Origin of the sequence: Nocardia sp. NPDC051750 (assembly GCF_044453135.1) — a bacterium.
Taxonomy (GTDB): domain Bacteria; phylum Actinomycetota; class Actinomycetes; order Mycobacteriales; family Mycobacteriaceae; genus Nocardia.
The window spans coordinates 419661-477331 of sequence record NZ_JBITCK010000005.1; the positions used below are offsets into that span (position 1 = coordinate 419661).

Consider the following 57671-nt stretch of genomic DNA (forward strand, 5'->3'; position numbering starts at 1 on the left):
GAAATCTGCGTTGATGGCCGATACCGAGATCCGCGATATTCTGCGGAACGATTTCGGGCTCGAGGTGCAGTTCGACAAACGGGGCTCCTACGATCTGGTGCAGATACCGACGGGACAGCTGCGCGATCAGCAGGTCGATTGCCTGTGGCCGTCCTCGGCGAGCGCACGCAGCATCTTCGAGGAGTCGCACGACACCGGCGATTTCCCGGACTACCGCGCCGAACCGGTCCTCGAGACCCCGGAGGTGATCTATGCCGGGGCGGCGGCCACGGACGCACTGATCGCCGCGGGGATCGTGGAGATGCGCGAGAACGCGTATTACGTCGTCGATTTCAAACGGCTACTGCTGGACTATGTGCTGCCCAAACGCAAGTGGCCGGAACTGAACGCCACCGGACCGGCCGGGCCGATCCGGATCACCAGTACGGATCCGCAATCGTCCAACTCCGGATTCACCCTGCTGCAACTCGAATTGACGGTGATCGCCTCCGGTGACGTGTTCCAGCCGCCCACCGTCGCCGAAGCCAGGGCTGGGCTGCCCACGGTACGCGGTCTCTACGATGCGCAGGGGCTGCAGTCGGACAGCTCCGACGGCGGGTTCCGGGAATGGCTCATCCAGGGCGCCACCTCGCTCTACGCCGGTTACGAGAGCCAGATCCTGCAGCAACTGGTGGCCTACCGCGACAACGGTTCCGCCACCGATGCGCTGCTGAACAGTGCCCGGATGCTGTATCCGGATCCCACCATCTTCAACAGCAACCCGGTCCTCGCACTCACCGCGCCGGCCCACCAGCTGATCACCGCACTGCAGGATCCCCGGGTTCAGGACATTGCCTGGAAACGCTACGGTTTCCGTTCCGCCGCCCAGCTCGGCGCGGCGCGGACCGCGGATTTCCCGCAGATCCCGCTGGCTCCCCAGCCGCGGGCCACCACCCCGCCGCGGGCCGATGTCACCGAGCTGCTCCTGGCCTGCGTACGCGACAACATATGCTCCTGACCGATTCCGATTTGCCGATTGACCCTCCGTCGGCTGTGATCTGTGCACGTGAGCGGAAACATCTTTGGTTCGAAACCCTCGGGCCCGAGCACGCTGAGTCGCCGCGTACTGCTGCGGGCCGGCGCGACCGCCGCTGCCTCGGGCGTACTGGCGGCACCGGTGGCCCGGGCCGGGGTACCGGTATTCGGCCACGGTGTCGCCTCGGGCGACCCGCTTCCGGACGGCGTGATCATCTGGACCCGGGTGACCGTGAACCCGGCGGCAGTTCCCGGATCGGGGGCCGGGGGTCCGGCAACAGTGCACTGGGAAGTTGCCGCTGACGACCGATTCGCCACCATCGTGACGGCCGGCGAAACGACCGCGGACGCGCAGGGCGACCACACGGTGAAGGTCGACGTCCGCGGACTCGCTCCCGCGCGCGATTACTACTACCGATTCGCTGCCCTCGGCGAGACGTCGCCGGTGGGCCGGACCCGGACGGCACCGGACGCGTCCGCCGCGCCCGGGCGACTCCGCTTCGGCGTGGTGTCGTGCTCGAACTGGGAAGCCGGCTGGTTCGCCGCCTACCGGCATCTGGCTGCCCGCGACGATCTCGATGCCGTCGTGCACCTCGGCGATTATCTCTACGAGGGTGCGGCGGGATCCTTCGACGGCCGGGCGGGTTCGGTGCGGCGGCACGAGCCGACGCACGAGATCGTCTCACTCGCCGACTACCGGATCCGGCACGCGCAGTACAAGACCGACCCCGATCTGCGGGCCCTGCACTCCCAGGTGCCGTTCATCTGTACCTGGGACGATCACGAGTCGGCCAATAACGCCTGGTCCGGCGGCGCGGAGGAGCACGATCCGGCGACCGAGGGCGACTGGTCCGCGCGACGGGCCGCCTCCGTGCGCGCGTATCTGGAATGGATGCCGGTCCGCCCGGACGGTACGGCCGCGGCGCCGCGGATCTACCGCCGGCTGCGGTTCGGCACGCTCGCCGAACTATCCATGCTGGATCTGCGGAGTTACCGGGACGCCCAACCGGACCTGGGTTCGCGCCGGGCCGACGACCCGTCCCGCACGCTCACCGGCGCCCCGCAGATGGAATGGCTCACCGCGGGGCTGGTCTCCAGTTCCGCGCGCTGGCAGCTGGTCGGCAATTCGGTGATGATCGCCCCGCTGGCATTCCCGCCGCTCGACCCGGCCACGACGGCCGCGGTCACCGAGGTACTCGGTATACCGCGCGAGGGTGTCGCGCCCAACGCCGATCAGTGGGACGGCTACACCGCCGACCGTCGGCGGCTGCTCACCGCCCTGGCCGACCGGAATCTGTCGAACGTCGTCTACTTGACCGGCGATATCCACAGTTCGTGGGCGGCGGATGTCCCGGTCGAGGCGGCGGCCTACCCCGGCGGCCGTACGGCCGGGGCGGAGTTCGTGGTGCCGTCGGTGACCTCGGCCGGTATCGGTGATCTGCTGCCGGGCCCGCCGCGTACCGCGGCGGTCGCTCTGGAGAAATCGGTCGGCGCAGTGAACCCGCATATCCACTACGCCGAGCTCGATTCCCACGGCTACGGCGTGGTCGATATCGACGCGGACCGCGTGGCGATGCAGTGGCATTACGTCGTGGACGTCACCGACCCGGCCACCGGTATCCGTCCCGGACCGTCCTGGGTCCTGCCGCACGGCGCCCGTCTGCGTGCCGGAGGCTGAGCCCGGCGCGGCAACCGACCGGCATCGGTGCCGGACCCGGCCCTCCGCTCGAGCGAGGAATTCCACGACCGCGAATAAGCCCGGCTTGATAGGCAAGCAGATACTTGCCTATAGTGGGTTCGTGGACGCCGACCAGGGCCTTGTGTTCAAAGCGCTCGCCGATTCGACCCGGCGGGTGATTCTCGACGAACTGGCCGGCCGCGATGGACAGACCCTGTTCGAACTGTGCGGGCGTCTCACGATGAAACACGGCCTGTCCTCGACCCGGCAGGCGATCTCCCAGCATCTCGACCTGCTCGCCGCCGCGGGGCTGGTCCGCACACATCGCGACGGGCGGCACAAATTCCATTACCTCGAGCGCGCACCACTGCGCCATCTCACCGACCGCTGGCTGGAGGAATAATGCTGCGGATCAATGTCACGAGCGTGTACGTCGACGATCAGAGCAAGGCACTGCGCTTCTACACCGAAGTGCTCGGCTTCCGGAAGAAAACCGATGTCCCGGTAGGCGACGCCTCCTGGCTCACCGTTGTCTCGCCGCTGGATCCCGACGGCGTCGAACTCCTGCTGGAACCGACCGGCCACCCCGCGGCCGCCGTGTACAAACAGGCCCTCGTCGAAGACGGGATTCCGTTCACCCAGTTCGCCGTCACCGATCTGCGGGCCGAATACGAACGGTTGCGCGATCTCGGCGTGGTGTTCACCCAGGATCCGGTCGACTACGGCACCGTGATCACCGCCGTCTTCGACGACACCTGCGGCAATCTCATCCAGATCGCGCAGGAGAAGTCGGACTGAGTCGGCACCGGTCCACCGGATATCGCACGCCGGAAACCGGCCGCCGGCGATCACACGGTGCTTCCCACCGCGACCCCGCCGGGATCGGCCCGCCAGGCCCACGACAGTGACAGCAGAAGATGTCTTTTCACCTGCCGTGTTCGTGGGTCGTCCGACCCGTGGGGGCTCAGCGCCGCACGCACCATCTGCAGGAATCGCTGACGGGTGACCCCGAAGTTCATGAACAGCTCCTCGGGGCCGGCGCCGCCGAACGGGGCCCATCGGATCGCGAAAACGATGGCCGGCAACGCTTTCGGGTCCACCGCCCTGCTCATCTCCAGGGCACGGCATTGCTGCAATGCCGTACGGACCCATGAGGTACCGCAGGAGATGGCCGCGGACGGCTGGTCAGTCGCGGACATAGTTCTCCCCTGACCGGTCGCCGATGCCGTGGACGGTTATGTGTCGATATCCCGAGCCGCCGGAATCGGTATCGACGGTGAACACCGGAAATCTGTCCTCCCGGGGGCACGGCTGGAATCGCACCCGCACCGGGCTCCCCGGAAGCAACGCCGGGCGCCCCGGAAGCAACGGCACGTCCCCCTCGATGGAGGAGTAGACCCACGGCCCTTCGTCGAGTTCGACGATGGCGATCGTCAACGGCATCGGCCCGTCGCGGCCCCCGACCACGCCACGATCCACCACCCGCCACGAAAGGATCGTCCCGGCGCCGGACGACGGAACCCATTCGAGGCTGTCGGATGCGCAGGACGAGCAATCGACGGTCAGCGGCGCGAACAGCCGGTCACAGCGGGCACACCGGCGGATCATCAGCGTTCCTGTCATGCGCTGCGCGTGCTCGTCGCTGATGCCGCCGGTGCTCTCTGGATCAGGTGAGTACATGGAGAACCTTCGCTGAAGGTGCGGACGAGGTGCTTCAGCATGTTCGGTCCGAGGATGCGCAGACATCGGTCGAGTGACCCGGGACATACCTATTTGCCGCGTCCCCCGCGCCGGTCGAGACAAGGTCATCGACCCGGATCCGCCGTTATTATGCTGAATCGCTGTGAACCGTGGTGAGCGGGCCAGGGCCGATATTCTCGACGCCGCCGAACAGTTGATCGCCGAGCGCGGCGCGCAGGTACCGCTGCGCGATATCGCGATCGCGGCCGGTCAACGGAACAATTCCGCGGTCAACTACCACTTCCGGAACCGGCACGAACTGATCCATGCGGTGGTCGAACGGCGCCTCGCCCCGATGGAGCTCGAGCGCGCCGCGATGCTGACAGCCCTCGACGCGGAGGCCCGCACCGGGGTCGAAGCCCTGCTGCGGATCCTTGTACAGCCGCTGACCTCGGTGGACAGCGACTACTACGCGCGATTCCTGCAGGCGGCCGCCCGCTACCTACCGACCGATCTCGACGGAACTCAGGGGACGGTATGGCCGCAGGTCCTCGGCGAGCTCGCCCGCGCGATCCCGACCGCCGACGCCGCCGCGAAGCGTCGCCGGATCAGCGCGGTCGGCACAGCCATGTTCGCGCTGCTCGCCGAGTGGGAGCGCAAGGAGCGGTCGGACAACACGGCCGCGGATTTCCCCGAGGAGATCGTCACCATGCTCGGGGCCATGCTCACCGCCCCGGTTCATCCAGTCGATAGGTCCGCCGAAACCTCGGCCACCGGGTGAGCCGGACGGTCCGCGCTGTTCGTGCCTCGGCACTCGTAGAACGCGCGTATCCCCGCCTGATCTCGGCGATTCGTTGCGGGGCGAACCGGCAGTGAGGCAGTCGGCGTCGGCACTCGGCCGGTCGTCACCGGCCTGATGAACGCGGGTGGGCAAGGCCATCGACTGCCCCAGCGAAGGGGTCCGCTCAGCCTGCGGTCTTGCCGTTGTCGGCGAGGTAGACCGCACCGTGGACCGCGGACGCGTCCGGACCGGCCAGGAATGCGATCACGGCGGCGACCTCCTCCGGCTCGTTCATGCCCCGCGGTGCGGCGGCGCGCAGGACAAGGTTCGGATCGGCGCCGTCGGGCAGGGAGAACCCGGTGATCTGCGGGGTGAGCATGCCGCCGGGACAAACCGCGTTGACGCGCAGGCGATCGGCGGTGAACTCCACGGCCAGGGCCCGGGTCAGACCCACCAGGCCGTGTTTGGCGGCGCAGTAGCCCGCCGAGTACGCCTGGCCTTCGACACCGGCGATGGAGGCGACATTGACGATCGCGCCGCCGGCGTCCAGCAGGGCGGGCAGCGCCGCGCGGCAGAGGTAGAACGGGCCGTTGAGGTTCACCGCCAGGTCGTGGTCCCAGTCCTCGTCGGTGACTTCCCCGGTGCGGCGCATCCGATGCGCGCCGGCCACATTGACCAGGATATCCAGACGTCCGAAGTCGGCCACGCACTGTTCGACCACCGACCGGCACGCGGCCGACGTGGCGATATCGGCCGTGACGAACCGTCCGCCGGGCACCTCGGCGAACACCTCGGTCAGGCGTTGCTCATCGCGGGCCACCCCGAATACCGAGGCGCCGCGCCGGGCGAACAGTCGCGCGACCGCGGCACCCAGCCCTGATGACGCGCCCGTCACCAGTGCCACTTTGTTCGACAAGCTACTCACTGCGACTCCTACGGCTTGTTGTTCGGTGGATGCGCTCACTGGGCGCGGGCGATGACACGGTCGGCGAATCGGGAGAGGTTCGCGATCTTGGTGTCCAGACTCTCGGTGTCGTTCTCGCGGGTGTAGGGGTTGCGGAAGCCGACGATCACATCGGTGACACCCTTGTCCTCCAGGCGCTTCACGCCGTCCACGGTGAACCCGTCCAGCGAGATGACGTGCACCTCGAAGTCCGCGCGGGTCCCGTACTCCGCGCGTAGCGTGCCGAGTTCGGCGAGCAGGCGATCGAGTTCGGCCGGGTCGCCGCCGGCGTGCATCCAGCCGTCGCCGCGCTGGGCGGCGCGGCGCAGTGCGGGCCGGCTGTGACCGCCGATGAGCAGCGGGATCGGTTCGGTGGGCACCGGCGAGATCTTGATCGGTGGCAGATCGTAGATCTCGCCGTGGAACTCGAAATACCCGCCGGCGGTGAGACCGCGGACGATATCGAGGCATTCGTCCATCCGCTTGCCGCGCTGCCCGAACGGTACGCCGAAAATCTCGAAATCGTCCGGCCACGGACTGATCCCGACGCCCAGCCCGAGCCGGTTACCGCTCAGCGCGGCCACCGACGCCGCCTGCTTCGCCACCAGCACCGGCGGGCGGATCGGCAGTTTCAGCACGAACGGGGTGAACCGCAGGGTGGTGGTGGCCGCGGCCAGCGCGGCAGCGAGAACGAAGGTTTCGACGAACGGCTTGTCCTCCAGGAATTCCCGGCTGCCGTCCAGGGTGTACGGGTAGGTGGCGTCGGAGTCGCGGGGGTAGGCGATGCTGTCGGCGAGCGCCATCGACGTGTACCCGGCCGCCTCGGCGGCCCGGGCGAGCGGGACGTAATAGGACGGGTCGGTCATGGTCTCGGCGTAGGTGAACCTCATGGGCCAGGCCTTTCTGGACGACAGTGCCGAATGTCCGGCGAGGGGTGGCGGCGCAGGCGCGGAACCTCGTGTCACCCACACCCGCTCACATTAAGCGATCATGCTTAATGGGTCGACCCTCGGCCACCCGCGCCGGCGGCCCGGCGTCCGAGGTAACAACAGATCGACGGCCGGGAACCCTTCGACACCCACGCGCCGGGTTCGGCCTGTTCGTACACCTGCGGCGTGCGTGGCAGCCTCAGCGTCCGGCGCGGTCCGCGAGGGCTGCGACGAGCCCGGCTACCGTCGTCGCGAGTTCGCCGGGGGTGCCGGTGGACGTACCCGTGGTCAGCCGGCCGGATACCGCGGCACGGATCTCCTCGCCCACCGCGATCCCGTCGGCGGTGAGCACCACCCGGGAAACCCGGCGGTCGGCCGGATCGGGCTCCCGGGTCAGGTACCCGCGGCGCTCCAGCCGGTCCACCATCCCGGTGATATTGGTTTTATCGCAGCCGAGCGAGGCCGCCAGTTCACCGAACGACGGCCGGCGGCCCTTCACCTCGCACAGCAGGGCTATCTGCTGGGCAGTGAGCCCGAACTCCCGAGCCACCGCGCCGTAGAAGGCGTTCACCTCGCGGTAGAGCCCGCCGAAGGCGGAGACCAGATCGTCGTTCGAGGTACGGGGGTCCGTCGCGATCGCCACCGGAAGCTCACGCGGGATCGGCCGCGCCATCGCCGAACGACTCGGCCGCACCGGGATGTCCGTCGTGGTCAATTACCTCTCGGATGCCGCGGCCGCGGCGCAGGTCGTCACCGCGATCGAGAACGGCGGCGGCCGCGCGGTCGCGGTGCGCGCGGATGTGGCCGATCCGGCGCAGATCCGCCGGCTCTTCGACGCCGCCGCACACCACTTCGGCGGCGCGGACATCGTGGTGGGCAATGCCGGTACCGCACGGTTCACCCCACTCGTGGAGGCGACCGACGACGATTTCGACCTGATGTTCACCGGCAGCGCGAAATCCACGTTCACCCTGTTACGCGAAGCCGCCGCCCGACTGCCCGACGGCGGCAGGATCGTGGTGATCTCCTCCGGTGTCACGCGGACCCACAGGCCCGGTTCCGGGCTCTACGGTGCCACGAAGGCCGCCGGCGAACAGCTGGTGCGGGTGCTCGCGCGCGAACTGGCGCCCCGGGGGATCACGGTCAACAGTGTGCTGCCCGGCGCCGTCCGCACCGAGGCGCTCGCCGCGTCGGGTATCACCGGGCAGCTCGACCGGATCGCCGAGTCGATACCGCTCGGCCGCGTCGGCGAACCGGACGATATCGCCGATATCGTCGCCTTTCTGGCCTCCCACGACGCCCGCTGGATTACCGGTGCGGCCGTCCCCGCCGGCGGCGGGGCGTTCTGAGCGTGACCGGTGGACCGGTTACGCGGCGCGGGCGCGGGTGAGTCCCCATTCGCGGGCGAGCAGGCGATGCGAGGTCAACCGGTCCTCGTGCCGGTGGGTGACGCTCGTGACCACTAGCTCGTCGGCGCCGGTCAACCGCCGGAGTGCGGCGAGCCGCCCGGCGACAGCCGCCGGAGTTCCGACGAACTGGGTGTTCACCCGGTCGTCGACCAGCTGCCGCTGATAATCGGTCAGCGGTGGTGCGGTATCCGGGTCCAGGTATTCGGCCGCCCCCGCACCGCTGCGGATACCGGCGACCCAGTGCCCGTAGGTGGACGCGAGGTGTTCGGCCCGCGCCGCGTCCTCGGCGACGACCACATCGGCCGATACCACCAGATAGGGTTCCGGGAATTGCTCCGACGGCCGGAACGCCGCGCGGTAACCCGCCACGGTTTCCAAGATCGTCCCCGGCGAGACGTGGTAGTTGGCGACGAACGGCAGGCCGAGCCGGCCCGCCAGCTGCGCGCTCTCCCCGCCGCTGCTGCCGAACAGCCAGACCTGCACGTCGGCCCCCTCCCCCGGCACCGCGCGCAGGCGGATTCCGTCGGAGGTCGTGTACGTCCCGGCGAGCAGTGCCCGGATCTCCGCGACCTGCTCGGCGTAGTCCAGCGGTTCGGCACCGGGTAGCCGCAGCGCCTCGAGCGAGGCCGCCAGTCGGCTCGTATCGCGGATCTGCGCCGGTGAGAACGGTGGCGGGACCACCACTCCGTCACGCACCAGGGTCGGCCGGGGCGCGAGCGGAGGCGGCGGGGTGCCGGGGGTGCGCAGCTGCGGGAGACGATGAGCCGAACGACCCAGTCCGAGGTCGAGCCGCCCCGGGTACAGCGCGTCGACGGTGCCGAAGGCCTCCACCACCGACGCCGAGGTCCGGTAGCCCGCCTGGACGGCCTCCGAACCCACCCGGATGGTCTCGGTGGCGGCCGCGATGAGCGCGATCAACTCGGTGGGCGCGGAGGATGCCACCGCGACGAAATGGTGTTCGGCGACCCAGAACCGGCGGTATCCCCAGGCCTCGGCGTGGCGGGCCAGGTCGATGGTGTTGCGGATCGCCCGGCGGGCATCCGATCCCGTACTGATCGGAGACAGATCCAGTATCGATAGCGGTGTGGTCATGATGCCCGTACCTCTTCTCCGGCTTTGTGCGGGTGGCGTAGACCCAGGTGGTCGCAGCGTCGTACCGCGGTACCCGGTGCGGAAATTGCCGCGCTCCTGGAGTTCCGGAACGACCTTGTCGACGAATTCGTCCAACCCCGTGGGCGTGAGATGCGGGACGAGGATGAACCCGTCCGCCGCGTCCTCTTGCACGTACCGGTCGATCTCGGCGGCGATCTGCGCCGGGGTGCCCACGAACTGCTGGCGCGCGGTGACCTCGATGACGAGTTCGCGGATGCTCAGCTTCTCCGCCTCGGCCCGGGCCCGCCACTGTTCCACCAGGGCGTGCGGATCCCTGGTATGCCGGACCCGGCCGCGGGTGATGGTCACATCGTCGAGCGGGTCGAGGCCCGGGAGCGGGCCGTCGGGGTCGTAGGCGGACAGGTCGCGACCCCACACCTGCTCCAGGAACGCAGGTGGAAGGTGAAGGTACTGACATCCGGACTCACCTCCCAGCGTTCGGCCAGCCACGGGCGGATCTCGCCGGTCGCCGGATCCTGATCGGTGAGCGAGTCCGCGATCTGCCGGGTGACGTAGATCGTCTGGTTGGTGCCGCTCTGCGCGGGGTCCGAGCAGGTCGGTGCCTGGGACAGCCCGTAACGCAGCGTTCCGCCGGGCCGGGGCGGTCCGGCAGGGGTGTCCTGCGGGCCGGTCCCCGCGCAGGCGCCGACAGCCAGCGCCGCGGCGAGCACCCCGAACAGGGCTACGGTTCGTTTCATCGAGCTCTCCGGATCGCACCGCGCCGCACAGCCGGTCGCGGCATCGTCGAGCCGGGGCCGACTCCGCGGCCGACCCCGGGCAGTAGAAAAAACGGTAGGTAGCCACCGGCCGGGCGTCGCCGGTCTCGATCAGGCTGAGTTCAACTCCTCCGGGCCAAAGCCGTTCTGCGCAGGGGCGGTATCGGAGAGAATGTTGGCGATCCCATTGCGCCGAACGCGCCTGGATCGGTAACGCCGGCAACCGGCCGTGTCCCGCGACGAGACAGGATCTCCACGAGGTGCTCAAACCACTGTTGACGATCGCCGCGCTCTACCTTGCCGCCATCGGTCTCGCACTGTTACTCGCCCCGGCACAGTTCGGTACCGGGGCCGTGCCCGACGACGCTTCCTCCGAATTGATCGCCCTGCTGCGGCTGCTGGGCGGACCCTTCCTCGGGATCGCGGTACTGAACTGGATGTCCCGCGCTGCCGAGCCCGCCACGATCCGGAATACGGTCATCCTGGCCGACCTGGTCGGATTCGGTGTCGTCGCCCTCAACGATGTATGGGGTGTACTCAGCGGTGAGGCACGAGATCTCGCCGCACTGTTCCTCGTCGTCCACCTGGGCTTCACCGGCGCGTTCGCGCTCGCCTGGTGGCGCGCCCGGCCCGCTTCCGCCTGACCGCCTCACATGTCTCCGCCGCCTCCGGCGCCCAGCATGGCGAGAGCGAAGCGGCCGTACTGCGGGGTGATCTCCTCGGGGGTCGAATGTCCGCCGGCGCGATACCACTGGATATCCCCTTGCACATGGTGGCGGTCGCCGGGCCCGCCGTCCGGGGATTCGGTGTGCCGATCCGCCCGGCGCGCGGCCCGCTGATCCGGAACCGCGCCCGGGCCACCCGGGGCCGCCGGTCAGGAGCCGGATACGTCGGACGAGGTGATCGGCGGAGCCGCCCGCGCGGCACCGGTGGCGTGCACGCCGATTCGGCCCATTTCGTGCTCTACATCCGTATAGTCCGTATCGGTAACGAGTCGTCGCAACGGGGCATCGGGAGAACGTATGGCCGGCACATCGCAGCACATCACCGAATCCGTCGGACTGGAGTTCACCGGCGTCGAGCCGAGCGATCTGCTCGACCCCCGCGCGGCCGACGAATGCAAGGCAGCGCTGGAACGCCACGGCGTGCTCGTGTACCGGGAAATCGGCATCGACGACGATGACCTGCTCGCGTTCAGCCGGATGCTCGGCACCGTCGTCGTTCAGCCGACCGGCGAGCACCGGCTCCCGGAGATCCAGACGATCACGATGAATCCGGCCAAAACCAACGCCGTGATGGCCTCGTACCGGCAGGGCAATTTTCACTGGCATATCGACGGCGCCACCAGTGAAATCCCGCAGAAAGCCACCCTGCTCACCGCCCGCGCGATCGACCCGGCCGGCGGCGACACCGAGTTCGCGAGCACCTACGCCGCCTACGACGCCCTCAGTGATTCGGACAAAGAAGAAATCGCCTCGCTGCGGGTCCGGCACAGCTTCGCCCACGCGCAATCGCTGGCGAACCCCGAGCCGACCGAGGCCCAGCGCACGGCCTGGGCGCGCGTCCCGGAGCGGGTCCACCCGCTGGTCTGGACCCGCCGCAACGGCCGGAAATCGCTGCTCCTCGGCGCCACCGCCGCCGAGGTGATCGACTGGCCCGCCGACCGCGGACGCGCGCTCCTCGACCGGCTGCTGGACTGGGCGACCCGCTCCGAGTTCACCGTGCGCCAGACCTGGCGCGAGGGCGATCTGGTGGTCTGGGACAACACCGGGATGCTGCACCGGGCGCTCCCCTTCTCCCCGACATCCTTGCGCCTGATGCACCGCACCACCCTGGCCGGCGAAGAAACGGTGGACAGCGCCCTCGCAACCACATAGAGCTCCACCGGGAGCGGCCCGTACCCGATCGTTTCCTCGATAACGGGTCCACGGGGCGCGCCCTGTGCAAGCCTGGAAGAGCGCACCCCCACCGACTTTCCAGGAACGGACGATGCCGACCAGCCAGGACACTCAGCCGCTACAGCTCGACCGGTCCTTCTTCGCGGACCCGGCCGCCCTCTACCGTGACCTCCGCGACGAGCGGCCGGTGGTCCGCGCCACCGGCCCGAACGGTCTGCGGTTCTGGATGATCACCCGCTACGCGGATGCCCGCGCCGCCCTCAACGACGCGCGTATGACGAAGGACCCCAAGCGAATTCCGGGGTCCTTCAGCAGCAATGAAGATATTCCCGAGGCCCGGATCATCGGCGGCTCGCTCCTGCACCACATGCTCAACGCCGACCCGCCGGATCACACCCGGCTACGCAAACTGGTCGGGCGGGCCTTCACCATGCGCGCGATCGCCCGGCTGCGGCCGCGGATGGAAGAGATCGCCACCGAACTCGCCGATCGCATGGACGCGGCGGGACCCACCGTCGACCTGCTCGATCATTTCGCCTTCCCGCTGCCGATGACCGTTATCTGCGAAATCCTCGACGTCCCGCAGGATCGCCGCGACGAATTCCGGGCCTGGTCGAACACTCTGCTCTCCGGCAGCGCGGACAACGAACGAGCCGCGGCCGCGGGCGCGATGTCGGCATTTCTCGCCGACCTGATCGCCGTCAAGTCCGCGCACCCCGGCGACGATATCCTCTCCGATATCGTGCGGGCCGCGGAGGACGGCGACTCGCTCAGCCACTCCGAAGCGATAGCGATGGCGTTCCTCCTGCTGGTAGCCGGGCACGAAACAACGGTCAATCTGATCAGCAACGGGATGCTCGCGCTGCTGCGGAACCCGGAACAACGCGCCCTGCTGCACAGCAACCCGGAGCTGATTCCGAACGCGGTCGAGGAATTCCTCCGCTACGACGGCCCGGTCAACCTGGCAACCATCCGATTCACCACAGAGCCGGTCGAATTCTCCGGTACGACCATCCCCGCCGACCAGTTCGTCCTCATCTCGCTCATCGGCGCGAACCGCGATCCCGACCGCTACCCCGACGCCGACCGGCTGGACATCGAACGAGACGCTGCCGGCCACCTCGCGTTCGGTTACGGCATCCACCACTGCCTCGGCGCGCCGCTGGCCAGGCTGGAGGGTGAGATCGCCTTCCGCACGCTCCTGACCCGGTTCCCCGCCATGGCTCTCGACGGCGAGCCCGGCCCCCATCGCGAGAGCACCCTGATCCACGGCCTCACCCGGCTGCCGGTCCGCCTCTGACCACGTGACGACAGGTGACGGGCGACCACCGACTCGGCCCCCGCCGCTGCGGTTCGGCGAATGATCAGTTGACCGGACTGAGGTCCGCGACGACCGGAGGCCACCACGCGGCACCGGTACACAGAAACTCGAAGCCACCGACACCGTCACCACCCGGCGTCGGGTTCCCGGCCGCGGCCAGTGCTTGGGCTTTGAACACGCGCGCCGCGGCACTGAGCCGATGCCACACCGGGTCCACGCGATACCCCGGCCCTACCGGCCAGCCCTCGCCCCACCCCACGACCTGCAGTCCACCGTCGTCCAGCGCCGCGTGCAAACCCGCACTCATCCGCGAGTCCCGCTCGGCCATCGCGGCCGCCACCGCCAGCGCATGCGGCTGCCGGCCGGACCCGCCGGAGTCGAGAACCTCCCCCAGATCCAGCATCTGAGCACCCAGGATGCGCAGCGGCCGGTCGTCGGAGGGTTCGGCGACGAGAACCGCCACATCCCAACCGGCCAGCGCCCGATCGAACAACCACCCGCCCGCGTTCTCCACGACATCGGCGATGCTGTGCCCGACGATATCGAGCCGGTACCGGGCGTCGCCCCACCCGAACCGCAGGCGCGAGGCAGCGAGTTTGTGTACGGGCCGGACACCTCGATCAGCAGGATCGAATGGCCGAGTATCCATGATGAACTCCATTCCGATGATCACCGCGACGGTTCAGCCCGTGCGCGGCCGGTCGCGGCGCAACCACCGCGGTAACTCTCGTACGGCGTTCGACCTCACGGACGGTCCGCCCTGCGGCCGGCGCGCTCATGCCGTCGCCGGTGCGAGGTAGAGGCCGGTGATCGCGTCGACCAGCCGGGTAGCGGTCAGTTCCCAGCCTCCGGCGGGGTCCGTTTCGCCTGCGGCCAGTGCCCGCTCCCGCTCGGCGCAGCTGTGCACGATCAGCAAGCTCGCCATGATGTTCCGTTCCCGCCGCAGATCCGCCGGCAGGTGGCCCATGGACACCTGCAAGCCCTCGATCACGCATCGCAACGCCCGTGAGGACAGCGATTCATCGGTCAGCGGCCGGCGGTAGGCGGGATCGGCCATCAGCTGCGCCACGAACCGCGCATACCAGGTGGGATGTCCCAGGGAACCGAGGTGCTCGGTGACCGGACGCACCAGGCACTCCACCCAATCGCGGACCTGGGGAGAGGCCGATGCCCGCACCCGGGCCACCCGCTCCCGGCAGAGCCGCTCGGTATGCGCCTGATGCTTGCGCACGATCGCCAGAACCAGGTCGGCCTTGGTACCGAAGTGGTAGCCGACCGCGGCGTTGTTGCCCTGCCCCGCAGCCTCACTCACCTGTCGGTTGGAGACCGCGTTGACCCCGAGCTCGGCGAACAGCCGTTCGGCGGCGATCAAGATCGCGTCCCGGGTGGCAGTCACCCGTATCGCCCGTGCGGACAGGTTGTCGGCGGTCATCGTTGCTCCTCCGTACCCAGTGTCGAAAGCAAACACCGCTGCACTTTTGAAGTCAAGCGATTGACTTAACTTCGTGTGACAGGCGCTCGCGCCGCAGGCAAGAACGGTAGATTTCCGAGTCCGCGTCCACGCAGCCGCGTCCGGCTCCGATGGCCCGATGCGACCGGGCCAGAAATATCTTCTGCCGTCGGCACCTCAGCGAGCCGTCGACGGCTAGGGTCGAGATCGTCCGGAAACGCCCCCTGGTACCCGGTGGCGTGGCGTCGGCACCGCCCGAAACGGACGGTCCGGCGTACCGGCGCTCACATGATCAGCGGTGACGGTATGCACCCCTCGGACGGAGATGTGAATCCGTGTTCGTCGACAACGGTGCGGTGCACCTGTACGTACTCGACAACGGCCGAAGCTCGGGCGCGCAGCCGCCGGTGCTGGTGGTGCCCGGAATGGGCGAGTACGCCGAGGAATACGCGTGGCTGCTCGACCGGCTCGGCGACCGGCGGGTCCTGGTGGTGGATGTCCGCGGGCGGGGTCGCAGCAGCGCACCGCCTACCGGCTACACCTGGGAGGACCACATCGGCGATCTCCGCGCGGTCGTCGACGCCGTCGAGCTGGAACGACCGGTCCTCGTCGCGTTCTCCCGCGGTTCGTCCTACGCGCTCGGCTACGCGCTCCAGTTCCCGGACCGGGTCGTCGGTCTCGTCGTCGGGGATTACCAGGCCCGGCATGCCGGGCTGCCCCTCGAGTTCCTCGGCAAGCAGCTCGAGATGATGATCCGCGGCGTCCCGGTGGCCCAGCGCATGCCCGAACACGCCGTGCGCGGCGTGATAGCCGAGAGTCGTGAAGTGCCGCTGTGGGACCGACTGCCCGAACTACGCTGTCCGGTACTCGTGGTCCGGGGCGGCCGGCGCAGCGCGGTTGTCACCGATGACATTGCCGCACGATGGCTGACGGCGTTGCCCACGGTCGAAACAGCCACCATCGGCGACGCCGGACACGACCTGTGGAGCCCCGACCCCGACAGGTACCTCGCGGTCCTTCTACCGTTCTTGGAGCGCCTACGCCCGTCCTGACGCGAAATCACGCGCCGTCCCAGCGGGTTCGGATGGTTTCGGGTCGATTGTTCAGGAAATGATCTCGGGCTCGATCGGTCAGTGCATCACCGCGTGGATGATCATGTCGGCATGGAGGGTTCGGTGATCTCGGTGAAGATCCGTCCGGACCTCGGTCAGTCGATGCCTTCGATGATGCGGAAGTCGCGCTCGACGCCGTCGGAGAGGGCGGCCAGCGCCTCCTGGTAGGCCGCACTCTGGTGCGCCGCGACGGCCTGTTCGAAGCTGTCGAACTCGATCAGGATGGTGCGCTGGGCGATTCCGGCGTCATGCGCCACGACCCGACCGTCACGGGCGAGGATGCGACCGCCTCCGGCCTTGACGGCCGGACCGGCCAGCTTGTTGTAAGCAGCCAGCTTCTCAGTGTCTGAAATGGTGCGGTAAGCGCTGACCCAGTAGCCCTTGGGCATTGGAACCTCCGGTGTTGGATGGGATGAGTGCATTCGACTCACGGGCTGGTCTCGGACGAGCGTCGGCGGGCGAGTGCGAGGCTTGTCAGTGTCGTGATCGCCATGGCGCCGATGCCGACCAGAGCCGCGGTGGTGTAGGCGCTGTCGTCGGGGAAGAGGTTGCCGGAGCCGGTGCCCGCAGCGAGGATCAGGCCGCCAATGGCGCTGCCCAGGGAGTACCCGACGCTGCGAACGACGTAGTTGAAGCTCATGGCGCTCGACGTCTCGCTGTTAGGGGTGACGGCCAGGATGACGCCGGGCATCGCGGCCGAGAAGCCGCCGACGCCGAAGCCGAGCACGCCCATCGCCGCGAACAGTTCTGCCAGGTCCGACCGAGCCGCCGCGAACAAGGCGAACCCGCCGCCGACCACGACGGCGCTGGCGGCCAGGAGCAGGGGGGCGGCGATCCGCGTCCGGAGCCGCGGCGTGAGCTTGCCGGCGACGAACCCCAGCACCGAGAACGGGATGAGGACCAGCCCGGCGACGAAGGTTGTCAGCCCGAAGCCGTAGCCGACACTGTGCGGGGTCTGTGCGTATCGGGTGACGAGCGTGAGCAGCAGGTACATGCCGATGCCGCCGACGAACATGGCCAGGTTCGCCCCGGCGACCGCCGGATGCCGCACCGCCCGAACATCGACCAGGGGCGTCGTGCTGCGCAGCTCGACGACGACCCAGACGCAGAGCAGCATCGCCGCGACGACGGCCAGGCCCGCCGCCACGGCGAGGTGCCCGCTCCACAGACTCCGTTCGCCGGCGAGGAACAACACCAGGAGAAGCGCAGCGGCCAGGACGACCGCGCCCGCCACGTCCACACGGGCGGAGCGGCCTTCGGGGGCTTCGGGCACGGAGCGCCACGCGGCCAGGAGGGCGGCGGCGGTGACGACCAGGCCGAGGCCGTAGGCGGCCCGTACTCCGCCGAGCTCGGCGAGCAGTGCGGCCAGCGGGTAGCCGACGCCGGCTCCGATGATCGAGACCACCGAGATCTGGGCGATCACGGCCGCGCTGCGCTCCTCGGGGAGGTGGTCCCGGGCCACGCCCATCATCAGCGCCGTCAGCCCGAGCCCGATGCCCTGGGCCGCTCTGCCGGCGAGCAGCCACGCGAACGGCAGCGGCAGCACGGTGAGCACGCTGCCTGCGACGACGACCGCCAGCGTGGCGAGGATCGTGGCCCGCCGGTGCGGGCCGGCTCCGAGCCGGCCCAGGACCGGCGTCGCGACGGCGCCGCTGAGCAGCGCGATGGTCAGAGTCCACTGCGCACTGCCGAGCGAGACGTGGAACGAGGTCGCCACGCTGGTGATGAGCGGCGCCCCGAGGCTACCGACCGCCGCCACGACCAGACCGATGAACATCAGCGTGGGGACCAGCAGCCGCGCCTCGGAATGCTCCCCGGGGAGAGCGTTCACAGCGACCCCGTCGCCCGGCTGCCCGGTCACTGCTTCGGCCCTTCGCGGTCCCGGCTTTCGAGCTCTGCCAGATGCTTCAGCGCAGGAAGGGCCGCCGCCAGCGTCTCGACCTCGTCGCCGGTGAGCTCGCCGATCAACCGCTCGAACGCGTGGACGCCCGCCTGGCGCCGCGCCCGGACATAGGAAGCTCCGGCCTCGGTCAGGCACACGAGCGTGACCCGCTTGTCCGACGCGTCGCCCTGCCGCTCGACCAGGCCGGATTCCTCCATCACCCGGACCAGGGCGGTCATCGCGGGCTGGGTGACGCCCTCGATCGCGGCCAGATCGGTGATGCGCCGCGGGCCGGTCCGGTCCAGGGTGGCCAGGGTCGCGGCGGACGTCAGGCTCATGTCCCGGGGCAGGCGTCTCACGGCACTGGTGGCCAGGCCGTAGAGGGCTGCCCCGATGGCGGCGGCCCCGCCGGAAACGGTGTCTCGATGACTCACACCAGAAGCATAACACTTTTATATTCATAGTTTATGTAAATGTCATCGCCCGATCCCGACGCCTGCCGGTGTTCGGATCGGCGCGGTGATGCACTGACCGATTGAGCTCACGACCTTTTACGGCGACCGCAGGATTGTCGACGATCGTGTCACCTGGTACATGAAGCCCTGTTCGGCCAGATGGCTGGCGCGAGGCACTGCACGACCGCCACTGCACACGGTGCGCCGGACAACCTCGACACCGGTTTCAGCGGTTCGTACGCGACGGTGACACCGTTTACGGTCGTCGTAACATTCGCCGAAATGAGGCGAAGCGGCGGGTTTGCTTGATGCGTTCTTGCTATCGGCCGGAGGGTGAGCGGTCGCTGATCGACCGGGTCAACAGCAGGGTGATACTGCCATCGTTTTCCGTGATGTCCCGGATGTGCTCGAAACCGACTTTGCGCAGAACATGCAGCGAAACCTTGTTCGACGCGGCCACGGTGGCGTGCACCTCGGTCAGTCCCAGGGTGTGGAAACCGTAGGCGACGAGCGCTTCTGCCAACTCGACGCCCAAACCGCATCCCCACACCTGTGGGGTCAGAGCGTAAATGATCTCGTAGCCCTCGACCACGTCGGTCGGCTTGATCTCGGCATGCCCGACCAGGCGTCCGTCCCGACGGACGGCCCAGACGTCGAACAGATCGTCCGCATAAACCGTGGTGAAGACCCGCCCGAACAAGGCCCGGTCGGCCGCTTCGGAAGACGGGCCGTCGCCCATCCATCGAGACACCCTGGTGTCCTGAAACAGGGCGACGAAGCCTTCCTCATCCTCCGGGACGTACCGCCCGAGGACCAGACGCTGAGTACGCAGAGTCGAAGTCACGAGCGGCGACGCTACCCGCGAGCCGGGCCGGCCGAGAATCGGAACCGCCGGCGTCGCACCGCGGTCGTAGACATGGACATCTGTCCACTCTATTGTCCAGAAATGGCGGTGACGACGATTCGGCTGCCGCGACACGAAAGGGAGGCTCGCTCGTGACGAAGGTTCCTACCCGGCAAGCACGGCTGGCACATGCCGCGAAACACGCGGAACTGTGGAACGCGGGCCGCAAGGACGAGTGGGTCGCCTCCTGGCGGACCATCATCCCCGCCGGTGTTCGTATGTTCGATCCGGTCGGCACCGAGGAGAAAACCGGGTTCGAGGCGGCCACCACCCACGGCTGGGATCTTTTTCAGCAGCTGCTGCGAATCACGATGCTGACCGTCCAGGTCAACGGCGACGAGATGGCGTGGGTGTGCGAGAACCGGTTCGGCACCGGCGAGGACCTCGTGATGGTCCACAGCATCGAGACCTTCGCGTGGGATGCCGACGGTGATCTGCTGATCAAGACCTACTACCCCATGCCGGAGCGCGTCGGCGCCGACGACGATCCCTACACACACATCCTCGGCGGAAATCCACCCCCAGGTGAGTGAAGGGATCGGGCGACCACGCGGCAATTTCGGGTGGCCCTGTCCTTGCCGAGCGGAGAAGCCATCGCTACTTTTCGGAGATCTCGGCGAATGCCCGGCGTAGTGCGGCGGCGGCTTCGGACCGCGCCGCGGCGCTGACTTCGAACGGATGGCGCGCGAACTCGTGGATCATTCCCGGGTAGCGGCGGACCTCGACCGGCACTCCGGCGCGGGCCAGTGCGGCGGCGTATTCTTCGCCCTCGTCCCGCAGCGCGTCGTATTCGGCGGTGATGACCAGCGCCGGCGGCAAGCCGGAATGGTCGGTCGCCAGCAGCGGCGAGACATGCGGATCGAGCTTTTCCCCGTCGCCGCGCAGATAGTTGTCCATGAACCAGTGCTGGCCCGCACGGGTGATATTCCCGTATTTCCCGGCGAACTCCCGGATGCTTCTATTGCTGCGCCGGAAATCCGTATCGGGATAGATGAGCAACTGGAAGTCCAGTGCCGGTCCCCCCAGATCGCGGGCCATATGCGTGACGACCGCGGCGAGATTGCCGCCGGCGCTGTCACCGGCGACCGCGATCCTGTTTCCGTCGGCGCCGAAACTGTCGGCGTGGGCCGCGGCCCATTGCGTAGCGGCGAAACTCACCTCCACCGCAGCGGGATATTTGTGCTCCGGTGCCAAGGGATAGCCGACCGAGACGACGGCGGCGGCGGCGCCGTTGGCGAGGCTACGGCAGAGACCGTCATGGGTATCGAGATCACCGACAACGAACCCGCCCCCGTGGAAGAACACCAGCACCGGCAGCGGCGCCACACCGGCCGGTGTGTAGATCCGGATCGGGACCCGGTGGCCGGCCAGCGAAAGGACACGGTCCTCGATCGCGGCGACCGGTTCCGGCTCACCGAGCAACGGGATCTGGCGTCGCAGTCCCTCGCGCGCCTGCTCGGGTGTGAAGGTGTGTAGTTCGGCGAAGCCCGCGCGCGAGATCCGTTCCAGATATGCCTGCACCTGAGGATGCAACCCCGAGGTAGGTGTATTCGCTGTGCTCATGCGACTATCCTGCGACTTGAAGCATGGTTCAAGTCAAGGAGTGCCGACGTGGAATTACTCGATATCGCCGAGGTGGCCGCCCAGTCCGGGTTGGCACCCTCGGCCCTGCGGTTCTACGAACGGCGCGGCCTCATCGACTCGGCCGGCCGCAACGGACTGCGCCGCACGTTCGAGCCCGGCGTACTCGATCGGCTGATGCTCATAGACTGTGCGCGCGGAGCGGGTTTCACCCTCGCCCAGATCCAGCGGTTCCTGACCGCGACGCCGGACGACACCGAACTACGCGCACACCTCGCGCGACGGGCGAACCAACTCGACCACGACATCACCCGGCTGACCCGCATGCGCGACAGTCTGCGCCACGCAGCGGTCTGCACCCACGAGCCCTTGGTCGAATGCCCCCAGTTCAAAACAACCATCGCCGACACCGACACCACGCGCGCAGCATCATCGGCCGGTAACAACTGAAGCCTGCCGTCCCAGCCCGGCCTGCCATATCCCGGAACCGCCTCCCATCCTGCTAATGTGAACATATGTTCGAATCCGCGCGGGATAGCCTCGGGCGCGACGTGCCCGCGGCCAATCACCCGGGCAGCGGCCGGCGGCCCCGGATCGCCGCGCGCCCGCAGGCGTCGATCCTGCATGCGGACCTGGATTCGTTCTACGCATCGGTCGAGCAACGGGACCAGCCACAGTTACGCGGTAAGCCGGTGCTGGTCGGCGGGGGCGTCGTTCTGGCTGCCAGTTACGAGGCGAAGGCCCGTGGTGTGCGCACGCCGATGAACCTCGGGCAGGCGATACGGCTGTGCCCGGAGGCGGTGGTCGTTCCGCCTCGGATGTCCGTCTACGCCCGGGCCAGCCGCGAGGTTTTCGAGATATTCGCCGACACCACCCCGGTGGTGGAGGGTATTTCGATCGACGAGGCGTTTCTCGATGTCGCGGGCCTGCGCCGGATCGCGGGTGAGCCGCGGGCGATCGCGGCCGGGCTCCGGGAGCGGGTGCGCCGGGAGGTCGGGTTACCCATCTCCGTCGGTATCGCGGCGACCAAGTTCCTGGCCAAGGTCGCCAGCGCGGTGAGCAAACCGGACGGGTTACTACTGGTGGAACCCGAGCGCGAACTCGAGTTCCTGCACCCGCTCCCGGTGCACCGGCTGTGGGGTGTCGGCCCGGTGACGGCGAGCGCGCTGCACGAGCACGGTATCGAACGCATCGGCCAGCTGGCCGAGTTCGGCGAGTCCGGGCTGCGGCCGATCGTGGGCTCCGCGGCGGCCCGGCACCTGCACGCCCTGTCGTGGGCGCGGGACCCGCGCCGGGTGGAAACCGGGCGCCGCCGCCGGTCGATCGGGGCGCAGCGTGCGCTCGGGCGGCGACCGCACTCCCCTGCCGAGATCGATGCCTATCTGCACGGTCTCACCGACCGCCTGGCTCGCCGGCTCCGCGCCGCGGACCGGGTGTGCCGGACAGTGGTGCTGCGTATGCGGTTCGACGATTTCTCCCGCGCCACGCGTTCACGCACACTGGCCGATGCCACCGATCACACCGAGCTGATCCTGCGGACCGCACTCAGCCTGCTGGCCGAGGCGAAACCGCTGATCAGTGAGCGCGGAATCACCCTCATCGGGCTGGCGTTGACCAACCTCGGCAACGCCGACCCGCGGCAGCTCGCCCTACCTTTCGAGGAAGGCCCCGTGCCCGCCCTGGATACGGCGCTCGATGAGCTGCGGACCCGTTTCGGCTCGTCGGCCGTGACGCGCGCCGCCCTGCTCGGCCGCGGCGAAGGACTGTCGGTACCGCTCCTACCGGACTGATGCCACCGCGCGCCAGAACGGTTTACCCAGCCCCCGCCGAAGAACTGAACGAATGACCAACGAAACGTGGACGAACGTTCAACTGTGTGGTTCGCTGCCTCTCGAGAGGAAGGACCATCACCGATGGCAGGAACCCCCGTTGTCCCGGCCGCCGTTCGGCGCCCTCCGATCGGGCCGCCGGCACTGCCCCGCCGAACGGTTCTGACGAGGGCGGCCGGAACGTTCGCCCTCGGCACCGTCGCCGCGACAGTACCCGGCATCGGCGAAACGCTCGGCAACCTCGCCCACGCCCAACCACCGTCCGGTGAATACCTTGTCGGCCTCGGCATTTCGGATATCACCGGACCCGCCGCGGAATGCGGAATGATGGGGTACTCACAGCAGGACCAGACGACCGCCGGTATCCATCTGCGCCCCCGCGCCCGGGCATTCGTCTTCGCCGCCGGCGGCAAACGGGTGGTCTTCGCCGTCGCGGAGAACACGATGATCTTCCAGTCGGTGCACCGCGGTGTGCTCACCGAATTGGCCCGCCGGTTCGGCGATCTCTACACCGAGCGCAATGTCCTGCTCACCTCGACGCATTCGCACGCGGTCTGCGGCGGCGCCGCCCACGACTACGCCTACAACCTCTCGATCCTCGGATTCCAGCAGCAGGTCTACGACGCCGAAGTGAACGGCCTGGTCGAAGCGATCGCCGCCGCCCACACCGACCTCGCCCCAGGCACCCTGTCCCTGGGCCGGGCCGAACTGCACGATGCCAGCGTGAACCGCTCGCAGGTCGCCTTCGACCGCAACCCCGCCGCCGACCGCGCCCACTTCCCCGGAGCCGTCGACCCGGCCGTCACCACCGTGTCGATCACCAGGAACGGCAAACAGGCCGGCATGATCACCTGGTTCGCCACCCACAACACCTCGATGACCAACAAGAACCGGTTGATCAGCTCGGACAACAAGGGCTACGCCGCCTTCGCCCACGAGCACACCGATCACGGTGTCCGCTACCTCGACGGCGCATCCACTTTCGTCGCCGCGTTCGCGCAGACCAATGCCGGGGATATGTCCCCGAACCTCGATCTGAAACCGGGGTCCGGTCCGACGGGCAACGAGTTCGACAACACCCGGATCATCGGCGCGCGCCAGTACAACGCGTCCCACGCCGCCGTGGCCGCGGGACAGCCGATGAGCCCGGCGATCGATTCGGTGTTCTGCTATATCGACCTGTCCGACATAACAGTCGACGCACAATTCGTTCCCGAGGGGCAACCGCGCCGGACGGCGCCCGCCGCGGCCGGTGTCTCGCTGCTGGCGGGCAGTGTCGAGGACGGGCCCGGCCTGCCCGGCGGCCCGATTCCCGAGGGCGTCCGCAACCCGTTCCTGGATGCGCTCGGCGACCCCCACCGGCCGGCGCCCGCGTGGCTGGCCGACGCCCAGGCCCCCAAAGCGATCGCGGTGCCGTTCAGTCTGCTGCCCCCGGCCCCCTGGGTGCCCAGCATCGTCCCGATCCAGATCGTGCGGATCGGCGAGCTGTATCTGGCGGCGGCGGGCGCCGAGTTCACGATCGTCGCCGGTCTGCGCGTACGGCGGGCCGTAGCGGCCACGCTCGGCGTCGCACTCGATCAGGTGCTGCTGCAGGGCTACGCGAACGCCTACCACGAATATGTCACCACTCCGGAGGAATACGACGTCCAGCAGTACGAGGGCGCCTCCACGCTCTTCGGCCGCTACACCCTGCCCGCCTATCAGCAGGAGTTCACCCGCCTGGCCTCGGCATTGGCCACAGGTACCGCCGTCGACCGGGGGCCGGCGCCCCGCGATCTGTCCCACCTGCAGCCGAATTTCGTCCCCCCACCCGGGCCCGATACCGCGCTACCCGGATATGAATTCGGTGCGACATTGACCCAGCCCGCCCCCTCGTACGCCCGCGGCACCCAGGCTTTCGCCGAGTTCCTTTCGGCGCACCCCAAACACAATCCGCGGCGCAACGGAACGTTCCTCGAGGTCCAGCGGCTCGTCGACGGGCAATGGCGGCGGATCGCGAACGAGGGCGAATGGGCCGTGCGATTCCGGTGGAGCAAACGCGCACCGGCCACCTCGATCGCGGCCTTCAGCTGGGATATCCCGCCCGAGTCACCAACCGGGCGGCACCGTTTCGTGCACTACGCCGATCGGCTCGACGAGTACGGACAGTTACGTCCGGTGCTGGGGATCAGCAACGAATTCGACGTCAGCTGATCCGCCGCCGTTCCCCGGTACCCGCTGGCACCGAGTCCCGGCACCGAGGGTATTTCGGCCCCTCGGACAGGGACCATCGACCGCATCCGGCGCTGCGCGGTGGGATTTAGTGTCGGCACCGAGCCTGTAGACCGGTAGGCACACTGCAGCGATGGCGGCTGGACAAGCGCACCGGACGACCGACCGAAAGAGGAACCTTCGTGACCACGCGTACCCGACTACCTATCGTCGTCGGCATAGACGGGTCTTCCGGCTCGATGGAAGCCCTGCGATGGGCAGCGAGTGCCGCGGCGCGCTGTCGCGCTCCCCTGCACCTCGTATGCGCGATCGACCTGCCCGGCGACGTCGACCTCGGGCCGACAGCCCCCGCCTACGACGATCATGCCCTCCGCGCCGACGCCGCGACGTTCCTGTCCACGGCCCGCGATCTCGCCGGCCGGCACGCCGACGGACTCGAAATCACCTGCAGTGTGGCCGATCCCCGGCCGGAAACAGTGTTGATCGGATATTCCAAGGACGCCCGCATGATCGTTGTCGGCGCCCGAGGTCTCGGTGCGGTCGGGCATGGCATCCTCGGTTCGGTCAGCACCTCGCTGGCCCGGCACGCACACTGTCCTGTCGCAGTGATCCCCACCTCCGACACCGGGCCGGCCGGCCTACCTGGAAGGCCCATCGTCGTCGGAGTGGACGGGTCCGCCTGCGGCGCCGAGGCGATCGAGATCGCCTTCGACGAGGCATCCCGGCGCGCGGCCGGTATCGTCGCCGTCACGGCCTGGTCGGAATTGTCCCCGCACGGATCTCGCGCCGCCATGCAGGCGCGGACCCGTACCTTGCAGGCGCAGAGCCTGGCCGGGCGCGCCGAATGGTATCCCGATGTGCCGGTCACCCACGTCGTGGTCGAAGACCGACCGGCCCGCAGAATCCTCGACGAGGCGGATCGAGCTCAGCTCGTGGTCGTCGGCAGTCACGGCCGCGGCGGGTTCGCCGGAATGACTCTCGGCTCTGTCGGGCAGGCCGTCCTGCACGGCGCCCCTGTCCCGCTGATCGTCACCCGCCCCCGCGATTGACCCCGCCCGCCTAAGCTGTGGGCACAGCTCGGGAGAGGGGCGCGGTGTGATATCGGTCTTCCTCGTCGACGACCACGAGATCGTCCGGCGCGGCGTCGCCGACCTGATCAACGCCGAAGCCGATATGGAAGTCATCGGCGAGGCCGGTGACGTATCCCGGGCGCTGGCGCGGATCCCCGCCCTGCGCCCCGATGTCGCGGTCCTCGATGTGCGCCTGCCGGACGGCAACGGCATCGAACTGTGCCGTGAGTTGTGCTCGGCGCGACCGGATCTGCCGTGTCTGATCCTGACGTCTTTCACCGACGAACAGGCGATGCTCGACGCGATCCTGGCGGGTGCGCGCGGCTACGTGGTCAAGGACATCACCACCCTGGCACTCATCCGCGCCATCCGCGATATCGCGGATGGCAGATCACTGCTCGACAACCGCGCCGCCGCTGCCCTCATGCGCAAACTCCGCTCCGAAGCCGAGGCCGATGCGGGCCCACTGTCCGGCCTGACCGAACGGGAACGAACACTGCTCTCGCTGCTCGGTGAAGGATTGACCAACCGGCAGATCGCCGACCGGATGTGTCTGGCCGAGAAGACCGTCAAGAACTACGTTTCCCGGCTGCTGGCCAGACTCGGGGTCGAACGCCGGACCCAGGCGGCGATACTCGCCACGAAATATCAGAATCCCACTTGAGCAGTGTGTAGCGGTTTCCCGCGTGCGTCCGATACCGAGTACGACAGTGTCGGGACAGCGGCGGGGTGGGGAAATGGGCGTGCAGAGAACAGTTTCGGGTGGGTCGGAACGGACCCCGGTCTCGGAGACGCTCTCGCAGTTCCGGCTCCGTGAACTGCTGCTGGAACTGCAGGATCGCATTGCGCAGATCATCGATGTCCGGGACCGGATGGATCGGCTCATCGAAGCCATGCTGGTGATCACCGCCGAACTGGATCTGGACGAGACACTGCGGACGATCGTGCACACCGCCATCGAACTCGTGGATGCCCGCTACGGCGCGCTGGGGGTTCGCGATACCGAGCAGTCCGGTCATGAGCTGGCCGAATTCATCCACGAGGGGATCGACCCCGAAACCCATACCCGGATCGGGCATCTCCCCCGCGGTCACGGCATGCTGGGACTGCTCTTCCAGCAGCCCGAACCCATCCGGCTGACCGATCTCTCCGACCACCCGTCCTCGGTGGGTTTCCCCACGCAACATCCCCCGATGCGCAGTTTCCTGGGTGTTCCGGTCAAGGTGCGCGACGAGGTGTTCGGCAATCTCTATCTGACCGAGAAGTCCGGCGGCCACCCGTTCACCGAGGACGACGAGGTCGTGGTGCAGGCGCTGGCCGCGGCGGCCGGTATCGCGATCGAGAACGCCCACCTCTACGAACAGTCCCGGGCCCGGCAGCGGTGGCTGGAAACCACCAAGGATGTCGCGACCGAACTGCTCGAGCGCGGCGAACCGAACGATGTGCTCGATCTCGTGGTCGATCGCGCGCTGGCCCTGACGGATTCGGCATACACCTTCATCGCCCTCCCCGACGAGCCGGACCTCCCCGCCGACGAGGTCGGTGAACTGGTGATCGTGGCTGCCGCCGGCTCCAACGGCGCCGAGCTCACCGGGCAGCGGATCGCCCTGCACGGCTCACATTCCGGGCAGGCGTTCCGGGCGGGCGGGCCGGTCGCCGCGGACCGGCCCGACTATCCGCCGCGCGCGGATTTCGTCCGTGATGCGGGCCCGACCCTCGTCCTGCCACTACGCGTGGGCGGCACGCCGATCGGGGTGCTCACCATGGTCCGCCCGCCCGGCGCCCGCCCCCTCAACGACCACGCGAAAACGATGATGCTGGTCATCGCCGACCAGGCGGCTCTGGCCCTGCAACTCGCGGCGAGTCAGCGCCGGATGCGTGAGCTGGATGTGGTCGCCGACCGCGACCGGATCGCCCGCGATCTGCACGATCACGTGATCCAGCGCCTGTTCGCGGTGGGGCTCTCGCTCCAGGGCACACTACAGCGGGCGGGCACGCCGGAGGTCCGCGACCGGCTCAGCTCCACCATCGACGATATCCAGGACATCGTGCAGGATATCCGGCACTCCATTTTCGACCTGCACAGCAGCGCAGTCGATCTGCGCACCCACCTGCGCCGGTTGTTCGACGAGGTGACAGCCGAGACGAGGCTGCGCACCTCATTGCGCATGTCCGGCCCGGTCGCCGTTCTCGTCGCCCCGCTGTCCGACGATGTGGAGGCGGTGCTGCGGGAAACCGTCAGCAATGCCGTCCGGCACGCCCGGGCATCCACCCTGGCGGTCGAACTTCGCGTCGACGACGACGTAACGATCGAGGTGACCGACGACGGGATCGGCATCTCCCCCGAGATCGGCAGGCGCAGCGGCCTGGCGAACCTCACCGCCCGCGCCGAGGCGGCGGGCGGCCACTGCGCCATCGTGAACCCACCCGAGGGCGGCACCACCGTCCGCTGGCAGGCGCCCCTCCCCTGACACCGGAGTCCTGTTACCGGGGCCCCGGGCGAGGTGGCGGCACCCGACCGTACAGCGGCGTATGGTTGGACCGATGTCGTTGCGAGCCCGTGTCATCGGCCGGGTTCGCCATCATGCCCCGCAGACGATCCGGAACCGTGAGGGACAGCGGATGACCGAAACCGACCGCCCAGCGCTGCCGAAAGTGAACCAGGCGGTGCCGAGCAGCGCCCGAATCTACGATTACGTCCTGGGCGGCAAGGACCACTATCCGGTCGACCGGGACGCCGCGGAGAAGGTGATCGAGGCGTTTCCGACCGTTCATGTCGCTGCCCGCCAGAACCGGAATTTCATGCACCGCGCGGTCAACGAGATCACCGCGATGGGCGTCACCCAGTTTCTCGATATCGGCACCGGTATCCCCACCGAGCCGAACCTGCACCAGGTGGCGCAGGCCGCGCGACCGGATGCGCGGGTGGCCTACGTGGACAACGATCCGATCGTGCTGGCCCACGCCCGCGCACTACTGGTCGGCACGGCCGAGGGCCGCACCACCTATATCGATGCCGACCTGAACGCCCCCGAGGCAATCCTGTCGGCCCCGCAACTGCACGAAACACTCGACCTGGACCGCCCGATCGCGCTGAGCCTGGTCGCCGTGCTGCACTTCCTGTCCGACGAGCAGGACCCCTACCGTGTGGTCGCCACCCTGATGGACGCGCTCGCGCCCGGTTCGTTCCTGGTGATCTCCCATATCACCACCGATCTCGACCCGGAGAACATGGCGATCGCCCTCGACGTGTACCGGCAGAGCGGGGTTTTCGTCCAGTCCCGCAACCGGGACGAAGTCACCGGGTTCTTCACGGGACACGAGATCCTGGAACCGGGCGTTGTCGCCTCCAACCAGTGGCGTCCCGCCGGGGAATCACCGGCCTGGCTGGACACCCAGGTGAACTGCTGGGCCGGAGTAGCACGCAAGCAGTAATCGCCGCCGAATCAGCGGGCCCGGCGAGTGGCCTCGGTCTGCACCGGCGCATACCTGCTCGCCGCGGCGGGTGTCCTGGACGGCAAGCGGATCACCACGCATTGGGCCTACACCGAGCAACTCGCCCGGGAGTTCCCGCGGATCACCGTCGAGCGCGATCCGATCTTCGTCCACGACGGGCGCGTATGGTCCTCCGCGGGAGTAACAGCCGGAATGGATCTCGCGCTGGCACTGGTCGAGGACGATCTCGGCCGGCAGGTCGCGCTGAACCTGGCACGCTACCTCGTCCTGTTCCTGCGTCGCCCCGGCGGTCAGACCCAATTCAGCACGGCACTGTGGCGGGCCCAACCGGCCACCGATCCTATCCGTGTGGCAGTCACGGCGATCCACGCCGAACCGGGAGCTCGGCCCGGTATCGACGAACTCGCCACGCGATCCGGGCTGAGCCCGCGCCACCTGCAACGCCGGTTCACCGACAGACGAACGGGTCGATATCGTCTGGGATGCCATCGCCACCGGCCTCAGCGGTTCGCCGGTCTACCGCCGGCGCCGCCCCGCCGCCATCTGGATCGCCGTCGACGGCATCGCCATCGATATCGGCGGCAGTGCACAGATGCTCCCTCCCGGTTACGCCGACCGGGTACATGCCGCCTATCCACGACTGGGCTGTATCCGGGCACTGACGCGGATCGTCGAAGAACAAGCGGTGGCGAACCCGGCCAAAGCACAACCGGGTTCGCTGCCCGGCGAGATCGTGCGGCTGAACCACCCGGAACTGGTCCCCACCTGGCAGGACATCATCGCCGCGAGTGGCTGGAACGACTGACCGAACTCGCCTCCTTCTCAGGTGGCCGCCACCGGCCATCGCCACCCGCGAATTCATTCCACTGTTCAGGAGCTAGCGCAGCAACCTGGATAGCTTTTCCGCGAAATCGGCGATGCAACGCTCGCCCTCGTCCAGCACACCGGCCAGCAGAAAGAAGCTATGTGGCATGCCCGCATACTCACGGAACTCGGCCCCGACGCCCGAAGCCTCTAATTTGGCCGAGTAGCGCCAAGCGTCATCCGAGGCCGGATCGATTTCCGAGCTGAGGATGAGCGCAGGAGGAGACGCTGTCAGGGTTTCCCTCATCAATGGTGATACGGCCGGTAACCGTCGAGTCAGTACATTCGGAAAATACTGATCAATACACCATTCGAGAACGGGCCGCGACAAAATGGGCGCCGCGCTGTATCGCTCGGCGGAGGTTCCGGTCATGGTCGCATCGAGGACAGGGCACAGCAGTCCCTGCGCCTTCACCGTCGCACCGTGGGCGCGTACCCGGACATCTACGGCGGTCGCCGCCGCGAGCATCGCTCCTGCGGAGTCACCGGCGACTGCCAGTGCGTCGCTGTCGATATTCAGCTCGTCGGAATGCTCCGATACCCAGAGGAACGAGTCCATCGCATCGTCGTGCGCGCTTGGATAGGTATTTTCGGGAGCCAGTCGATACTCGACGGCGATGACGCTGAGCCCACCCTGGACGCTCAACTCCCGGCACAGCCTGTCATGCGAATCGAGACTGCCTCTGACGAATCCGCCACCATGTAGGTAGACGACGCCGGGTACGCGACCTACCGCGCCTTTCGGGCGATAACCGCGCGCACCGACCGTCCTTCCGGGAAGGCGGATGTGAAAGTTCCGAACCTCGCAGCCGCGATTAGGGTCGCCCGCCAACGCGATCAACTTCTCGCCGGCCGATCTGTATGAGGAAATCGGCACGTCCCACGGCTGCGCAGGTGGGTTCGTAGACAGTGACGCAAGTAATTCGATTACCTGATCATTCAGAGTTCCCATTATCGAACCGCACAATCGGCCGGGCGGAGATGATTCATTTCCTGAAGCAAGGTCATTGGTCCTCTTGGAGTCGGGCGCCGAAGCCTCGCGTGCGAACTCTGATGCCTGAGCGCATACGAGTGGGGAGCATTGTGCACATGCTGTCGCGATTTGTCAACACCCTGTCCAATTGAACTAGAGAGCCAACTTGCGACCGAGTGAACTTCACTGCAATACCACCTCTCAACAGCTAGTTCATGAATACTAGACACTCTGTTGACTACAGCCAACAGTGAGTCTAGTCTCAATCTTGTTCAAGGCAGAACGCAGCTACTCGCCCCGGCGAGTAAACGAAAGGGACCCCCATGGTGACCGAGCCAGGTGTCGATCAGATCCAGCCGTCAACAACCCGAGACGGGGAGAGTTACGTCTCCCACCGCGATGACGTGCATTTCAAAATGACCGGCGATTTCATGACCGATGTGGATTTCTGGATTCATGCGACCGGAGAGACCACTCAGGGCCAGCTAATTGTCATCGAGACGAACTGGGTTCGCGGAACCGAGCCGGTCTGGCATATCCATCACCGCGAAGAAGAGGGCTTCTTCGTGATGAGCGGGGAAATTACGATTCACACCGAAGCAGGGTCGTACAACGCGGGCGCCGGCCAATTTGTGTGGGGGCGTAAGGACCAGCGGCATACCTATGAGGTCGTCGGAGAAGAGGCGAGGATTCTCGTCGTATTCGTGCCGGGACCAGCCGGTACTTTCCCGCCCGGCAGTGGCATCGACAAGTACTTCTACGAAGCTCGTGATCGCGAACTGCGTACGCCCGAGCAGCTCGCGGCAGAGGTCGAGAACCTCAAGACGAATTACGGATTGGAAATGTTCCCGGAGCTGCCCCATCCTCGGGAGAAAAAATCCTGAACCTTTGAGAAATAATTCGCCAATTCGCTAACTTGGAGTAACTGTGACTACAAACGGTGTCCATCTCGAAACCGTTCCGCACTGGATCGCGGGCGCTCCCGTGGGTTCGGCAAGCGCGACAAAGTCCGAAATCGTAGACCCGGCGACAGGCCACCCGATACGGTCGGTCGAGCTGGGGGGCGCTGACGTCGTCGGCCAGGCTGTCGCCAGCGCACGAAGCGCAGCGGAAGCATGGGCGTCGACTCCCACCCCGGCTCGGGCCACGATTCTTCTGGCATTTCGCGCGCTCTTACTGGAACACGGCGAGGAGCTCGCATCGATCATCACCGCGGAACAAGGAAAGACCCTGGCTGACGCGAGGGGCGAGGTGGCCCGTTCTGTCGAAGCCGTGGAGGTGGCAACATCCGCGGTTCAACAGCTCAAAGGCGAGTTCGCGGAACAAGTCTCCCGAGGCGTCGACACATACTCCTTCCGCCAACCGCTAGGAGTATGTGTCGGCATCACGCCATTCAACTTCCCCATTATGGTGCCGGTGTCGATGTTCGCGGCAGCGCTCGCATGCGGCAACTCGTTCGTGCTCAAGCCCAGTGAGAAGGTGCCGTCGGCGTCTGTGCGCCTAGCGCAACTTCTGGCCGAAGCCGGTCTGCCCAGCGGTGTCTTCAACGTCGTGCACGGAGGCGTCGACGCAGTCAACGCGCTGATCGACCATCCCGATGTCGCCGCCATCTCTTTCGTCGGCTCCACTCCGGTCGCGCGTGAGATCTACCGGCGCTCAGCCGACGTCGGCAAGAAGGTGCAAGCGCTCGGCGGAGCGAACAATCACCTGGTCGTGCTGCCCGACGCCGATCTGGACGCAGCGGCGGACGCATTGGTGTCGGCCGCGTACGGCGCCGCGGGCCAAAGATGCATGGCCGTGCCCGTGGCGGTGGTGGTCGGAGACATCGCCGACCAACTCGTTGCCAAGACAGTGCAACGAGCCGAGGCATTCCGCACGGGCCCGGGAGACGCGGCGAGTTCCGACATGGGGCCGCTCATCTCGGAGTCGGCGGTCAACCGAGTTCGCAGCGCCCTCGATACAGCTACCGGCCAAGGCGGAACGGTCGTCCTGGACGGTCGAAAGGACGACTCACATGACGCGGGGTACTTCATCGGCCCGAGTCTGGTCGACCACGTCCAGACCGACAGCGACCTCTACAAAGACGAGATCTTCGGCCCGATCCTCAGCGTGGTCCGCGTCGACGATCTCGACGACGCTCTTCGTGTCGTCAACGCGAGCCCGTACGGAAACGGCGCGTCGATCTTCACCACAAGTGGAGTAGCTGGTCGTCGATTCGCCCACACTGTGCGGGCGGGAAGCGTCGGGATCAACGTCCCGATTCCGGTGCCGATTTCCTGGTTCGGGTTCGGCGGATGGGGCGACTCACGGTTCGGTGACGACGGATTGAATTACGACGCGTATCGCTTCTATACCAAGGCCAAGGTGATCACCCAGCGTTGGACCGAACCGCGCCAAGGTGTCGCGCCGCACTTTGTCGCCGCCGGAAGTCAATGACGATGTCGAAGCTGTCACCGGACGTCGCCGACGGGACCGAGAAAAAATTTCCGCGTCTCGACCACGTCGGCATATTGGTTCGCGACCTGGAGCAGGCGTCGGCCCAATGGCAGAGCAGGTTCGCAGTTCCCATCGCGTCCACGTTCGAAGCGCCCGCACTCAATATTCGGGCAACGTTCCTCGATCTTGGCTCGGCAAAAATCGAGTTGTACACCATTGATGAGCCGAAGACCCTCGAGTACGCGCTGGGCAGTGCACCGGCCAAAATAGATCATATCGCTCTCACGTTCGGCGCGAGCCTGAGCGACGCCGATCTGAGCGGATGCACTATTCGAGGTCCCGGTCGGCCCGCTCCAATCAGTTCGCCATTTCATATCGGCAGTTCTGACCATATCTGGACCGAGCCGCCCGGAATCGACATTCTGCTACAGCTGATCACGCCATCCGATACCGCATGATAGTTTTCCTGGTTGTCATAAATACGCAGTCTTGATCGTTGGATATGCAATTCATCCACGTCGCTGCGCGTCTGGCACGGAGATCGGCAACGCGCTTTACTGCCTTGGGCTCCGAACCCTCGATGCGCAGTAATTGATTCACGAAAACCCCGCTCAAAGAGGAGATAACAATGGGACGAATGGATGGAAAAGTTGCTCTGGTGACCGGAGCGGCACGTGGAATGGGGCGAGCTCATGCGATTCGCCTCGCAGAAGAGGGTGCTGACATCCTTGCCCTCGACTGCCCCACCGACACCGGGCTCCCCTATGCGACCGGATCGCCGGAAGATCTCCAGATCACCGTCGAAGAGGTCGAAGGATTGGGACGGCGCATCATCGCACACGAGGGCGATGTTCGAAGGCAGTCCTCGATCGATAGATTGGTCGCCGACGGCGTAAAGGCATTCGGCGGCCTGGACGTTGCCGTCGCCAATGCCGGAATTTGGACCGTTCGCCCGTTCGACGAAATCCCCGAAGAGGAGTTCGCGGCCGTCCTCGACGTCAACATCACCGGAGTATGGCGAACGTTGAAAGCTGTCACACCCGCGATCAAGGCACGGGGCGGCGGGTCGATCGTGGTGACGTCCTCCGGAAACGGCGTAGAGGGATCACCACACTACGTGCACTACGTCGCCTCGAAGCACGGCGTGATCGGGCTCGCGAAGAGTGCCGCGCTCGAGTTCGGGCAGTACGGAATCAGAGTCAACATTCTTCTTCCTGGGCCGACTGATACCCCGGCGCTGGATTGGCAGGGCGGATACGACCTCTGTTCGGGCAAGGGCCCGGGGCAAGGAGTCAAGGAGGATCTCCAAGGCGCGAAGTATTGGTCCGCCCTTCGCGACATCGGGTTGCTCCCACCGCGCGCGATGAGCGAAGCCGTACTCTGGCTGGCATCCGATGAGTCACGTTGGACCACCGGACTGGAAATGCTCGTCGATGGCGGACACATGCTGATGCCTGGATTGAACATGGCAAAGATGGCTGCGGATCAACAGCAGTAGCGAGATCTCGACACCGAATTGCACCGTACAACATCGGCGAAAACGTACGTTGCCTACAAATATGACCAGCTGAACAGACACCCGATCGCAGCGAACCGCTTCCTACGGAGTCCGGTTTGCTGCGATCGCACTATTCGACTCAGGCGTGGTTCGTCGTTCCCGCATATTCGAGGCCGAATACAGTTCTGAGCCACACGGTAGTCACCGTCTCCACCATATCTTCCGTCGGTATGGCATTCGCGCTGCGCATGCTCATCAGACCAAGATTTCTCTCACCCATCCATATAAGCGCTGCCGCCAGCGCGCGGGCCGGGGGTCCGTCGATCGCCACGCCCGTGGACCGGTCGCGCTCGATAGCGACAGAAGCGGCCTTGATAAATCGGCCCATGATTTTGTCCCACTGCGCCTGCAAGGCAGGTTCCGCCGCCGCGGCATTACCAACTTCGCGAAGAATGTGTCCGTGCCTCTCCCAGACAGCCGTGACTTCAGAAACCGCGTGCTCTATCGCAACCTCCGGCGGGATTCCGGCCGGCCGTTCGAAAATCATCGACGACGCGACGAAAACATCGTCGGTCACACTCGACAGCAGCGCGGAAAGAACCTGCCATTTCGATTCGAAATAAAAGTAGAAGGATGACCGCGACAATCCTGCGCTCTTGGCGAGGTCATCAATCGAGACCGTACGCATCGACTCGGTGCGCAGCGTTTCATAAGCACCCTGAAGGATCGCTTGCTCTCGCATATCGCCCTTGAGGTTCCGCCGACCAGCCCGGGGCTCGGTGCCGTTGAGACCGTTTGAGAACGAAGCCGCCATGGCCTCTATCGTAGTGACCGGCCCCGGGCATGACGACAGCCCGGCCTCAGAGTTCGTTGTTGTCAGGGGTATTCGATTGATGGGTCCACGCGGGACGCGGACCGTTCCGCGGCCGAGCGGTCGTTGCTCCACGGCGCGGCCGACTCCGAATGCAACGCCCGCAGCGCGGCGGCGACCGGGGCGCCCAGCGCTCCTGGCCAGGCTCCACAGGTGGTCTCCCTCATCCAGGAGCGGATCGGCTACACGAGGAGCAGGTCGAGCAGACTGTGAAGCGCCATACAGGAGCCGGTCTGTATCTCGTCCAGCTCACCGGCCAGCAGGTCGATCGCGGCACGGAGTTCGAGGTGGCAACCTACGCGGCCAGGAAGGTGCCCGATCTCGGGCAGCTCCGCCATGAGCGGATGCATACGACTGCAGTCGGCCAGTACTTGCCGCAGCGGCGTGGGCGTAGGGCGGCCTTTGTCTTGATGCCGGCCATCCAGCCGATCGCGAATGTCCGCACCGTCCGGATCCGCAGGATCGCCGAGATCAGCGGTAGGGCCGCCCGAACGTCGAGCGAGGCGGGAATGAGGCCGGAGGCCGCCGACACCGAGGGAGCTCCACTGACCCGTTGCGCAGCGATGAGTTCACCGGAGGGCACACCAACCGAGGACCTGCGCTCCCCACGGGCAGGGGCAGGTGCCGCACAGGCTGCATCCTGATTCGGAGCGGTCACTGATTCTGCTGTTCGGCACGCTCCGCGATCCATGCCGCGATCTGTGCGCGAGAGGTGAACCCGAGCTTCATCAGGATGTGCTCGACATGGCCAGAGGCGGTGCGCTGGGAAATCACAAGATTCGCGGCAATCTGCTTGTTGGTGAGACCCTGGGCGATCAGGTCAGCGACCTGTTGTTCGCGCTTGGTCAGCGCCCCGCCGGGCCCTGCCGAGGGCTTGTTCTCGGCGGGTTGTTCACCGAGCGCGTAGGCAACAGCGTCGTCCATCACCATCGCTCGTCCTTTGTGGACAGCCGCATCGAACCTACGGTCGCCGAGGGCGGATCTCGTCAGCAGCACGCATTCGTCGTGATGGCGGGAGGTAGGGAAAATGCTCGCAGGGTTGCCCATGGACCGCTGCAGTTCTTCCGCGGCTCCCATCAGTACTGCTGCGCGCTCGGCTTCGCCCTGGTCACCATGCACCCAGCACAGCACTTCGAGAACCAATGCAGCAACGAACGGACTGGACATCTGTCGATTGACCCGCAGGCCATTCTCGAGCAGTTCCATCGCCCATGCCAGGCTGCCCTGCTGCCAAGCGGCGAGGCCCATGCCCCACAACGCAGCAGACCGGAAAAGTACTTCGCCACAGGCCTCAGTGACGGAAAGCAGCTCCTGATAACACTCGATCGCCCCCTTCGGATCGCCGGAAAGCTCGCGCGTCAATCCGAGAAAGGTCAAAGCAGAACCGTAAAGGAAACCCTGCCGATTCGAACCCAGCTCTTCAACAGCACGTTCGAAGGACAGAGACGCCGCTGCAAGATCACCACTGTAGAGCGCCACAGCGCCGTCGGCGTAGGCGATCGGCGCCCGAGTTGTCGGGATCGGGTCCTGTTGAGCCAACACATGCCCCTGTTCCGCAAGCTCAGCGGCCGTCGGCAGGTCACCCTGCATAGCAGCAATGGTGGAGCCCACTTGAAGAGCCTTTACCCGGTCGGCTACAGACTGCTGAGCGGGATGGTCGAGGAGCAACTCGATCCATCGGCGACCTTCGCTGTACATCCCGAGGAAGGTCCAGACGCCGTATAGCGCAACGGCGACCTTCAGTCCGGCTTCCGCCGCCTGCTCGGTGTCTTCGGCCAGGCTGTATTCGAGGGCGGCACGTAAGTTGGATTGTTCGCGTTGGATCCTGGCGAACCAGTAGGGCTGCCGAGCGCTGATGCACTCGGCGTCCGCAGACTGCGCCAGCTGCTTGAACCAGTCGCGGTGACGACGCCGAAGCAACTGTTCCTCGCCGGATTCCCGCAACCTGTGCCGACCATACTCACGGACCATCTCCAGCAACCGCAATCGCACCACACCACGCGACTCGTCCCGGATAAGGATCGACTTGTCCACCAACGACGACAGCACATCGAGCAGATCACCCGTAGCCGAATCAGCTCCGCACACCTGCTCGGCGGCGTCGAGTTCGAAGCCACCGGCGAAGATGGACAGCCGGGCCCACAGCCGCTGCTCGGCCGGGGTGCACAATTCGTAGCTCCAGTCGATGCACCACCGCAGGGTCTGTTGCCGCTTGGGCGCGGTGCGGCTCCCGCGGGTCAGCAATGCGTATCGATCGTCGAGATGCTGCAGGATCTGCTCAGGAGACATCGTGCGTATACGGGCCGCCGCCAGCTCGATCGCCAATGGCAATCCGTCCAACCGAGCACAAATCCGAGCCACACTTACCTTGTCTTCGTCCGAGAACTGCAGACCTGGCATGGCTGCGGTCGCACGGTCAGCGAACAAAGTCAGCGCATCGTAGCGGGCCAGTCCTCGTGGCGACGGCTCCTGATCCGGTTCAGGCACTGCCAGCGGCGGAACCTGCAATATCGCCTCTCCGGCAGAGCCCAACGTTTCCCGGGTGGTCACCAGAATCCGCAAATCGGGGCAGTGCTGTAGCCAACTGCCGACCAGTTCCGCCACCGCCTCCACCAGGTGCTCGCAGTTGTCCAGGACCAGCAACGACTCCCGTGAGACCAGGAAGTCGAGCACCACGGCCGACAACGACCGCGCCGGATCATCACGCAACCCGAGAGCGGTCGCCACCGTGTTGACCATCAGTGCCGGCTCGGAGACATCGGCAAACTCGACCAGCCACACCCCATCGGCGAAGTCCCCGCGCACGGCAGCGGCTGCCTGCAGTGCCAACCGAGTCTTTCCGACCCCTCCGATCCCGGCCAATGTCACCAGCCGGGCCGTGGACAGCAGGTTCTTCACCGCGGCCAATTCGCTGCGGCGATCGACAAAACTGGTCAACTCCAGCGGTAACGTCCCCGCACCCTGCCGAGGCACTGACACCGGTGGACGCCATCCTGGCGCGTCGACCATGCGGTCCCGGGGTTCGCCGTCGGGTTCGAAATACAACGCCATCTCATCGACGGCGAACCCGTGATGCCGTTGTGCCTGCTGAAGCGCCTCTCCCAGCGCCACCAGAGTCGGCCGACGCTGCGGTTCTCGACTCATCGCCGCCGCTATGATCGCCGCAACGTCCTCAGCAATGCCCAGCTCGTGCAGGTTCGGCACCGGCTCGGTGGAGATCCGCAGAAACTGCGTCACCACATTTTCGCCACTTCGCCGTTCGAACGCCGCGTGTCCGGTCAACGCGCAGAACAAGCTGGCGCCCAGACCGTAGACGTCTGCCGCGGACGTAGGATCCTCACCCGCGAGGACCTCTGGGGCCATGAACGCCGGCGACCCGGTGAGGACACCGGCGGCTGTCTGGAACCCACCGGCAATCCGCGCCAGACCGAAATCGGTCAACGCCGGCTCACCGTAATCGGTCAGCAGGATATTGCCCGGTTTCACGTCCCGATGCAGGACGCCCAGGCGATGCGCGCTCTCCAGGGCTCCAGCAATCTTTACGCCCATCCACAGAACGGTCTCGGTCAGTAGCGGCCCCTGCTTGCGGATTCGCCCGTCCAATGACCCCAACCGGTGATACGGCATTACAAAGTAGGGCCGCCCATTTGCGGTGACACCCGTCTCCAGCATGATGACGATATTCGGATGCCCGGTCAAACGCCCCATCACCCGCTGTTCCCTGGAGAATCGCGCCCGACTCTCTGCGTCCAACTCGGCAGGCAGCACCTTCACCGCAACCGCCCGATCCAACTCCGCCTGTTTGCAGCGGTAAACCACGCCGAAACCGCCCCGTCCGATCTCCTCGGCGTCATCCAACCCGGACGCAGCCAACCCCTCCGTGACCGGATCGACCACATCACGGACCGTCGGAGACGGATCATCCTCATTCATAGCTGCACACATCTGTCAGCAGTCCCGGCAACGAGCGCCGCACACGTCAACACTTGCCCGAAGAAGCCTACCCGGGCTACATGGCGACTACCCAGCTACCTAGGACGGGCCCATGGGTTCACGGGTGCTTCCGATCTGATTCGCATTACCCCGGCCCAGCTATCGAGCATATGTTCTAGTCTGAACAATGCTCCTTCGGCGACCATGAATTCGACCCCGCCGGCGCCGGCTGCCGAACACCAGGATGGCCGGAACTCGCCGATGCCGACTTGCTGCGCACTCGTCGAAACCGATTCCCACCGCAAGCGACTGAATGCCGCCATGCGCGCGCCGGTCGCCGAGGCCGAACGTCGTGACCTCGGTCGCGAACTCGACCTTGTCGGGAATCCTGGCGGCCCGGCGACGGCCGCGGTCACCGGTCCACGATTCCGGCAGATAAAACTCCCGATCGACCAGAGCATGACCGTGACGGGAGACGTAAGCGAGGAAGACCCCCGATCTGGCAGGGTGCCGGATGGATGTCGTCGACAACCCGGCCCTCGACGACGTACCGGTACGGCGGGGCCGCGCGAGTTCGAAGACGCCGGAGGTGACGACCCGATCGATGCGCAACGCCCCGCTCACAGCACCACCACCGACCGCAGAATCTCACCACTGTGCATAGTGTGGAACGCCTGTTCCACCTGATCGAGCTCGATGCGCTCGGTGACGAATCTGTCCAGCGGCAGCCGGCCCTGCTGGTACAGGTCGATCAGCACCGGGAAATCCCGCTCCGGCAGGCAGTCGCCGTACCACGACGACTTCAATGTGCCACCGCGGGAGAAGAACTCCACCAGCGGCATCTCCAAGCGCATATCGGGAGTCGGAACACCGACCAGGACAACGGTTCCGGCCAAATCACGCGCATAGAAGGCCTGCTGCCATGTTTCGGGACGACCGACCGCGTCGATCACCACATCGGCACCGAAACCACCGGTCAGTTCTTGGATAGCGGTAACGGGATCCGATTCGGTCGCGTCGATGGTGTGGCTCGCACCGAGTTCGGTTGCCCAGCGCAATTTTCGCGGGTCGTGGTCAACGGCGATGATCGTTGACGCTCCGGCCAGGCGGGCGCCGGCGATCGCGGCATCGCCCACTCCCCCGCATCCGAACACCGCGACCGAATCACCGCGCCCGACCCCCGCCGGTGTTGACCGCGGCGCCGAGGCCGGCCATGACACCGCATCCCAGCAATCCGGTCACCGCGGGGTCGGCGGTCGGGTACCTTCGTGCATTGTCCGGCGTGCACCAAGGTCTTCTCGGCGAACGCGCTGACCCCCAGTGCCGGGGTGAGTTCGGTGCCGTCGACCAATGCCATCTTCCGCGAAGCGTTGAAGGTGTCGAAGCAATACTGCGGCCGGCCGCGCTTACAGGCGCGGCAGCGACCGCACACCGCCCGCCAGTTCAGGACCACAGAATCACCGACAGCAACGGAATCGACTCCTGCACCGACACTTTCAACGGTTCCCGCAGCCTCGTGTCCGAGCAGAAAAGGAAATTCGTCATTGATACCACCCTCTCGATAGGTCAGGTCGGTATGGCACACCCCACACGCGGCCACAGCGACGACGACCTCCCCCGGGCCGGGATCGGGGACGACGATCTCGGTCAGCTCGACCGGCGCCCCCCCTTCGGCCGGGCGACAACTCCACGAACCTGCTGCGGCATATCTGCTTACTCCTTCGATCGGGCGACCACGGTCGAGCCCACGGCTGAATCGATGACACTGCCCCACCAGTGGACCGAACTCGGCCGTCAGGCGAGTTCGAACGGGTCTTTTTCGATGTGCCGAAACACGATCGAATGTCCTCTGAACTGGTCAGAGATCGAGAACCAGTGGAGACGTATACGAGCGTGAGACACACGGCAGGATCCGGTCACTCGCCGCTTGCTCTTCTTCGGTCAGCACGGAGTCACGATGGTCCGGGCGGCCCGCGAGGACGGCGGTTTCGCAGGTACCGCAGGTGCCTTCCTCACATGAGGTGAGGATGTCGACGCCTGCCTCGATCAGCACGTCGACGATGGAACGTCCGACGGGCACCACCAGATCGGCGCCCGTCGAGGCGATTCGCACGGTAAACGGTGTATCCGCGCGCGGGGTCTCGACGTGTTTCGGGGAAAAGCGCTCCGTTCGCAATGGGATCCCGCGGCGTGTACACGCCTCTTCGGCCGCGCGTATCAGCGGCTCCGGGCCGCAGCAATAGACATGCGCTTGTGGACCGGCCTCGTCGAGCGCGGAGTCGAGGTCGATCAATCCGCACTCGTCGAAGGGGAGCAACCGAACCCGGCTGCCGCCGAACTCCCGCAGTTCGTCGCCGTAGGACATGGAAGCGCGAGTCCGGCCTCCGTAGTACAGCGACCAGCGTGCGCCCCCATCGGAAACCTGACGGAACATCGGCAACAGGGGCGTGATGCCGATTCCGCCGGCCAGGAACAGATAGCGCGGTGCCAATCGCAGCGGAAAGTGGTTGCGGGGATTGCTGATACCGATCCGGTCGCCCTCACGGAGTCGCTCGTGCAGCCACACCGATCCGCCGCGACCGCCCGCATCACGCAGGACAGCGATCCGGTAGCAGGTGTGATCCCGGGGGTCGCCGCACAGCGAGTACTGGCGGACGATCCCGGTTCCGGTACTGACGTCGATGTGGGCGCCGGGTTCCCACAATGGCAGTTCCTCCCCGCCGGCCGCTCGCAGCTCGAACTCGACGACGTCGAGGGCGATCATCTTTCGTCCTGCTACCACGACCTGGAGTTCTGTGGAATCGTTCATGACGCGTCGCTCTCCGGGGTGAAGGCCACGGGCAAGGCGAAATGAGTCATCAGAGAACCACCGATCAACCCACTCTCGACGGGTTCGTCGTCGAGGCGCAGGTCCGGCAGCCGGTCGAGAAGGCGCCCGAGCGCGATCCGCAACTCTGCCCGCGCGAGGTGCTGCCCTTGACAGACATGCGCCCCCGCACCGAAGCTGACGTGCCGATTCCGGGTCCGGTGGCGATCGAACTGCTCCGGCGCGTCGAACTCTCGCGGATCCCGGTTGGCCGCCGCGAGATCCAGCAGAACTCGACCGCCCTGGGGGAGTTCGCGGTCACCGACCCGGACAGGGCAGCGGAGTGTGCGCGCGAACAGCTGCAATGGGGTGGTCAATCGCAGGCTTTCCTCGATCACGCGCGGCAAACCGCGGCGATCGGCCAGGAGTTCGTCACGCAGTCCGGGCACCGCCAGCACATGGCGGATGAGGCCGGCGAGGGCCGAACCTGTCGAGTGGTGGCCGCCGACGATGTAGGCCAGCATCAGTCCGGTGGCACCCGCGTCATCGATCGACTTGCCTTGCACCACACCACTGGCCATCTCGGTGAGCATGTCGTCACGAGGGTTCTCACGGCGGTCGGCCAACCAGCGCCGGGTGTGGGCGGAGAACTCGGCGAACCGCGCGGGAAACTCCTCCGAACCCATAGCCGCGAAAAGCGCCGCCGCGATACCTCGGGCACGCACCGCTTCGGTTTGGTCGAGGCCGATCATCCGTCCGATCACGACAGCGGGGAGTGGCTCGGCGATCTGGTCTGCCAGGTCGGCCTTGCCGGCGGTCGCGAAGTCGTCGATCAGCAGGTCGACGACCTCGGCGATGACCGGTTCGAACGCCCGCACCGCGCGTGGGGTGAGCGGGCCGTCGAGGACCGTGCGCCACTCGGAGTGTTCGGGTTCGTCGAACTCCAGCGCGGGCACCGGAGGCAGCAACCCGCTCGCTGGGATGTGCACACCATCGGCCGAGGAGAACGTGTTCGCGTCGGTCAGCGCGGCACGGACATTCTCGTAACGGGTCAGGAAGTCGAACCCGCCGTGTCGGTCGCTGTGCACCACCGGGCACGCTTCGCGCATCTGCGCATGCGCCCGGCGGACATCGGTCGCCGACAGTGCCCGGTCGAGGTGGTCGAGGGCTGGGATTTCGTTTGTCATCATGGCTCCTTCGTCTGCGCTGACGTGCGCCGATTCTGCTGGGGACGGGCCATTCGGGTTATCCGATTCGTGCCGGCCCCGCCATCGTGTGCGAGGCGACGAAGGAGGCCGACGGCGTGCGCTCACGGCGGTGGCCTGTCACCTTTCGGCCGTGAGCGTTTCGGCGATCTCTCGCAGACGGCGACGGTCGACCTTGCCGACCTGGCTGACCCGCGGCATCTCCGGTAACACGACGATTCGCTCGGGCCACTTGTACTTGGCGACCTCGAGCCGATCGAAGTGACCGCGAACAACGGCGAGGTCGATCTCGAACCCGTTGCGGGTCACGACGAAAGCGCAGGCCCGCTCGCCCAGCCGTTCGTCCGGCATCGCCACCAGAGCAGCCTCGGCGATCCCGTCGTGGGAACAAAGGAGGAGTTCGACCTCCTCGGTATTGATCTTCTCGCCGCCGCGGCTGATCATGTTCTTGATCCGGCCCTCGACGGTGTAGCACCGGACCCCGCCGATCGTCTGCTCGGCCATGAGGTCACCGGTCCGGTAAAATCCGTCGGCGGTGAACGCCGCCCGGTTGTGCTCGGCGGCATCGTAGTAACCGTGCAGGGTGTACGGGCCACGCGCACACAGCTCACCCACCTCGCCGGGCGCCACCTCCACCTCGGTACCGGGCTCGTACAACCGAATCTTGTCTCCGGGCGAAATCGGCACCCCGACACTCGCCACGCGGGCGTCGAGCGGGAAATCCAGCGGGGTTGTCAGGCATAGCCCCTCGCTCATGCCGAAGATCTGCCCGCCCCAGATCCCTTGTGCTTCCAGCGACTCCATGTGCCGGCGCGGCACCTTCTTGCCGCTGAACAGGACGCGCCGCAGTGCGGTCGCGGCGGCCAGCCCCGGGTCCAGCGCCAGATCGAAGACGAAGGGCCCCAACAGGGCGTCGGTCGCTTCGTTGCGGACCACGAGGTCGAGCGCAGTCGCGGCGTCGGGAGCTCCGAGCACGAGGGTTGCCCCTACGCTGTGCGGGCCCTGGAGCCCGATGATGATGCCCGCGTTGTGCACGATCGGCATCATGAACGCGACCCGGTCGCCAGGCGCCCATCCCATCGCACGGGCGAGGCTCGAACCGTAGTGCCAATAGGGCGCGTGCAGGCACGGGATCACTTTGGGCACACCGGTGGTTCCACCGGAGAGCTGGAACACCGCGAGTGACTGCCTACCGAGTCCGGCTTGGATTCGTTCGACGACCGCCCGGGCCTCGGCACTGTCGATGTCGGACCCCAGTTCGTCCAGTTCCACGGCACGGGGGTCGTCCGCTGGTCCGTCGGACACCAGAACCGTGCGCTCCCGCCCCTCGGCCTGGGCCAGAGCGAAGCCTTCGAGGTCGAAGCGGGGATCGCGGGCCGCGACGAGGTGCGCGACCGGGTTGGTCTGCCGTGCGATCTCGCCGATCTCGTGTCCGCGGTGCAGCGGCAGCGTACACACCGGGATCAAACCCGCCTTGAGCAGCGCGTACCAAGCGATCACGGTGTTGGCGGTGTTGTGCACTTGCAGCAGGACCGCACCACCCGGCCGCAGCCCGAGGCGATGGAGCCCCGCGGCACGTTGATCGGTGACCCGGTCCAGGTCCGCGAAGGACACACGAATATCACCGCAGATCAGGGCATCTCGGTCGGCGTGGTCCTGCGCGATGATGTGCAGGTGCTCGGCGATGGTGAGTGATTCCCACAGCCCATCTCGGACGTAACGGGCTTCCTCCTCGTCCGAGTAGAGGGCGATCTTTTCGGCTGTGACGGGAGTCGGCGTCATTGCGTGGCTCTCTTCTTCCGGCGCCGTCGTCACCGCAGATCTCGCTCATAGCCGAGGACGACATCGCGGTTCTCCCGCCGGAACTCGCGGTATGAGACCCGTCCCGTGCGCATCAGGTATTCGAGCGCGAACTTCGTCGGGTGTGTGATCGTGCGCGACGGAAGGCCCTCGTACCAGGCGATACTTCGCTTCGCGGCAGCCTGGAAGGCGTCGGCGACGGGCCTGCGCGCTCCCTCGAACGCTGCCAGTCCGACCTCGATGTCCCACCCCGCCTTGGTCAGAGCCCGCGTCAGGTAGACCGCGTCACGCATCGCGAACCGGGTACCGGAGCCGATGGAAGGGTGAACGGTGTGCAAGGCATCGCCGATCAGTACGAGGTTGCGGTGGGACCACCGAGCGCAGCTGACGAACTTCGTCTGGAACCATGGAGAGTGGTTGCTACGCAGTGGCATACCGTCCAGCGAGTCGGCGAACAACTGTTCGCACAGTTCACGGGACTCGTCCTCGGTCATACCGGCGAATCCGAGCCGGTCGAACGTCTCCTGGCCGACCTCGACGGTGAAGTTGCTCATCTCGGCAGAAAAGCGGGAGGCATGCACCATGAGCAGCCCGTGCTCGCTGTTCTGGAGGATGATCGACGGCGCATAGGATTTCGGGGTGCCGTACCAGGCCAGCCAGTTGGTCCCGAGTTCCACACTCGGCAAGAAGTGCTCGGCGAAATGCTCCCGCGTGCGGCTGTTGACGCCGTCGGCACCGACCACCAGATCCCAGTCGGCCAGCTCGTTTTCCGTCACCACCGCGTCGCAATCGTGCTCGATGCTCACCCCGGCCTCGAGAGCGGATTTCTCGAGCGTGGCGAGAAGCGACCAACGAGCGTTGAGATGGCTGCGGCCGACGTGGACCGGCACATCGGCGCCGTCAAGGCTGAGAACCATCTGTTCATGCTGGGTACCCGCGGTGAGCGCGTCGATCACATCGGGTGCGGCGGGGCGCATCGTGTTCGCGGCGCTCTCACTGAACGCCACGCCCCAGCCGTATGTCACGCCTTCCGGGTTCTGCTCCCTGACGTGAACCGTGGCGGTCGGAACCGCTCGTTTCGCGATGATCGAGAAGAAAAGGCCTGCGGGCCCGCCGCCGATCACCAGGATCTTCGAAGACTTTCCCGACATCACTGTCCACCTCCCTGCCAAGACACGACCTGGCGGGCGACGCGTTCCCCCAGCGCTGACGCGGTTCGCAAGTCGCTGTCCTGCATGCCTTCGATGCCCTGGTCCGAATTGGACTGCGCCATGGCGCCGGCGTAGGCGCCGAGCCGGTTGAGCGCGGAGTTCGATCCCGTGCTGCGCCCGTTACCGTCAAGCAGACCCAGTCCGACCCAGACCATTCCGTGCTGCATAGCGAAGAGCCAGAGCTGTGTGAGGGTGTTGAGTTTGTCCCCGGAGTGGCCGCTGGAGTTGGTGAAACCCGCGGCGAGCTTGCCCTTCCACCCCTGGCTCAGCCAGATCTTCGAGCTGGCTTCCATGAACGTCTTGAAGACGGCTGAGCCGCTACCCATGTAGGTCGGGGTGCCGAAGATCAGCGCATCGCAGTCGTCGAGTTGTCGGGGATCGGCGCCGACCTCCTCGGCGAAATACAGCGCGACGTCGATCCCCGGGAGCGACGCCGCGCCTTCTCCCACGGCTCTGGCCTGCGCGGCGGTGTGGCCGTAGCCACTGTCGTAGATGACTCCGATGGAGCCCATTTCCTTCACCTCGTTCTCTGCGATGGTGCGATGGCGAAACGATCGGCCATCCAGCGTTCGATGTGGACGTTCGCGGCGGCGTACCCCGTTGGCTCCCCGTCCGCGAGAGGCTGTCCGAAGTGCTGGCCCCGCACGACGTGTCGGGTTTTGTCCTCAGCGGCCAAGGCGTCGAACATCCGGGCACTGGCGAGGGGCAGCACGGCTTGGTCGCCACTGAACTCGAGATAGAGCGTCGGCAGCCGCACTCCACCCGCGCACCGCACGAAGTCCGCGTTGGTGTGGTTCGCGGACCAGGTCGACAACCACGCGTCGGGAGTGGTCAGCCTGCCGAAGCCCACCAGGCCGTAATTGATCAGATCCGGGCGGCGACCGAACAGCGAGCCGTAGTGCCTGTCGTTCGGGTCGATCGACAGGTCGACGTAGCACGGATCGGCGTCGGTGCGGTATGTGGTGATGATCCTTGGCGCGAGGCCGGTCCGGCGGTCGGCCGGGTCCTTGGTGCGGGCGTACCTCGCCCGCGCCCGCGAGGTCTCGGCGGCCAGTTCCATAGCGCGGGCGTCGATCCGTGCGATCCGATCGTGCTGAGCGGCCCGGTACGCGCGGAGGAACTCCGCGCCGTAGCGACTCGGTTCCGGCGGTGCGGCGAACCCGTTGCTCGGTGAATACATGTTCAGCCCCGGATCCACCGACAGCGGGTCCGACTCGTCGGTGACGGACGGATCGACACAGTGCAGTAGGACCTGGCCCTGGCCTGGATGCGGTGCGAGGAAGATCGCGCCGTCCGGAAGCGGCATCCGCGCGCCGGCCAATCCGATCGCGCGACCGGCCGGGGTCACGTCCAGCCGCAACTCCGGTTCCAGCGACGCCTGCTCGATGTAGAACGCCGACAGCGTCCCACCTCCGGAATGGCCGAAGGTCAACACCGCCTCGAACCCGGAGTCACGGAGAAACACATGCCCTGCGGCCGCGTCCAGCACCGCCTGCTCATGAACCAGCGCGATATCGTTGTTCGGCGAGCGGGTGCCCTGGGTCCAGACCGAGACGCCGACGCGCAGGAGGAGCGGGATCATCGGATGGTGCGCGACCGACTGGCGCGGATGCATGATGGTCACCACCGTCGTGGCGCCGTCGAGCGCGTGCAACACTCCTTCGACTTTGGCGCCGTCGAATGTGGTGAGCTGATGTACCGACGTCGTGACGCTGGGTGGCATCTGTGCCATGTGGATGTCCCGGCCGGCCCCCAGCCGATCCACCGCCAAGGGGCTCATCCTTCGGCACCGGTCGGCTCGACCACCAGCTCCGACTTGTCCCACTGGCGTATTCGGCCATCCTGGACGGCAGCGACCGCGCTGTACCAGAGGGCGTTGCGACATCCCGTGACATTGCGCTCGATGCGTATCGAACCCGTGGCAACGATCTCGAGATAGGGGCCACGCCGCCGGACGGTCACGTCAGCGTCCTTGGCCGCCACCTCGGCCAGCGGGCGGAAGTCGTCGATGTCGAGGACGAAGAGCTTTGTCATGCGAACGTCACCAGCTCCGGCTCGCCCTCATACCGCTCGGCGATCAGCTTCGCCTTGCGCGCGAAGAACTTCTCCAAGCTGGGCTCGGGTTCTTCGGTCACCTCCATCAGGGCATCGACGCTCAGGTTGGCATCGATGTCGTCCTCGGTGGTGATCGCACGCAGTGGACGGGTGATCTCCATCAGGTACCCGTTGGGGTCGGTGACGTAGATCGACTCCACCGTCTCGTGTCGCACCTGCAGTTCGCACGGCCAGTCGCTTTCGTCCAGCCGGCGCCGGTACTCCAGGAGATCCGTCTCGTCGTCCACATGGATCGCGAGGTGGCGCGCGCGGTGAAGCAATTCCGGAAGCTCGTCGTCACGGTAGGGCTCCACGCCGAAGTAGTAGAAGAAGGCCAGCCGGTCGCCGTTGCCGATGTCGAAGAAGAAGTGGATGAAGTCCGGGTGGTCACCGGGACCCCACCCCAGCGCGCATGTTGCGTGGACGACTGGGAAGCCGAGGACGTCCCGGTAAAAGGTGATGGTGGCGCGCGGATCGAAGGTGGGGAACGCCGCATGGTCTACGCCCCGCACCGTGTGCGCAAGCGGCCTGTGCTCCGGGGATGTCATCTGCGTACTCCTCTCGAAGACGAACTGTGTGCGGAAAGCGTAAAACGATCCTGTCACTAGTGTCAAGATTCTGACGTATACGTCAGTGACCAGTCCGAGGCCGGCGTACAGTACTGAGACGTCAAAATTGTGACGTTGAGTTATCGCTAGCCATCGCAAAAGGAGATGCGGGACATGACGAGGGCACCTTTGGACTTCTCCGCCGGCGGGCACAGGATCTCCGGAATCGCGACAGACGGCGGTACCGCGGGGACGCCGCTGGTCATCGCCCTGCACGGCGGTGGTTACAACTGCGGATACTTCGATGTGCCCGGCCACTCACTGCTCGACCTCGGCAGCGCGGCAGGGTTCCCCACATTCGCGCTCGACCGTCCCGGCTACGGCAGCAGCGATCCACTTCCCGAAGGTCAGCGGACCTTCGAAGACAGCGCCGCAGTCCTCTGTGCCGCGATCGGTACAGTGTGGGCCACCCACGGCGAGAACCGCCCTGGCGTGGTCGTGCTCGCGCACTCCATCGGCGCGGCAATCGCGGTGCACATCGCCGCGCGTCGCCCGGACTGGCCGTTACGCGGCATCTCGATACACGGCGTGAGCGATCGGTCACCCGACTACATCGTCGACACCTGGCAGAACCTCCCGGCGAGCGGACCGGTCGAGCTTGCGCCCGAGCAACTCCGCGGTCTGTTGTACGGACCGGAGAGGACCGTCGACGTCGACGTCGTGGAGTTGGCGAAGGCGTCGATAGAGCCCGTTTGTCGTGAGGAGATGCTCGAAATCGTCGGGAACTGGCCGGAGGACGTGGCGAAACTGGCCGCGTCGGTCGTTGTCCCCGTGCAGTACACACTCGCCGACCACGACGGCCTGTGGATCGTCGACAAGGGCCGGGTGGCGAATTTCGCCGGGCACTTCACTTCCGCGCCCTGGGTGGACGCCAAGCTCCAGGCTGACGCCGGTCACAACCTGGACCATCATCGACTCTCCCGTGCGCTGCACCTTCGACAATTCGCCTTCGCGTCGGAGTGCGCGACGCGCACAAGCGCGGTCGACGACTAGCATGATCCGACAACCGCAGAGGATGGCCGCGCGCCGCGACCTAGGACAGAGGGTGGAGATGGCAACCGCAGAGGGTTCCGAGGCGCGGAAACAGACCGGTGGGCGCCCAGAGTCTCGTCGAGGCGCGGCGCCCCGGCGCAAACTGCTCATGAGCGAGATCATCGATCAGGCCATGCGACTGTTCGCCGAACGCGGCTACGACGGAACCACTCTGCAGGACATCGCCGACGCGGTCGGGTTGAGCCGCCCCAACCTCTACAACTACGTGAAGAGCAAAGAAGAGTTGCTCGTGGCAATGGTCGAGGCGACGACGCAGAGCGTGGCGAATTCGTTGCGGGAGGTCCGACAGCGCACCGATCTCGACTCGGCCGAGAAGCTGCACGCGCTCGTGCGCACCCTGGTCCTGAGTCGCGCCGAACAGCCGGCACAGTTCCGAACACTCGACCGCAGCGACCAAGCCCTGCCTCCGGAGATCGCAAACAACCACCTCGAAGGCCGACGAACTGTTCTCCGCGAGGTCACGACTGTCATCGAAGAGGGAATCACCGGCGGTCGCTTCCGTCCAGTCGACGTTCGCATCACGGCACTGTCGATCATCGGCATGTGCAACTGGGTGGCCTGGTGGTTCCACCCGTCCCCGAGCCACCCCGCCGATCCAGTGGCCGAACAGATCGCGGACAACGCGGTCGCGATGGTGGCCCGAGAGCCCGGGCGCATCCCGGATGCGCCGACCCCCCTCGGCGCCGTGGCACTGATCCAGCAGGACCTCGACTTCCTGACTCGCCTCCTCAGCGCAGAAGGCAGTTGAGGAACCCCACTCCGCGACAGCGTGGCGGCCGGCAACGTCGAGATGAGGTCCCGACTTATATATCCGGTAGCGGTTTCGTGGTCGGGGTAGCTCCCCGTAGCGTACCGCGGCGGGGCGGGTGGTTGGACTCCTGAGGTTCCTGTCGCCGAAGCATTCTCGGCTGACTCTGCGGGGGTAGGTCGCGCCACCCGGCCTGCGTTCGCGGCGTGACCGAAGAGAGGCATGACCACAGCACGGGCACGGTACTGGAAGTCGGATTGTCCGCCGCGGATCCCTACCCGGACAGGAGAGAAGGGACCCGTCAGGCCATGGTCGTCATCGGTGTCGATCCGCACAAGAGCACTCACACCGCCACCGCGGCGGACCCGACCACCAACAGTGATCTCGGCTCGATTCGGATCGAGGCCACCTTGGCCGCGTATCGGCGGTTTGAACCGCCCCGGGTTGGATGCGCACCGGTTGTTCTGTCTCCAGCCGGTTGCTCGGCGTGGAGTGCATAATAGTCGGCTTCGTACTCGGCCGGTGGTCGGCGACCGAGTCGGTGCATGATCCGGCACTGGTTGTACCAGTCGGCGGTGAGGAGTTCGATGTCGGCGAGGCGGGTCAGCGGGCCGCGCCGGAACGGGGAATCGTCCCGGATCGCTTCGGTTTTGCAGAGCCCGATCGTGGTCTCGGCCAGTGCATTGTCGTAAGCATCACCGACGGATCCGATAGATGGCCTTGGATCCGAAAGTGTCAGTGTTTCATCGAGTGTCACTGCTGCGTATTGCGACCCGGCATCGGAATGATGTATCGCTCCACCGATCGGATGGCCTTCCCGGGCCCGCAACGCGACGGCTTGCCGGATCGCTGACTCGACGAACGTGGCGTGTTTGCTGGTCGAGCATTCCCAGCCCAGGGTCCGTCCGGCGTAGGCGTCGATGACGAACGCGGTGTAGGCGAACACGCCCGTTGCCAGCCGGACATAGGCGCACGGCAGATCGGAACGACCCCGAACCGAGTTCGATGCTCGGCGATGAACCTGCAGATCACTTCTGTCGCGGGTCGTTCGCCCGCGCGAAAAAAGATGTTGCTGCAGACAGGATTTCGATTGTCTGTTCGAGTTCGGCGATCTTGGGTTTCGGCTCTCGGATCGTCCGCCCCGCCTCGCTGGTCGCGCATTCGGCTTCCCCTCGGTCGATCTCGGCTCGGCGGACCCACTTACGCAGGGTTTCGGTGGCCATCCCCAGCCTTGCGGAGACCGCTTTCATCGCGGCCCACTCGCTGTCGTAGTCGTCACGGTGATCGATGCCAGCCGGACAGCCTTGGCCTTGGTCGCTTCGTCGTACTTCGCAGGCATGATCTGCCCACCCTTCCCAAGAAAGAAGGTGGGCACCGAACCCGGGGCGGTTCACCTTCGGCGGCCACATCATCGAAACCGGCACCGACTCCTACCGCCTCGCCCGCACCGCCCAAGCCGTCGCGGCCGCGCGGTGACGTCGGAGTTCACCGATAGATCCCGGGTCAACACGCAGAAACCGTTGCCATGAGCAACCGCCATCAACGGCTACACAGCTGACCGACCTGATCCGCCCGCGCAGCGCGGCAACGACCGTGCGCGGGCGGATACCTTCCTGTGAGGTCTGCGTCCGGTCGGTGCGTAGCTCGTACTCGGACGGGTCAATTGGAGCCGTTGCGAACCGGCGCGCTGCTGCGGCCCGCTGGTCGGCCGCTGAGTTCGGCATCGAGCGTGGCCTGGGCAACCTGCATTCTTTCGGAATACCCAGGATTCTGCAGCCGCTCCCACATCTGGTCTTCGGTGACGTGTTCGACGTGGCAGCTCACCCACCAGATGTTGCCGAAGGGATCCTTGATTCGTGCGCCGCGCTGCCCGAATGCATCGTCGGAGATCGGAGTGACAATCTGCGCGCCGGCAGCGAGAGCGCGGGAAACGGCTGTGTCCGCGTCGGCGACGAATACCCGCAGCAGGCTCGGCACCGCAGTCCAGTCCGCGTGCCGGTCGAACGCCAGTACCACGGTGTCGCCTACCCGAATCTCACCGTGGCCGATCAATCCGTCGTCGGTTGCTACCCGTCCGAGTTCCTCGCCGTCGAATGCTTGGCTGACGAAGTCGAGGAACGCTCCGGTGTCCTCGGTGACAACCCAGGGAGAAACGGTGTTGTATCCCTCGGGTACTGCACTGGGTTGTTCGAGCATCTCGATCCCTTTCGTTGTCGGTGTCAGCGAAGATAGACGCCATAGCGGTCGGAAGCTGACCCGAATTGCCGCCCGCACCTCTCGGCCGGTTGCTATGCCGCTATCGCTGGTCTGCTGTTGCTGCCGTCTCCAGTGCCCGTTGTATGACGGTCGATCCTTGGTCGACGGATTCGGCGATCGGTGTTGCGAGAGCCTCGGGCAGGACATCGGTGTGCCAGACGAAACGGGTTCTGCCGTTCTCGGCGGGCAGGGCCTGCATCGAGGCATGGTGATGGGCGGGGTGAAGATGCCCGCCGACCACCGAGTAGGCCACTCGCCTGCTCGCCGGGTCGAGATCGATGAGTCGTTCGGCGACGATGGTGCCGTCGGCGAAGGTGACTGTGCGGGTGTCGGCGTCGAGGCGAGTATCGGTGACGAAGCCAGGGGCGAGACGCTCGTGCACCGCGCCGAAATCGGCGAGCACATCCCAGACCTGTTCAGGGGTGGCGTCGACGACGAATTCTTTGTGAATGGATGCCATGGGATCCTCCTGATCAGGCAGCGGCGAGGCAGAACAGATGGCCTTCGGGATCGGCGAGAACCGTCCACTGCCCCTGTCCCGGCTGGAACTCGGGAACGGTCGCGCCCAACGTGCGCAGCCGCTCGGTAGCGGTTTTCACATCCGCAACCGTGAAGTCGAGGTGGGCATGCTTGCTGGTATCGGGCCAGCCGGGACCCTGATATCCCTCGACTCGTTGGAACGCGAGCTGGATCGCCCCCTCACCCAGGTAGGCCGAATCGTCGTCGACATGGGTGATCTTCCAGCCGGTGACCTCGCGGTAGAACTCCGCCATCACCTTCGGTGAGGCGCAGTCGAAGGTGATCGCGGCTGGGTTCGCGTGGACGGTCATATTTCGTTTATCTCCCTGATGTAGTCGGTGTTGCCGTCTCAGCATCCGTGCCCGACCCCGCGCAGGTCTTGAAGATTTTTGCGGGCAGTTTCTTGTCGTACCCAGGGCGTACGGTCCCGTGAGTGCTGTCCGCCACGACCCTTGCCGCCCGTCCGGAGTTCACCGTAACCACCGTGAACTGCCGCTCCGACCACACGCACTTCTCGGCTCCGGAAGTCCGTGACGACCATCGGCTCGTGCTCGTGCGCCGAGGCCGGTTCCGGCGCCAGGCCGACGGTGAACTCGCCGACCTGGACCGCACTGTCGGCTACATCGGCGCACCGAGTGAGGAGGAAGGGTTCTCCCACCCCGCCGGCGGTGACGTCTGCACCGCGGTGACCATCGAGCCCGGCCTTCTGAAAGGAGAGCTGAGCTCGCGGACTTTCTACGTCGATGCGCGTATCGAGCTCACGCACCGCCGCATGCTCACCGCCGCCGCCGGCGGCGATATCGACTACGCGGTGACCGAGGAACTGGTCCGGCTCGTCGCACTCGCCGCCGAACAGCCGATCCCACGACCGCGGCCCGCCGACCGAATGCTGGTCATTGCGGCCCGCGAGGCGATCATCGCGGGGGTTCCGGAGTCGGCCGGGCTGCGCTCTCTGGCCGCACTGCTGAAGGTCTCGCCGTATCGGCTGAGCCGCGTGTTCTCCCAGCACATGGGGGTGTCGCTGACCCGCTACCGCAACCGAATACGGGTCGGGCAGGCCCTCGACCGGATCACCGACGGAGAAACCGGCCTCGCCGACCTCGCCGCCCACCTCGGCTTTGCCGACCAGGCACACCTGACCCGCACCGTCCGCGAACACCTGGGCCACACCCCCACCGCCCTGCACCGACTACTGACCCCCGCCCTCCAACCGCACCGCTGAAAAGCCCCACCGGAGTGACGCTGATCGTGGCCGACGCAAGTTTCGGGCGCCCGGCGGCGGGGGCGCTGGGCCGCGCCCACCATGTGGTGAGTGGTTCCGCGTCGACAACTAGGAGGGGCATCGGACCGTTGTCGTTGGCGCGCGGTGACGTCACTATTCACCGTCACGATCACGGCTGCACTGACACGCACGGTGTCCCGAAGCGCGTATGGCAGGGCGAACCTTGACTTGATCAGGGCACCCTAATTCAGCAGAGTGCCTGAGGTGGTGCCGAGGCCGAAGATCTGACCCGAGGAGGACCCGTGCCGGCGCGAAAGCACACTCGCGACGACATAATCCGTGCCGCCCTCGGACTGCTCGATGACGAAGGCCTCGACGCTGTGTCCGTGCGTGAGGTCGCTCGACGGATGGGCGTCAATGTGAACACGGTGTCGTTCCAGGTCGGGACCAAGGCTCGCCTGCTCGGGCTGAGGTCGGATGCGGTGCTCGCGGAGCTCTCGCTGGAGAATCTCCCCGAGGACGGCATCGAACGGGCGAAGGAGGTGTTGGCTCGCTACCGCAGGGTGTTGCTGGCCCACCGCGACGGGGCCCGGCTCACCGCGGGCAACGCGCCCCTGGAGAAGCACACCATGATGCTCGCCGAGACTCTCGCCGCTGCCCTCACGGAGGCCGGGATTCCGGATGGAGAGGGCATCAAGACCATGTGGGCGCTGTTCTACTTCATGCTGGGCCTCACCCAGGAACAGCAGGCGGCGGGAAGCGGCGCCGTCGACATCGAACGAGGTTTCTCCTCCGGTGATTACCCTACGCTGCAGCGTCTGGGGCGAGACGTCGTCGACCTCGACCTCGACGAGCGCTTCGAGTTCGGTATCGACGTACTGACGCCGCGCGGCCGGCGGCCGTGCCATGCCGGCCGCTCACGCCGACCATCATGCGCCGGACCACGATGGACCATCGGATCCGGCGCCACGCGAATCCTCGAGTCGCGTCCGGACCGACACCAGGTAGCGGGCCGCATCGGCACCGTCGATGATGCGGTGGTCATAGGACAGGGCCAGGTATGCCATCAAGCGGACCCGGATGAGCAGGTTGCCGTCGGTGTCGCGCTCGGGTACCAGGGGTTCGACTATCGAGCCCACACCCAGAATTGCCGACTGGGGCTGGTTGAGGATCGGAGTGTCGAAAAGCGCTCCGCGACTACCGGTATTGGTGATGGTGAAGGTTCCGCCGGTCAGCGCGTCCGGGGTGATCGTGCCGGTTCGTACCGCATCGGCCGACTGCGAGATCGCTGCCGTGAGACCGGCGAGGGTGAGTCGGTGGGCATCGCGAACCACGGGGACCATCAATCCTTTCGGGCTGTCGACAGCGATGCCGAGGTGCACGGCATCGTGATAGGTGACCGTGGTGCACTCGGCGTCGAGTGCGGAATTGATGACCGGGTGTTCTGCTATAGCCTGTACCGCAGCCATCGTGACGAATGGCAGGAACGTCAGCTTGTGCCCTGTTCTGGCGTAGAAGTCGTCCTTGGTCTGTGCGCGCAGGGCCGCCACCTCGGTCAGGTCGGCCTCGATCACCGTGGTCAACTGGGCCGAGGTGTGCAGCGATGCCAGCATGCGCGCGGCGATGGTGCGGCGGACCCGAGACAGCTTCTCCGTGCGAGTCCGCGTGGGCGCGCCTGCAACCGCCGTCTCGGCCGGGGCGAGCGGCAGCTCGTGTGTGGCCCCGGGCGGCTCCGGATCGCGGGGGGATGCGAGCTCGACGATCGCGACCTCATCGCCGCGTCGCTACCGGTCCCGACGCCGGCCTACGGGCGTCCCTTCATCGAGGCACACCTCGCGGTCCGGGACATCGTTCGTGAAGGCATAGGCGCCGAGGTCGGCTGGGCCATCGCCAACCCGGCGTTTACGGCGATACCCGGCAACAAACATAAACTGGCCGAGATCCGTTACGCGTGGGAGGACATGTATCTGGAAGCCTCGCGCGGTGACGACTGGCTGGGCGTGCAGGCCTACACCTCCCAGGCGGTCGACGCGAGCGGAATCGTGCCGCATCCAGCGCACCCGGACAACACGGTGGTCGGAACGGCCTACCGGCCCGACGCGA

General features: G+C 66.5%; 55 protein-coding genes and 6 pseudogenes (1 of these 61 only partly in view). 28 read left to right on the top strand and 33 right to left on the bottom strand.

All coding sequences use genetic code 11. The features are described 5' to 3' along the window. From ACIA75_RS23790 to ACIA75_RS23805, 4 genes are all read left to right on the top strand, one after another. Positions 1-997 carry the 3' portion of a hypothetical protein gene (locus ACIA75_RS23790; protein ID WP_397107520.1) on the top strand. It extends 137 nt beyond the left edge of the window, so 997 of the gene's 1134 nt are visible here — the last part of the coding sequence; the start codon falls outside the window, past its left edge; it ends in the stop codon at positions 995-997. Positions 998-1045: 48 nt separating this feature from the next. Next, the gene (locus ACIA75_RS23795; RefSeq protein WP_397107522.1) at positions 1046-2692 is read left to right on the top strand and encodes an alkaline phosphatase D family protein; all 1647 of its coding nucleotides are present in this window, start codon (positions 1046-1048) and stop codon (positions 2690-2692) included. 121 nt (positions 2693-2813) lie between these two features. Next, entirely contained in the window at positions 2814-3095 is a 282-nt protein-coding gene (locus tag ACIA75_RS23800) for an ArsR/SmtB family transcription factor (RefSeq protein WP_397107524.1), read from the top strand. Between the two features lie 2 nt (positions 3096-3097). Further along, a complete protein-coding gene (locus tag ACIA75_RS23805; protein WP_397108009.1) occupies positions 3098-3490 on the top strand; it encodes a VOC family protein in 393 nt (130 codons plus the stop codon). A gap of 50 nt (positions 3491-3540) precedes the next feature. Here ACIA75_RS23805 and ACIA75_RS23810 read toward each other — a convergent pair whose 3' ends face one another. Both ACIA75_RS23810 and ACIA75_RS23815 read right to left on the bottom strand, forming a co-directional pair. Beyond that, positions 3541-3891, bottom strand: coding sequence for a hypothetical protein (locus ACIA75_RS23810; RefSeq protein ID WP_397107526.1), 351 nt, complete (start codon positions 3889-3891; stop codon positions 3541-3543). Further along, on the bottom strand, positions 3878-4372 hold the full coding sequence (locus ACIA75_RS23815) for a Zn-ribbon domain-containing OB-fold protein (RefSeq protein WP_397107528.1): 495 nt from the start codon (positions 4370-4372) through the stop codon (positions 3878-3880). Before ACIA75_RS23815 ends, ACIA75_RS23810 begins: the two co-directional genes overlap by 14 nt. 163 nt (positions 4373-4535) lie before the next feature. Between ACIA75_RS23815 and ACIA75_RS23820 the strand changes: the two genes are divergently transcribed. Continuing rightward, entirely contained in the window at positions 4536-5153 is a 618-nt protein-coding gene (locus tag ACIA75_RS23820) for a TetR/AcrR family transcriptional regulator (protein WP_397107530.1), read from the top strand. A gap of 184 nt (positions 5154-5337) precedes the next feature. On the opposite strand, the gene ACIA75_RS23825 is transcribed toward ACIA75_RS23820, so the two are convergent. The 3 genes from ACIA75_RS23825 to ACIA75_RS23835 form a co-directional block, all read right to left on the bottom strand. Continuing rightward, the gene (locus tag ACIA75_RS23825) at positions 5338-6078 is read right to left on the bottom strand and encodes an SDR family NAD(P)-dependent oxidoreductase (protein WP_397107533.1); all 741 of its coding nucleotides are present in this window, start codon (positions 6076-6078) and stop codon (positions 5338-5340) included. A 35-nt stretch (positions 6079-6113) separates the two neighbouring features. Beyond that, positions 6114-6986, bottom strand: a complete 873-nt coding sequence (locus tag ACIA75_RS23830; RefSeq protein ID WP_397107535.1) for a TIGR03619 family F420-dependent LLM class oxidoreductase — start codon at positions 6984-6986, stop codon at positions 6114-6116. Between the two features lie 238 nt (positions 6987-7224). Beyond that, entirely contained in the window at positions 7225-7719 is a 495-nt protein-coding gene (locus ACIA75_RS23835) for a MarR family winged helix-turn-helix transcriptional regulator (protein ID WP_397107537.1), read from the bottom strand. On the opposite strand from ACIA75_RS23835, the gene ACIA75_RS23840 reads away from it, so the two are divergent. Further along, the gene (locus tag ACIA75_RS23840; protein ID WP_397108010.1) at positions 7697-8374 is read left to right on the top strand and encodes an SDR family oxidoreductase; all 678 of its coding nucleotides are present in this window, start codon (positions 7697-7699) and stop codon (positions 8372-8374) included. The two genes, ACIA75_RS23835 and ACIA75_RS23840, sit on opposite strands and share 23 nt — an antisense overlap. 18 nt (positions 8375-8392) lie before the next feature. Here the strand turns inward: ACIA75_RS23840 and ACIA75_RS23845 are convergent, their stop codons facing one another. Together ACIA75_RS23845 and ACIA75_RS23850 are read right to left on the bottom strand one after the other, a co-directional pair. Continuing rightward, complete coding sequence (locus ACIA75_RS23845; protein ID WP_397108012.1) at positions 8393-9526, bottom strand: LLM class flavin-dependent oxidoreductase; 1134 nt, start codon at positions 9524-9526, stop codon at positions 8393-8395. Between the two features lie 449 nt (positions 9527-9975). Next, positions 9976-10284: pseudogene (locus ACIA75_RS23850) on the bottom strand (ABC transporter substrate-binding protein); the annotation flags it as partial. A 278-nt stretch (positions 10285-10562) separates the two neighbouring features. On the opposite strand from ACIA75_RS23850, the gene ACIA75_RS23855 reads away from it, so the two are divergent. The 3 genes from ACIA75_RS23855 to ACIA75_RS23865 all read left to right on the top strand — a co-directional run bounded on the left by ACIA75_RS23855 (position 10563) and on the right by ACIA75_RS23865 (position 13500). Beyond that, positions 10563-10946, top strand: coding sequence for a hypothetical protein (locus ACIA75_RS23855; RefSeq protein ID WP_397107539.1), 384 nt, complete (start codon positions 10563-10565; stop codon positions 10944-10946). A gap of 378 nt (positions 10947-11324) precedes the next feature. Next, positions 11325-12179 (top strand): TauD/TfdA dioxygenase family protein, encoded by an 855-nt coding sequence (locus tag ACIA75_RS23860; protein WP_397107541.1) that lies wholly within the window; start codon positions 11325-11327, stop codon positions 12177-12179. Between the two features lie 112 nt (positions 12180-12291). Continuing rightward, on the top strand, positions 12292-13500 hold the full coding sequence (locus ACIA75_RS23865; protein ID WP_397107543.1) for a cytochrome P450: 1209 nt from the start codon (positions 12292-12294) through the stop codon (positions 13498-13500). Between the two features lie 64 nt (positions 13501-13564). On the opposite strand, the gene ACIA75_RS23870 is transcribed toward ACIA75_RS23865, so the two are convergent. Beyond that, positions 13565-14170, bottom strand: a complete 606-nt coding sequence (locus ACIA75_RS23870; protein WP_397107545.1) for a hypothetical protein — start codon at positions 14168-14170, stop codon at positions 13565-13567. Between the two features lie 126 nt (positions 14171-14296). Continuing rightward, entirely contained in the window at positions 14297-14953 is a 657-nt protein-coding gene (locus tag ACIA75_RS23875) for a TetR/AcrR family transcriptional regulator (RefSeq protein ID WP_397107547.1), read from the bottom strand. A 353-nt stretch (positions 14954-15306) separates the two neighbouring features. On the opposite strand from ACIA75_RS23875, the gene ACIA75_RS23880 reads away from it, so the two are divergent. Then, complete coding sequence (locus tag ACIA75_RS23880) at positions 15307-16023, top strand: alpha/beta fold hydrolase (protein ID WP_397107549.1); 717 nt, start codon at positions 15307-15309, stop codon at positions 16021-16023. A gap of 155 nt (positions 16024-16178) precedes the next feature. Here the strand turns inward: ACIA75_RS23880 and ACIA75_RS23885 are convergent, their stop codons facing one another. The 4 genes from ACIA75_RS23885 to ACIA75_RS23900 form a co-directional block, all read right to left on the bottom strand. Continuing rightward, complete coding sequence (locus tag ACIA75_RS23885) at positions 16179-16472, bottom strand: DUF1330 domain-containing protein (RefSeq protein WP_397107552.1); 294 nt, start codon at positions 16470-16472, stop codon at positions 16179-16181. Between the two features lie 38 nt (positions 16473-16510). Further along, a complete protein-coding gene (locus tag ACIA75_RS23890) occupies positions 16511-17914 on the bottom strand; it encodes an MFS transporter (RefSeq protein WP_397107554.1) in 1404 nt (467 codons plus the stop codon). Positions 17915-17940: 26 nt separating this feature from the next. Beyond that, positions 17941-18399 carry a MarR family winged helix-turn-helix transcriptional regulator gene (locus ACIA75_RS23895; protein WP_397107557.1) on the bottom strand — a complete coding sequence of 153 codons (459 nt, stop codon included), beginning with the start codon at positions 18397-18399 and terminating at the stop codon, positions 17941-17943. Positions 18400-18739: 340 nt separating this feature from the next. Next, positions 18740-19399: a GNAT family N-acetyltransferase gene (locus ACIA75_RS23900; RefSeq protein WP_397107559.1), complete on the bottom strand. Its 660-nt coding sequence runs from the start codon at positions 19397-19399 to the stop codon at positions 18740-18742. Positions 19400-19416: 17 nt separating this feature from the next. On the opposite strand from ACIA75_RS23900, the gene ACIA75_RS23905 reads away from it, so the two are divergent. Then, positions 19417-19857, top strand: a complete 441-nt coding sequence (locus tag ACIA75_RS23905; RefSeq protein WP_397107562.1) for a hypothetical protein — start codon at positions 19417-19419, stop codon at positions 19855-19857. A 64-nt stretch (positions 19858-19921) separates the two neighbouring features. Here ACIA75_RS23905 and ACIA75_RS23910 read toward each other — a convergent pair whose 3' ends face one another. Beyond that, complete coding sequence (locus ACIA75_RS23910) at positions 19922-20887, bottom strand: alpha/beta hydrolase (protein ID WP_397107564.1); 966 nt, start codon at positions 20885-20887, stop codon at positions 19922-19924. A gap of 48 nt (positions 20888-20935) precedes the next feature. On the opposite strand from ACIA75_RS23910, the gene ACIA75_RS23915 reads away from it, so the two are divergent. From ACIA75_RS23915 to ACIA75_RS23955, 9 genes and pseudogenes are all read left to right on the top strand, one after another. Beyond that, positions 20936-21355, top strand: coding sequence for a MerR family transcriptional regulator (locus ACIA75_RS23915; RefSeq protein ID WP_397107567.1), 420 nt, complete (start codon positions 20936-20938; stop codon positions 21353-21355). A gap of 65 nt (positions 21356-21420) precedes the next feature. Beyond that, a complete protein-coding gene (dinB, locus tag ACIA75_RS23920) occupies positions 21421-22695 on the top strand; it encodes a DNA polymerase IV (protein WP_397107570.1) in 1275 nt (424 codons plus the stop codon). Positions 22696-22818: 123 nt separating this feature from the next. After that, on the top strand, positions 22819-24927 hold the full coding sequence (locus tag ACIA75_RS23925) for a neutral/alkaline ceramidase (protein ID WP_397107572.1): 2109 nt from the start codon (positions 22819-22821) through the stop codon (positions 24925-24927). A gap of 200 nt (positions 24928-25127) precedes the next feature. Beyond that, positions 25128-25994, top strand: a complete 867-nt coding sequence (locus ACIA75_RS23930) for a universal stress protein (RefSeq protein ID WP_397107575.1) — start codon at positions 25128-25130, stop codon at positions 25992-25994. A 46-nt stretch (positions 25995-26040) separates the two neighbouring features. Then, complete coding sequence (locus tag ACIA75_RS23935; protein WP_397107577.1) at positions 26041-26679, top strand: response regulator; 639 nt, start codon at positions 26041-26043, stop codon at positions 26677-26679. Between the two features lie 73 nt (positions 26680-26752). Next, a complete protein-coding gene (locus tag ACIA75_RS23940; protein ID WP_397107579.1) occupies positions 26753-28486 on the top strand; it encodes a GAF domain-containing protein in 1734 nt (577 codons plus the stop codon). 151 nt (positions 28487-28637) lie between these two features. After that, positions 28638-29450 carry an SAM-dependent methyltransferase gene (locus ACIA75_RS23945; protein ID WP_397107581.1) on the top strand — a complete coding sequence of 271 codons (813 nt, stop codon included), beginning with the start codon at positions 28638-28640 and terminating at the stop codon, positions 29448-29450. 24 nt (positions 29451-29474) lie between these two features. Continuing rightward, positions 29475-29678: pseudogene (locus ACIA75_RS23950) on the top strand (DJ-1/PfpI family protein); the annotation flags it as partial. A gap of 385 nt (positions 29679-30063) precedes the next feature. Then, a complete protein-coding gene (locus ACIA75_RS23955; protein WP_397107583.1) occupies positions 30064-30276 on the top strand; it encodes a hypothetical protein in 213 nt (70 codons plus the stop codon). A gap of 72 nt (positions 30277-30348) precedes the next feature. On the opposite strand, the gene ACIA75_RS23960 is transcribed toward ACIA75_RS23955, so the two are convergent. Continuing rightward, positions 30349-31287, bottom strand: a complete 939-nt coding sequence (locus ACIA75_RS23960) for an alpha/beta hydrolase (protein WP_397107585.1) — start codon at positions 31285-31287, stop codon at positions 30349-30351. Positions 31288-31631: 344 nt separating this feature from the next. Between ACIA75_RS23960 and ACIA75_RS23965 the strand changes: the two genes are divergently transcribed. From ACIA75_RS23965 to ACIA75_RS23980, 4 genes are all read left to right on the top strand, one after another. Next, positions 31632-32192 (top strand): cupin domain-containing protein, encoded by a 561-nt coding sequence (locus ACIA75_RS23965; RefSeq protein ID WP_397107587.1) that lies wholly within the window; start codon positions 31632-31634, stop codon positions 32190-32192. Between the two features lie 43 nt (positions 32193-32235). Continuing rightward, on the top strand, positions 32236-33744 hold the full coding sequence (locus ACIA75_RS23970) for a CoA-acylating methylmalonate-semialdehyde dehydrogenase (RefSeq protein ID WP_397107589.1): 1509 nt from the start codon (positions 32236-32238) through the stop codon (positions 33742-33744). Next, on the top strand, positions 33741-34202 hold the full coding sequence (locus tag ACIA75_RS23975) for a hypothetical protein (protein WP_397107591.1): 462 nt from the start codon (positions 33741-33743) through the stop codon (positions 34200-34202). Before ACIA75_RS23970 ends, ACIA75_RS23975 begins: the two co-directional genes overlap by 4 nt. A gap of 170 nt (positions 34203-34372) precedes the next feature. Continuing rightward, entirely contained in the window at positions 34373-35242 is an 870-nt protein-coding gene (locus ACIA75_RS23980; protein ID WP_397107593.1) for a mycofactocin-coupled SDR family oxidoreductase, read from the top strand. A gap of 139 nt (positions 35243-35381) precedes the next feature. Here ACIA75_RS23980 and ACIA75_RS23985 read toward each other — a convergent pair whose 3' ends face one another. The 13 genes and pseudogenes from ACIA75_RS23985 to ACIA75_RS24045 form a co-directional block, all read right to left on the bottom strand. Further along, a complete protein-coding gene (locus ACIA75_RS23985; RefSeq protein WP_397107595.1) occupies positions 35382-36056 on the bottom strand; it encodes a TetR/AcrR family transcriptional regulator in 675 nt (224 codons plus the stop codon). Positions 36057-36295: 239 nt separating this feature from the next. Then, a complete protein-coding gene (locus ACIA75_RS23990; RefSeq protein WP_397107597.1) occupies positions 36296-36451 on the bottom strand; it encodes a cupin domain-containing protein in 156 nt (51 codons plus the stop codon). Between the two features lie 316 nt (positions 36452-36767). Further along, a complete protein-coding gene (locus ACIA75_RS23995) occupies positions 36768-40046 on the bottom strand; it encodes a protein kinase (RefSeq protein ID WP_397107599.1) in 3279 nt (1092 codons plus the stop codon). Between the two features lie 357 nt (positions 40047-40403). Continuing rightward, a pseudogene (locus tag ACIA75_RS24000) lies at positions 40404-40541 on the bottom strand (transposase); the annotation flags it as partial. Positions 40542-40666: 125 nt separating this feature from the next. Continuing rightward, a pseudogene (locus tag ACIA75_RS24005) lies at positions 40667-41753 on the bottom strand (S-(hydroxymethyl)mycothiol dehydrogenase). Positions 41754-41904: 151 nt separating this feature from the next. After that, complete coding sequence (locus ACIA75_RS24010) at positions 41905-42855, bottom strand: PDR/VanB family oxidoreductase (protein WP_397107601.1); 951 nt, start codon at positions 42853-42855, stop codon at positions 41905-41907. Beyond that, positions 42852-44039: a cytochrome P450 gene (locus tag ACIA75_RS24015; RefSeq protein ID WP_397107603.1), complete on the bottom strand. Its 1188-nt coding sequence runs from the start codon at positions 44037-44039 to the stop codon at positions 42852-42854. The genes ACIA75_RS24010 and ACIA75_RS24015 overlap by 4 nt, the downstream gene beginning before the upstream one ends. A 138-nt stretch (positions 44040-44177) precedes the next feature. Next, a complete protein-coding gene (locus ACIA75_RS24020) occupies positions 44178-45839 on the bottom strand; it encodes an AMP-binding protein (protein WP_397107605.1) in 1662 nt (553 codons plus the stop codon). A gap of 29 nt (positions 45840-45868) precedes the next feature. Then, a complete protein-coding gene (locus ACIA75_RS24025; RefSeq protein ID WP_397107607.1) occupies positions 45869-47008 on the bottom strand; it encodes an FAD-dependent monooxygenase in 1140 nt (379 codons plus the stop codon). Beyond that, positions 47008-47580: a flavodoxin family protein gene (locus ACIA75_RS24030; RefSeq protein ID WP_397107609.1), complete on the bottom strand. Its 573-nt coding sequence runs from the start codon at positions 47578-47580 to the stop codon at positions 47008-47010. The genes ACIA75_RS24025 and ACIA75_RS24030 overlap by 1 nt, the downstream gene beginning before the upstream one ends. Before the next feature lie 5 nt (positions 47581-47585). Next, positions 47586-48800 carry an alpha/beta hydrolase gene (locus ACIA75_RS24035; RefSeq protein WP_397108014.1) on the bottom strand — a complete coding sequence of 405 codons (1215 nt, stop codon included), beginning with the start codon at positions 48798-48800 and terminating at the stop codon, positions 47586-47588. Between the two features lie 44 nt (positions 48801-48844). After that, a complete protein-coding gene (locus tag ACIA75_RS24040) occupies positions 48845-49102 on the bottom strand; it encodes a hypothetical protein (RefSeq protein WP_397107611.1) in 258 nt (85 codons plus the stop codon). Then, a complete protein-coding gene (locus tag ACIA75_RS24045; protein WP_397107613.1) occupies positions 49099-49710 on the bottom strand; it encodes a VOC family protein in 612 nt (203 codons plus the stop codon). The genes ACIA75_RS24040 and ACIA75_RS24045 overlap by 4 nt, the downstream gene beginning before the upstream one ends. Before the next feature lie 174 nt (positions 49711-49884). Here ACIA75_RS24045 and ACIA75_RS24050 point away from each other — a divergent pair, with 174 nt between their 5' ends. Together ACIA75_RS24050 and ACIA75_RS24055 are read left to right on the top strand one after the other, a co-directional pair. Then, complete coding sequence (locus ACIA75_RS24050) at positions 49885-50763, top strand: alpha/beta hydrolase (protein WP_397107615.1); 879 nt, start codon at positions 49885-49887, stop codon at positions 50761-50763. A gap of 148 nt (positions 50764-50911) precedes the next feature. Continuing rightward, on the top strand, positions 50912-51571 hold the full coding sequence (locus tag ACIA75_RS24055) for a TetR/AcrR family transcriptional regulator (protein WP_397107617.1): 660 nt from the start codon (positions 50912-50914) through the stop codon (positions 51569-51571). A gap of 463 nt (positions 51572-52034) precedes the next feature. On the opposite strand, the pseudogene ACIA75_RS24060 reads toward ACIA75_RS24055, so the two are convergent. From ACIA75_RS24060 to ACIA75_RS24075, 4 genes and pseudogenes are all read right to left on the bottom strand, one after another. Continuing rightward, positions 52035-52910: pseudogene (locus ACIA75_RS24060) on the bottom strand (DDE-type integrase/transposase/recombinase); the annotation flags it as partial. A 320-nt stretch (positions 52911-53230) separates the two neighbouring features. Then, positions 53231-53767 (bottom strand): VOC family protein, encoded by a 537-nt coding sequence (locus ACIA75_RS24065; protein WP_397107619.1) that lies wholly within the window; start codon positions 53765-53767, stop codon positions 53231-53233. A 100-nt stretch (positions 53768-53867) separates the two neighbouring features. Further along, positions 53868-54287, bottom strand: a complete 420-nt coding sequence (locus ACIA75_RS24070) for an SRPBCC family protein (RefSeq protein ID WP_397107621.1) — start codon at positions 54285-54287, stop codon at positions 53868-53870. 13 nt (positions 54288-54300) lie between these two features. Next, on the bottom strand, positions 54301-54657 hold the full coding sequence (locus ACIA75_RS24075) for a VOC family protein (RefSeq protein ID WP_397107623.1): 357 nt from the start codon (positions 54655-54657) through the stop codon (positions 54301-54303). A 122-nt stretch (positions 54658-54779) separates the two neighbouring features. Here ACIA75_RS24075 and ACIA75_RS24080 point away from each other — a divergent pair, with 122 nt between their 5' ends. Continuing rightward, entirely contained in the window at positions 54780-55568 is a 789-nt protein-coding gene (locus tag ACIA75_RS24080) for a helix-turn-helix transcriptional regulator (RefSeq protein ID WP_397107625.1), read from the top strand. A 302-nt stretch (positions 55569-55870) separates the two neighbouring features. Continuing rightward, a pseudogene (locus ACIA75_RS24085) lies at positions 55871-56437 on the top strand (TetR/AcrR family transcriptional regulator); the annotation flags it as partial. A 60-nt stretch (positions 56438-56497) separates the two neighbouring features. On the opposite strand, the gene ACIA75_RS24090 reads toward ACIA75_RS24085, so the two are convergent. Further along, positions 56498-57181 carry a 2-oxo acid dehydrogenase subunit E2 gene (locus ACIA75_RS24090; RefSeq protein ID WP_397108015.1) on the bottom strand — a complete coding sequence of 228 codons (684 nt, stop codon included), beginning with the start codon at positions 57179-57181 and terminating at the stop codon, positions 56498-56500. Positions 57182-57671 lie beyond the last annotated feature (490 nt).

Coding starts and splice junctions, on each gene's coding strand:
- ACIA75_RS23810 (WP_397107526.1), bottom strand. CDS start 3,891: ATGTCCGCGACTGACCAGCCGTCCGCGGCCATCTCCTGCGGTACCTCA.
- ACIA75_RS23815 (WP_397107528.1), bottom strand. CDS start 4,372: ATGTACTCACCTGATCCAGAGAGCACCGGCGGCATCAGCGACGAGCAC.
- ACIA75_RS23830 (WP_397107535.1), bottom strand. CDS start 6,986: ATGAGGTTCACCTACGCCGAGACCATGACCGACCCGTCCTATTACGTC.
- ACIA75_RS23845 (WP_397108012.1), bottom strand. CDS start 9,526: ATGACCACACCGCTATCGATACTGGATCTGTCTCCGATCAGTACGGGA.
- ACIA75_RS23860 (WP_397107541.1), top strand. CDS start 11,325: ATGGCCGGCACATCGCAGCACATCACCGAATCCGTCGGACTGGAGTTC.
- ACIA75_RS23865 (WP_397107543.1), top strand. CDS start 12,292: ATGCCGACCAGCCAGGACACTCAGCCGCTACAGCTCGACCGGTCCTTC.
- ACIA75_RS23870 (WP_397107545.1), bottom strand. CDS start 14,170: ATGGATACTCGGCCATTCGATCCTGCTGATCGAGGTGTCCGGCCCGTA.
- ACIA75_RS23875 (WP_397107547.1), bottom strand. CDS start 14,953: ATGACCGCCGACAACCTGTCCGCACGGGCGATACGGGTGACTGCCACC.
- ACIA75_RS23885 (WP_397107552.1), bottom strand. CDS start 16,472: ATGCCCAAGGGCTACTGGGTCAGCGCTTACCGCACCATTTCAGACACT.
- ACIA75_RS23910 (WP_397107564.1), bottom strand. CDS start 20,887: ATGAGCACAGCGAATACACCTACCTCGGGGTTGCATCCTCAGGTGCAG.
- dinB (WP_397107570.1), top strand. CDS start 21,421: ATGTTCGAATCCGCGCGGGATAGCCTCGGGCGCGACGTGCCCGCGGCC.
- ACIA75_RS23925 (WP_397107572.1), top strand. CDS start 22,819: ATGGCAGGAACCCCCGTTGTCCCGGCCGCCGTTCGGCGCCCTCCGATC.
- ACIA75_RS23940 (WP_397107579.1), top strand. CDS start 26,753: ATGGGCGTGCAGAGAACAGTTTCGGGTGGGTCGGAACGGACCCCGGTC.
- ACIA75_RS23945 (WP_397107581.1), top strand. CDS start 28,638: ATGACCGAAACCGACCGCCCAGCGCTGCCGAAAGTGAACCAGGCGGTG.
- ACIA75_RS23955 (WP_397107583.1), top strand. CDS start 30,064: ATGCTCCCTCCCGGTTACGCCGACCGGGTACATGCCGCCTATCCACGA.
- ACIA75_RS23960 (WP_397107585.1), bottom strand. CDS start 31,287: ATGGGAACTCTGAATGATCAGGTAATCGAATTACTTGCGTCACTGTCT.
- ACIA75_RS23965 (WP_397107587.1), top strand. CDS start 31,632: ATGGTGACCGAGCCAGGTGTCGATCAGATCCAGCCGTCAACAACCCGA.
- ACIA75_RS23975 (WP_397107591.1), top strand. CDS start 33,741: ATGACGATGTCGAAGCTGTCACCGGACGTCGCCGACGGGACCGAGAAA.
- ACIA75_RS23980 (WP_397107593.1), top strand. CDS start 34,373: ATGGGACGAATGGATGGAAAAGTTGCTCTGGTGACCGGAGCGGCACGT.
- ACIA75_RS23985 (WP_397107595.1), bottom strand. CDS start 36,056: ATGGCGGCTTCGTTCTCAAACGGTCTCAACGGCACCGAGCCCCGGGCT.
- ACIA75_RS23990 (WP_397107597.1), bottom strand. CDS start 36,451: ATGGCGGAGCTGCCCGAGATCGGGCACCTTCCTGGCCGCGTAGGTTGC.
- ACIA75_RS23995 (WP_397107599.1), bottom strand. CDS start 40,046: ATGAATGAGGATGATCCGTCTCCGACGGTCCGTGATGTGGTCGATCCG.
- ACIA75_RS24010 (WP_397107601.1), bottom strand. CDS start 42,855: ATGAACGATTCCACAGAACTCCAGGTCGTGGTAGCAGGACGAAAGATG.
- ACIA75_RS24015 (WP_397107603.1), bottom strand. CDS start 44,039: ATGACAAACGAAATCCCAGCCCTCGACCACCTCGACCGGGCACTGTCG.
- ACIA75_RS24020 (WP_397107605.1), bottom strand. CDS start 45,839: ATGACGCCGACTCCCGTCACAGCCGAAAAGATCGCCCTCTACTCGGAC.
- ACIA75_RS24025 (WP_397107607.1), bottom strand. CDS start 47,008: ATGTCGGGAAAGTCTTCGAAGATCCTGGTGATCGGCGGCGGGCCCGCA.
- ACIA75_RS24030 (WP_397107609.1), bottom strand. CDS start 47,580: ATGGGCTCCATCGGAGTCATCTACGACAGTGGCTACGGCCACACCGCC.
- ACIA75_RS24035 (WP_397108014.1), bottom strand. CDS start 48,800: ATGGCACAGATGCCACCCAGCGTCACGACGTCGGTACATCAGCTCACC.
- ACIA75_RS24040 (WP_397107611.1), bottom strand. CDS start 49,102: ATGACAAAGCTCTTCGTCCTCGACATCGACGACTTCCGCCCGCTGGCC.
- ACIA75_RS24045 (WP_397107613.1), bottom strand. CDS start 49,710: ATGACATCCCCGGAGCACAGGCCGCTTGCGCACACGGTGCGGGGCGTA.
- ACIA75_RS24050 (WP_397107615.1), top strand. CDS start 49,885: ATGACGAGGGCACCTTTGGACTTCTCCGCCGGCGGGCACAGGATCTCC.
- ACIA75_RS24055 (WP_397107617.1), top strand. CDS start 50,912: ATGAGCGAGATCATCGATCAGGCCATGCGACTGTTCGCCGAACGCGGC.
- ACIA75_RS24065 (WP_397107619.1), bottom strand. CDS start 53,767: ATGCTCGAACAACCCAGTGCAGTACCCGAGGGATACAACACCGTTTCT.
- ACIA75_RS24070 (WP_397107621.1), bottom strand. CDS start 54,287: ATGGCATCCATTCACAAAGAATTCGTCGTCGACGCCACCCCTGAACAG.
- ACIA75_RS24075 (WP_397107623.1), bottom strand. CDS start 54,657: ATGACCGTCCACGCGAACCCAGCCGCGATCACCTTCGACTGCGCCTCA.
- ACIA75_RS24090 (WP_397108015.1), bottom strand. CDS start 57,181: ATGCTGGCATCGCTGCACACCTCGGCCCAGTTGACCACGGTGATCGAG.